This window comes from Aquaticitalea lipolytica (genome assembly GCF_014641635.1).
GTDB classification, from domain to species: Bacteria; Bacteroidota; Bacteroidia; order Flavobacteriales; family Flavobacteriaceae; genus Aquaticitalea; species Aquaticitalea lipolytica.
This window is the reverse complement of sequence record NZ_BMIC01000003.1, coordinates 57,672-115,342: the sequence shown is the minus strand read 5'-3', so window position 1 is coordinate 115,342 and position 57,671 is coordinate 57,672. Positions and strand designations below refer to the sequence as shown.

The following is a 57,671-nucleotide window of genomic DNA, read 5'->3' as shown; positions in this document are numbered from 1 at the left end:
TCACTTTTAATAATTGTGATGATTTAAATCTAATAACAAGAAAAACTGCTGCAGTAATTTTAGAAACCATACAAGGTGGAGCTGGTTTTATTGAACCAAATCAAAACTATCTAGCTAAGGTAAGAACACGATGTGACGAGGTTGGAGCATTATTAATTTTAGATGAAATTCAACCAGGAATAGGCAGAACTGGAAAACTATTTGGGTTTGAACATTACAATTGTGTTCCAGACATATTGGTGACTGGAAAAGGACTTGGAGGCGGAATGCCAATTGGTGCATTTACAGCTTCAAAAGCCATGATGTCTACTTTAAAAGACAATCCTAAATTAGGACATATAACCACCTTTGGTGGTCATCCAGTAATTGCTGCTGCTGCACTTGCAACAGTAAAAGAAATTACTGAAAGCAAATTAATGCCTCAAGCATTAGAAAAAGAACAACTTTTTAGGCAACATTTAGTGCATCCACTAATTGAAGATATTCGTGGAAAAGGATTAATGCTTGCTGCCATTTTACCATCTGAAGACCTTGTAAATGAGGTCATTTTAAAGTGTCAAAATCAAGGATTAATTCTGTTTTGGCTGCTTTTTGAACCTAAAGCAATCCGAATTACGCCTCCTCTAACCATTACAAATGAAGAAATTATTAAAGGTTGTGAGTTGATTATCCAAGTTTTAGACACAATTTACCAGAAACAAAAAGCTACAAACAAAACCATATAATACTGTCTATCAGTGTTTAAAATAAATTACCTCAAGTTTAAATTCAACTGTTAATTACTTTGTTGAAAACATTAGCGCTAAAAACTTCAATTTCATAACGATAACAGTAAATTTATTTCAAGGAACAATAAAATGTGCTTATGGAGTTCAGTCAGCATGACGACAACGACAATTTTTCGCTAACCAAATTTGAATCGATGCTAAAAACAAACAATGTTTTGTTTTTCGATTCTAGTGAATTTGAAAATATCATTCAACACTATTTAGAAATTGGAAAAATTGCTTTAGCTAAAAAAGCAATTAAAATGGGATTAGAACAGCATCCAACTTCTGTAAACCTCAAACTATTTCAAGTAGAAATTTATGTGCTAGAAGACAAACTGCAGCAAGCAGATAAGCTACTGGATGCATTATATGTTATTGAGCCTTCAAATGAAGAAATATATATTCAAAAAGCTAGTATACTTTCAAAAAGAGATGAACATCAAAAAGCAATTGACACGTTAATGATTGCTTTAAAGCTTACTGAAAATGATGATGACGATGCCGATTTATATGCCTTAATTGGTATGGAGTATTTGTTTATGGATCAATTTGAAAACGCTAAAGATTATTTTATAAAATGTTTAGAGCTGGATATGGAAGATTATTCAGCATTATATAATATTATTTACTGTTTTGATTTCTTAAATCTAAATTCTGAAGCTATAGACTTCTTAAATCGTTATTTGGATAAAAATCCATATTGCGAAGTTGCATGGCACCAATTAGGAAGACAATACTTTTCGCTTAAAGATTTTCAAAAAGCTTTAGCCGCTTTTGAATTTGCTATAATTTCTGATGATAGTTTTGTTGGTGCATACTTAGAAAAAGGGAAAGTTTTAGAGAAGCTTAAAAAGTACGAAGAAGCTATAGAAAACTATAAAATTACACTAACCTTAGACGAGCCAACATCATTTGCTTTATTAAGAATTGGTAATTGTCATGAAAAACTAAATCAGCATGATTTAGCATTACAGTATTATTACAAAACAGTACATGAAGATCCGCTTTTAGATAAAGGCTGGATTGCAATAACTAAGTTTTATAACAAAAAGAGAAACTATCAAAAAGCATTATTTTATATCAATAAAGCTATAAATATTGATTGTGATAATGTCATATATTGGAAATTGTATGCACAAATTAATCATCGATTAAACTTCCTTGAAGAAGCTGAAAGAGGTTACAAAAAAACCTTAGATTTGGGCAATTATGAATTATCTACATGGCTATCAAGAGCTGATATTTTAATTCGATTAGGCGAACCTGAAGCTAGTGCATTAAACCTTATTCAAGCAGCCGAATTTTATCCTGAAACAGCTGAAATAGAATTCAGACTTGCTGGTATTTATTACACTCTTTTAGAAACAGAAAAAGGATTTTATCATCTTAAAAACGGATTATTACTAAACTCTGAGTTTGACTTTATAATTGAAGAGCTTTTTCCTTTAATAGCTTCACAAAAATCTATTCAAGATATTATTTTAAATTCTAAAAAGCAGTCGAGCTAAAAAATACATATCTTTACTTTCTTATTAAGATAAAAAAATGCAAAGACGCTTATTAGACTACGCAGTCATCTCCCTTAAAGGTGTTGCAATGGGAGCAGCAGATGCTGTTCCAGGAGTTTCTGGAGGAACCATTGCCTTTATTTCAGGTATTTATGAAGAGTTAATTAAAACCATAAGTGGTGTTAATCTATCGTTATTTAAAACCTTAAAAAAAGAAGGTTTTTCAGCATTTTGGGCTCAACTTAATGGTAACTTTATTGTAGCATTATTATCTGGTATTATTATTAGCTACGTATCATTTATGCGTTTAGCTAAATATCTTATAGAAAATCACCCAATTCTTATCTGGTCATTCTTTTTTGGGCTTATTGTAGCCAGCATATTTTTTGTAGGCAAACAAATAAACAAATGGAATGCAGGTGTTGTAGTGTCAATAATTCTTGGTGCATTAGCAGCTTATTATATTACAACATTACCAACAATGGCAGATAATAACAGTTCTCTTTTTTTATTTTTTGCTGGTGCATTGGCAATTTGCGCCATGATACTTCCTGGAATTTCCGGATCGTTTATATTGGTAATTTTAGGAGCATATAAAACTTTAAGTGACGCTCTACATGATTTTGATGTAAAAAAAATTGCCATTTTCACTTTTGGTGCTATAGTAGGTTTATTAAGTTTTAGTCATATTTTAAAATGGCTATTTAAGCATTATCATAACATAACATTAGCATTACTTACTGGCTTTATTTTTGGATCATTAAATAAAATTTGGCCTTGGAAAGAAGTAGTAACTTGGCAAACAACTTCAGATGGCATTAAAACTCCACTAGTTGAAAAAAGTATATCTCCTTTTACATTCGATGGCAATCCACAAATTACTTATGCTATTATCTTAATGGTTGTAGGATTTTTAACTATTTTTATACTTGAAAAAATAGGCTCCAAAAAGCAATAAAATGCAAAGTACCAGAACATTTACAGACAGATTATTCTTGTTTTTTAAAGGACTTGGAATGGGAGCTGCTAATAAAGTGCCTGGTGTTTCTGGTGGTGTTGTAGCGTTTGTTGCAGGCTTTTATGAAGAGTTTATATACTCGCTTCAAAAAGTAAATAAAACGGCTTTTAAACTCTTGTTTAACGGTCGTTATAAAAGTTTCTTTAATTATGTAAATGGTCGCTTTTTAGGTATTCTTTTTTTAGGAATGGTAGTGAGCTATTTTAGTGTTTCTAAAGTGCTTGATTATTTTTTAACGCATTATGAACTATATGTTTGGAGTACTTTTTTTGGAATGATAATAGGCTCTATTTACTATATCAATAAAGATTTTAAAGATTGGAATTACAAAACAATAACTTCATTAGCAATAGGTATTATTATTGGAGTGAGTATTAGTTTTTTAGATCCTGCAAAAGAAAACGACAATCTTTGGTTTGTGTTTTTTTGTGGTATTATTAGTGTTTCGGGCATGACACTTCCAGGCTTTTCAGGCTCTTTTATACTTATACTACTTGGTAATTACGTTTTACTTTTGGTAGACTCAGTTAATGCGCTTTCTGATACATTTTATGATATAATAAGTGGTAATTTTGATTTTATTCGTAATAGTGAACGGTTGCAAATGCTTAAAGTTTTAGCTGTATTTACATTAGGCTCTGTAGTAGGATTAGTAACATTTTCACATGTAATTAGCTATATATTAAAACATTATAAAAACATAACAATATCTGCAATAATTGGTTTTATAATTGGGTCTTTGGGTGTTGTTTGGCCTTGGAAAGAAACCATCTATAAAACATCTGAGCAAGGTGAATTTTTATACGACTCTACAGGCAAAAAAATAGTTTCAAATTACACCCGATTTATTCCTGAATTAAATAGCGAAACATTTCTGGCAATTGCGTATATTGTATTAGGAATTCTAATCGTTTTAGCTTTAGAATGGTATGGACACAAAACAAAAAAAGTAAATGCCTAAGTTAGGATTGATAGGAAAAGATATTTCGTATTCATTTTCAAAAGCCTATTTCACGACTAAATTTGAAAATGAAGAACTCCCATTTTTTTACGAAAATTTTGATATTAAGGATATTTCTCAATTTAAAAATGTTCTCAAAAACAACCCAGATTTACTAGGCTTAAATGTTACTATCCCTTATAAAGAACAAATAATTCCATATTTAGACAGTTTAAGCAAAAGAGCTGAAAAAATCGGAGCTGTAAATACTATAAAAATTGCTTCAGACAAAACCTTAAAAGGCTATAATACTGATTATTACGGATTCAAAAAGTCTATAAAACCCTTCTTGAAACCTCATCATAAAAAAGCTTTAATATTAGGAACTGGAGGCGCATCAAAAGCAATTGCATACACTTTAGAGAGATTAAATATTCAATTTGATTACGTTTCTAGAACATCAAACACAAAAGCTAAATTCACCTATGATGACCTCAACGAAACCATCATTAGTAGTTATCCTATTATAATAAATTGCACACCAATTGGCACACATCCAAAAGTAAATGAGTGCCCAAACATACCATATGATGGTATTACTAAAGATCATCTTCTTTTTGACCTCATTTACAACCCAATACAAACAAAGTTTTTAATTTGCGGAGAAATTAAAGGCGCAACTACCTGTAATGGATATTCTATGCTAGAATTTCAGGCAGAAAAAGCATGGAAAATTTGGGGAAAAGGCTAAAATAGGCTCAAAATCGACTTTCTCTTTTGTAATCTAACGTCTTGTTAGTATATTTAACTTTTTAAGTATTATACGAACCTAAACATTGAAACAAATGTCAAAGCAAGATAACCTGCAAGAAGCAGATGGAAATGAAGAAATAAATATTACAGAGCTTAATTCGGAATCTGAAACATCTGAAAACCAAAATGATGCACAAGAAGATGCTGTTGAAGAGGTTAATGAAGTAGAAAACGAAATTGAGGCAAGTGATGATTCTGCAAACGAAGAATCTGTTACAGAAGATGAAGAACCTGTAGCTGAAAAAAGTGATGCAAAGCAAACTAAAGCAGATAATCATGTTGATGAAATTGATGAAGCTAATGCAGAAGACGCAGAAGACGAAGACAATACAGACAGACATAATTTAGAAGACAAGGATTATCACGCTATGTCAATGGAAAAATTGACAGAAGAGTTTGAGTGGCTCCTAAAGAACAAAAAAATTCAAACTATAAAATCTCATGTCGATGAGATAAAATCAGAATTCAACTCCAAATTTTCTGAAATTCTTGAAGAGAAAAAGGAAGAATTTTTAGCAGATGGAGGTAATGAAATAGACTTCTACTACTCTAGCCCATTAAAAAAACAATTCAATAGTTTATTTAAAGATTACAGAAATAACCTTAACGCTTATTACAAAACTTTAGAGACTAATCTTAAAGCAAATCTTGAAAAGCGTTTAGAAATTATCGAAGAAATTAAAGGCTTAATAAATGTAGAAGAAAACATTAATACAACTTATAAGCACTTTAAGGATTTACAAGAACAATGGCGTAATGCAGGACCAATTCCAAGAGACAAATACAACAATGCTTGGAATACTTACCATCATCACGTTGAAATTTTTTACGACTTTTTACATCTAAATCGCGATTTACGTGATATGGATTTTAAACATAACTTAGATCAAAAACTAAAAATTATTGAGCGTGCTGAAGAATTAGCACAAGACGATAATACAAATCGTTCTTTTAGAGAATTGCAAGTTCTACACAAAATGTGGAAAGAAGATTTAGGACCAGTTGACAGAGAACATCGTGAGGCAATTTGGGAGCGTTTTAGTAATGCAACAAAAACAATTCATGATAAGCGTCAAGCTTACTATGCTGATGTTGATAAGGCTCAAGAAGCAAATCTAGAAAAGAAAGAACTTATCATTTCTAAAATTGAAGAAATAGCAAAAGACGATGGTAATACTCACCAAACTTGGCAGAAAAAAATAAAAGCAATTGAAGCGTTGCGAGAAGATTTCTTTAAAGCTGGAAAAGTGCCTTTAAAAGTAAACGAGGCAACTTGGGCAAAATTTAAAGCAGTTGTTAGAACATTCAATAAAAAGAAAAATAACTTTTATAAAAGTTTAAAAAAGGATCAGTATACCAATCTGCAGAAAAAATTAGATCTTATTAAAATTGCAGAGGATAATAAAGATAGCGATGACTATGAGACTGTAACGCCTTTAATGAAGAAAATCCAAAATGATTGGAAGCAAATTGGTCATGTACCAAGAAAAGACAGTGATAAAATATGGAAACAATTTAAAGCTGCCTGCAATCATTATTTTGACAAATTACATGCCGAAAGAAAAGCTGAAAACAAGGTAGAGTTTGAAGCCTTTGATAAAAAAGCTAAACTTTTAGATAGCTTAAAAGAACTTAAACTAAGCGGAAAGGCAGAGCAAGATGTTGAAACCCTTAAACAAAAAATTGAAGAGTGGAAAAACATTGGCAATGTACCACAGAATAAACGCTTTATTGAAGGTAAATTCAATAAAACTATAGATGGATTGTTCAGCAGTTTAAAAATGGACAAAACTGAGGTTGAAATGATAAAATTTGAGAATAAACTTGATAATTTATCACAACCAGATGATACTCGTCTATTAGACAACGAACACAATTTTATTCGTAAAAAAATTGACGAAGTAAAAGGTGAAATTAATCAGTTGGAAAACAATCTTCAGTTTTTTACAAACATAGACGAAACTAACCCTTTAGTAAAAGATGTGCTTAACAATATTGAAAATCACAAAAACAATCTTGCTCTTTGGGAAGAAAAGTTTAGAAAACTTAAGGAACTGTATTAAATAATAAAATCCTATCTGCAAAAACAGATAGGATTTTACCCCTAACTAAACTAAATTTTAATCTTAACCTATACCGCTTAAAATACAATTAAGATTACCTACTTATGATAATGAAACTTAAAGTTAAAGTTTCTATATTCTATATACGTACTAAGACCTAATTTTGGATGTCGGCAATGAAAATATTTTTACACTTTTTTTGCTTCTTCCCAAAAAACATCCATTTCAGATAAGGTCATTTCAGATAAAGGTTTATTTAATTCGTTAGATTTTGATTCTAAATACTGAAATCTTTTTATGAATTTTTTATTGGTTCGCTCGAGCGCATTTTCTGGGTTTATTTTCAAAAAACGTGCATAATTAATTAAAGAAAACAGTACATCACCAAACTCACTTTCAATTTTATCTTGGTCTCCTGAGGCTACCTCTGTTTTTAACTCTTGCAACTCCTCCTCTACTTTTTCATATACCTGATGAGGCTCTTCCCAATCAAAACCTACTCCAGCTGCTTTATCTTGTATACGATTAGCTTTAACCATAGCAGGTAAACTTTTTGGAACTCCTTGTAGCACACTAGTTTTTCCTTTCTCTTTGAGTTTTATTTTCTCCCAATTACGCTTAACATCGTCTTCATTTTCAACTTTAACATCTCCATAAATATGTGGATGACGCTCAATAAGTTTGTCACAAATACTATTACAAACATCGGCAATATCAAAGCTATTAGTTTCACTACCTATTCGTGAATAAAATACAATATGTAATAAAACGTCTCCTAACTCCTTTTTAACCTCATCTAAATCTTTATCAAGAATAGCGTCACCAAGTTCATAAACCTCTTCAATGGTTAAATGACGTAGTGTTTCCATGGTTTGCTTTTTATCCCAAGGACATTGCTCTCGCAACTCGTCCATGATTATTAGCAAACGTTCAAAAGCTTTAAGTTGTTGGGTTTTGTCAGCCATAATTTTGATATCTACACCTCAAAAATACAACTAATAGTAGACCTCAAAAAGATATAAGACTATCTTTCTGTAAACAATTTATGAACTAAAATAAATGAATTTATTCTTCCTCAGAAGAAGTTTCAGTAGATGCTGCTTTTTTTGTTTCGTCCAGCGCACTTAACAAATCGTGTTGTTGTAATAAATTATACCATTGTACAATTTTTTTAATGTCGCTAGCATAAACTCTATCTTCATCATAATCTGGCAATACATCAAAGAAATACTCTTCTAATATATCTTTAGAATCTTTATGACTAATTGATGTTGGTTTACCTTCTTCTTTAGTTTTTATCTTTTTAAAAACTTCACGTAAAGGCAATTCTTCAGTTAAGGTGTAAACAGCAATTTCACTTAAAACACTTACGTTACTATGCGCATTTACTGTAATACGTTTTTTATCTAATAATGATTCTGCAACAAAACCGCTTCTTGTTGGTGTTACAACTTTATATAAACCTGGCTTTCCAGAAATTGATAAAATCTTATCTAAACTCATAAATTATATTTTGAAGTTGGCAAATATAAGTTTTTGCCTCACTTATGTTTGTTTTTTAACGTTTCTTTTTCATTGAAGGAAATCGCATTCTGTAATCTACATCTATATTTCCTTTGGATATATTTGCTAACCTACTTTTTATTAAACGTTTTTTTAATGTAGAAAGTTTGTCTGTAAACAAAATACCTTCAATATGATCGTATTCATGTTGAATTACTCGTGCAATTAAACCATCAAACTCTTCAGTATGCGTATTAAAGTTTTCGTCTTGGTATTCTATTTTTATTTTAGGTTTTCTAAACACATCTTCGCGTACATCTGGAATACTTAAACAACCTTCATTAAAAGCCCACTCATCACCAGTTTCCTCTAAAATTTTAGCGTTAATAAAGGTTCTTTTAAAATTTTTAAGTTGCTCTTGCTCTTCTTTAGTAAAATCTTTGTCTTCAGAAAAAGGTTCTGTATCTACTAAAAACAAACGAATTGGCAGACCTATTTGTGGCGCTGCTAAACCAACACCATAAGCACCATACATAGTCTCGTACATATTTGCTAAAAGCTCATCTAATTTTGGATAATCTTTAGAAATGTCTTCCGCTTTTTTTCTTAAAACAGCGTCACCATAAGCAACAATAGGTAAAATCATGAATTTATTTATTTTTCAGATGCAAAAATACAATACTTATTAAGAATTTTAAATGATAGTATAAAAATGTTACTCATTTAATGTTTTGATGACATATAACTTTGAAGAATAATAGTTGCGCTAATCTCATCAACTAAAGCCTTATTTTTTCGTTGATTCTTTTTTAGTCCACTATCTATCATTGTTTGAAAAGCCATTTTAGAAGTAAATCGTTCGTCAACCCTAACAATTGGAATATCTGGAATTGCTTTTTTTAACTTTTCGATAAACGGAAGAATATCTGCTTCGCTTTCAGATACTTTATTATTCATTTGTTTAGGCTCACCTATAACAAACAATTCAACCTTTTCTTTTGTTGTGTAATCTTTTAAGAATGCTAAAAGCTCTTTAGTATTAACAGTAGTTAGACCAGATGCAATTATCTGAAATTCATCAGTTACTGCAATTCCAGTGCGTTTAGTTCCGTAATCTATTGCTAATAATCTTGCCATACAGTTGCAAAGTTAGGGTTATTATAAAAGCTAACATATTTTTTAGTCTTCAATTTAATAAAATGAATTATAGAACTATCTTTGTGAAAATTAGATTTACATATGACACAACTGCAACAAATTATAGAAAATGCTTGGGAAGACAGAGCATTATTAACTGATCAAGAAACAATAAACAGCATTCGCAAAGTAATAGATTTATTAGATGAAGGTACTTTAAGAGTAGCTGAACCTACTGCAGATGGCTGGCAAGTTAATGAATGGGTAAAAAAAGCTGTTGTTTTATATTTTCCTATTCAAAAAATGGAAACTTTGGAAGCAGGTATTTTTGAATATCATGATAAAATTCCTTTAAAGCGAGGTTATGCAGAAAAGGGAATTAGAGTTGTACCTCATGCTGTAGCGCGTCATGGTGCATATATTTCTAAAGGCACTATTTTAATGCCTAGTTACGTGAATATTGGTGCTTACGTTGATGAAGGTACGATGGTAGATACTTGGGCAACTGTAGGTAGTTGTGCCCAAATTGGTAAGCATGTACATTTATCAGGTGGTGTTGGTATTGGAGGTGTTTTAGAGCCTTTACAAGCCTCTCCTGTAATTATTGAAGATGGTGCCTTTATAGGTTCGCGTTGTATTGTAGTTGAAGGTGTGCATGTTAAAAAGGAAGCTGTTTTAGGAGCTAATGTTGTATTAACAATGAGTACAAAAATTATTGATGTTACTGGAGACAAACCAATTGAAATGAAAGGTGTTGTACCTGAACGATCTGTTGTTATTCCTGGAAGTTATACTAAAAAATTTGCTGCTGGCGAGTACCAAGTACCATGTGCATTAATTATTGGTAAACGTAAAGAAAGTACTAATAAGAAAACATCTTTAAATGATGCGCTTCGTGAATATGACGTAGCTATTTAAATGAAAGTTTTTAATTTTCCACTAAAAATAAAAATATGGTTATTGATGCAGTAATTACTTGGGTAGATGGTAGTGATAAAAAATGGCAAGAAAAACTAAACAAGTATGCTAAAGTAAAGATAGATTTTAATAAGAAGAAAGAGAGCGTACGATATAATTCAATCGGAGAAATAGACATTGCAATTAAATCTATTATAAAGTTTGCTCCTTTTATTAGAACTATTTTCTTGGTAACCGATAGTCAAAAACCAGAATCTTTTAATAGTCTTAAAGCTTTAGCTGAAAGCAAAAATATTAATCTAGAGTTAATAGATCATACAGTAATTTTTAAAGATTTTGAAGATTGCTTACCATGTTTTAATTCTTGTTCTATAGGAAGTATGCTGTTTAGAATTCCTGATCTATCTGAACACTTTATTGTTTTTAATGACGATACGTTTTTAATGCGAGAGACAACACCTAATGATTTTTTTATAAATAACTACCCAATAATAAGAGGTGATTGGGAAGACTTTTATGAAAATAAAAAAGTGAGAAAAATATATCATTCAATATTGTCGTTTCTTGGAAAGCCGATTAAAAAAAATGCAATCGGTTTTAAAAATTTTCAACAAAGGAGTGCTAAACTAGCTGGAACAAAAAAATATGTAAGGCGATTTCATACTCCTGTTTCAATAAGAAAATCTACATTAATAAATTTCTTTAAAGAGCATGATGTTTTAAAAGAGAATGTTAAGCATCGCTTTAGAAACGAAAATCAATTTATAGTATCATCTTTATCAGAACATTTAGAAATAAAAAATGACACTTATAATTATATAAAAAACACACAGTTAACTTATTTTAGATCTTATAAAAAACCTACATTGGTTAAACTTAAACTAGATAGATTTTTAAAGAACAAAAGCAAATTGTTTATGACTTTCCAAAGCCTTGAATTAGCAGATCAAAATACTATTGATTATATTCTTAATTGGATTGATAGAAGGCTTAATTAGTAAAACCGAATTAATCAATTATTACAGAATTTAAAATTCATACTATCTTTGGCAAATCTTTTATCAACTAAAATGAGTAAACTTTCTGCACTAATAATTACATATAATGAAGTTATTCATATCGATGACTTAATTGATAATTTAAATTTTGTAGACGAGATAATTTTTGTTGATTCTTTTAGTAACGATGGTACATATGAAAAGCTAAAAAATCATAATAATATTATTGTTTATCAACGTAATTTTAAAAATTTTGCAGATCAAAAAAATTATGCTTTAAGCCTTGCCAGCCATGATTGGGTACTATTTATTGATGCTGATGAAAGGCTAACAAATATTACAAAGAAAGATATTCTAAAAAAAATTAATACGCTTAATTCAAATATAGTAGCTTTTTATGGTAGTTTTAAATATTATTTTAATAAAAAACCAATCCATTTTAGTGGATTCCAAACCGCTAAATCCTTTCGATTATTTAGAGTTTCAAAATGCAGATACGATACATTCAAAGAAGTTCATGAAGATTTAATAATAAATGGTCTAAGTGGAAATTTAAAAGGGAAGATAATCCATTATAGCTATAGAGATTATAATCATTATAAAGAAAAAATGAAATTATACGCTCATTTAAAAGCGAAAGCTCTTTATAAAAAAGGCAAAAAGTCATCTTTATTTGATACTAAAATAAAACCTATATATAGGTTTTTTAATCACTATATTATACGGTTAGGAATTTTAGACTGGAAAATTGGTTATTATATTTCTTCTTTAAATGCTTACGAAATAAAAGAGCGCTATAAAGAATTAGACCGGTTAAACAAATAATTATCTCCAAAAAAGAAACTTCTTTTTCAGCTCTTTTTTTCTGTTGAATTTATATTGAAACTCTTGAGTATAACTCCACATTAAGTTAAACACTTTTTCAGGATCTTCGTTTAAGCATTTTGCATATTCGTCACTCATAGTTTTCACCATAGACTTATGTTCTGTTAAACGAGCAAAGTTTTTTATTCTATCTTCAAAAGTTATAGGCGAAAATTTCATTCTGTTTAAATCTACCAAATAAAACTCATAATCATCACCAACTTTTTTTATTAAAGTATTACCAGGCGAATGGTCTAAAAAATTGACATCTAAATTATGAAGCTTAAATGTAAATCTTGTAAAGGCTCTTAAAATTGCGTCATAATCTGGATAATTAAAATCATGTATTAACTCTCTGTATGTTAAATCGTATATAAGATGCTCACTAACATAAAAACTCCTTTTAAACAAAAGTGTTGTTGTAAACTCATAATAGGCAATAGGAAAAGGTGTTTTAATACCTTTATCAATTAAAATATTTGCATATTCAAATGAGCGTTGTGCTTTACTTTTTCTTAAATGTTTATATGCTAATTGATTAAATATATTTGGCACCTTAAAAGATTTTATATTAATCTTTAAATCTCCTAAGTCAAATAGTTTAATAGTATTTCTCTTTCCGTTTACAAATTGCTCTCCTTTATCATCAAAATCAGTTATAATTTTATTCAGAGCTTGTGTATTAGACTTATATTTTTCTTGTACAATACTATTCATTAGGTATTAGCATATTAAAAAACTCATTACAACTTTAAGAGCTTTATATTATTGGCAAAATTACAATTTTTAAGCGTATAAGTCATTTTAATAATTACATCTTAAAATATTTTTAGGTTAATTTGCATATTATTAATTATGAATTAAAATGCTGCATCAAGAGATACAAAATTCACTAAAAGTTTTAAATGAAGGCGGACTCATACTATACCCAACAGATACAGTTTGGGGAATTGGCTGTGATGCTACAAATGAAGAAGCTGTAAAAAAAGTTTTTCAACTAAAACAACGAGAAGATAGCAAAGCGCTAATTTGTCTTGTTTCAGATGACAGAATGTTAAAAAAACACGTAAAAAACATTCCTGAAGCAGCATTTAGTATTCTAGACGTTACTGAAACTCCAATCACAATTATTTACGACAATCCACAGCATTTAGCGTCTAATTTAATCAGTTCAGACAACAGTATAGCCATACGCATCCCTAATGATGATTTTTGCTTTCAATTACTTCGTCGTTTTAACAAACCAATTGTATCAACATCAGCAAATATTAGTGGCTATCCAACACCAAATTCATTTAAAGAAATATCTGAAGAGATTTTAAAAGGTGTAGACTATGTCGTAAATTTGCATCGTGATAAAGTTTGCAATAAACCATCATCAATAATTAAATTGAGTGCTAACGGAGTTGTAAAAATTATCAGGAAATAAGTACAAGTACAAAAAGCTTATGCTTTTTACTGAACTGAAAAGATGAACTACAAACAAGCCTTAAAACATCCTGTTTTTAAAATTATATCTCAATCTGCTAAAGAATTACAATTAGACAGTTATGTAATTGGTGGCTTTGTTCGCGATTTTATTTTAAAAAGAGGCACAGCAAAAGATATTGATGTAGTCGCTATTGGTAGTGGTATTGAACTTGCAAAACAAGTTGCAAAAAACCTACCTACAAAACCTAAAGTTCAGGTTTTTAAAACTTATGGGACAGCAATGCTTCGCTATGATGATATTGAAATTGAGTTTGTTGGTGCTCGTAAAGAATCATATAATGAAGACAGTAGAAATCCTATTGTAGAAAATGGAACTCTTGTAGATGATCAAAACCGTCGTGATTTTACAATTAATGCATTTGCACTTAGTTTAAGCGACACAAATTTTGGCGATTTATTAGATCCTTTTAATGGTTTGCAAGATTTAGAAAACAAAATTATTCGCACACCACTAAATCCAGATATTACTTATAGCGATGACCCTTTACGAATGATGAGAGCTATACGATTTGCTACACAGCTTAATTTTAAAATTGAGAAAGAATCGTTAAATGCAATCACAAAAAATAATCACAGAATTGAGATTATTACCAATGAGCGTATTGTAGTTGAATTAAACAAAATACTAGAAAGCAAAACACCATCAGTTGGCTTTTTGTTATTAGAACAAACTGGTTTGCTACACTACATTCTTCCAGAATTGATAGCACTTAAAGGTATTGATGAAGTTGAAGGACAAAAACACAAAGATAATTTTTACCACACATTAGAAGTAGTCGATAATATTGCTAAACATACTGATAATGTATGGTTACGTTGGGCTGCTTTATTACATGATATTGGTAAAGCACCAACTAAAAAATTCAATAAAAAAGTAGGTTGGACATTTCATGGTCATGAATTTGAAGGCTCAAAAATGGTATATCAATTATTCAAACGATTAAAAATGCCATTAAATGACAAAATGAAGTTTGTACAAAAAATGGTGTACATGAGTTCTCGTCCTATTGTTTTAGCAAATGAAGAAGTAACAGATTCGGCTGTGCGCAGATTAGTGTTTGATGCTGGTGATTATGTAGATGATTTAATGACGCTTTGCGAAGCTGATATTACCACAAAAAATCCGAAGAAATTTAAGAAGTATCATAGTAATTTTCAGTTGGTTCGTCAAAAAATTGTTGAAGTTGAAGAGCGCGACCATGTACGTAATTTTCAACCACCTGTTTCTGGTGAAGAAATCATGGAAACTTTCAATTTAAAACCATCTAAAGAAATTGGTATTATTAAAGAGAAAATAAAAGAAGCAATTCTTGAAGGTGATATTCCTAATGAACATGATGCTGCATTTCAATTAATGTTAAAAGAAGGTAAACGTTTAGGTTTAAAAGTTTATGAAAAAAGATAACAAAAAGGTCATTTACTGGCTACTCACTGGTTGCGTACTCATTTTTACAATGGTTGTTATTGGTGGCATTACAAGATTAACTCATTCAGGTTTATCAATTTCTAACTATAAATTAATTTCTGGCACCTTACCTCCAATGAATGAGGCAGAATGGCATGAAGCTTTTGATTTATACAAACAATATCCAGAATATCAAAAACTAAATAACCACTTCGGATTAGAAGATTTTAAAGATATTTATTTCTGGGAATGGCTACATCGTTTTATTGGTCGTATGATTGGTTTGGTGTTCTTCATTCCGTTTTTATATTTCATAATCACAAAACAACTTACCTCTTCAACAATCAAGAAATCTCTTATTTTAATGGCTCTTGGAGCATTTCAAGGGTTTTTAGGTTGGTATATGGTAAAAAGTGGTTTGGTTGATAGACCAGATGTAAGTCATTACAGATTAGCAGCACATTTAACAACTGCGTTTTTAACCTTTGCGTACACATTTTGGGTAGCATTAGATTTAATGTTTCCAAACAAGAAAGACATTGATAAACGCTTCCGAAATTTAGTAAGAATTGGGCTAGCTGTTCTACTTCTTCAAATTATATATGGCGCTTTTGTTGCTGGATTAGATGCTGGTTTTATTCATAATCATTGGCCATTAATGAATGAAGGTAAATTAATTCATGAAACCGTTTACACAGAACAACAACCACTATATAAAAATTTTATTGAAGGTAAAAGTGGTGTGCAATTTGTTCACAGAACACTTGCTTATATTGTAGTAATTTTCATCATCATTATTTGGTATAGAGCAAAACAAATGGTACTTACAAGTATGCAGCATAAAGTAGTCAATTCATTATTTATTCTGGTTGGCATTCAATTTTTATTGGGTGTTTTAACCCTTATTTTACAAGTACCTGTTTGGTTGGGTGTTTTACATCAAGTAGGTGCATTTTTCCTATTAGCGGCAATGACATTTACATTACATAGATTCAGTAAATAAATAAAGAAAATAGTACCTTTGCAAAATAATATATTACAATGATTTACCGATTTAGAATTATTCTCGACCACGATTCAGAAGGCGATATATTTCGCGATATAGAAATTCGTGAAACTGATTCAATGGAAGATTTGCACAACACTATTAATCAGGCTTTTGGTTTTGATGGAACAGAAATGGCATCGTTTTATGTAAGTGATGATGACTGGAATCAAGGTGAAGAAATTTCTTTATTTAATTTAAGTGATGGTAACGAGACTGTTAAATTAATGAGCGATACAGCTATTAATGAAGTGGTTTTTGAGATGCAGCCTAAACTTATTTATGTTTACGATTTTTTAAGCATGTGGACATTTTTTGTTGAACTTGCAGAAATTGTTGATGAAGCAGAAAGTGTTGATTACCCAAACCTTATTTTTGCTCATGGTCAAATACCTGACGAGGCTCCAGAAAAATTATTTGAAGCTGAAGATTTTGATGAATACAATGAGTTTGAAGACGATTTAGACATAGATGATTACGACCAATTAGACTTTGATGAAAATTGGAATTAATTAACAAACAATAAAACTAAAAGCATTCTAAAATATTAGGATGCTTTTTTTTTATCTTGTAACAAAATATAATATAGTTCGTCATACTACTAACTAATCAATCATCACATATTTTGGATACAATTCTTACAATCAATAATCTCACAAAAAAATTTGGTTATCTCACAGCTGTAAAAGATTTATCGTTTACTATCAATAAAGGTAATGTTTATGGCATTTTAGGACCCAACGGAAGTGGTAAATCAACTACTCTTGGTATAGTGCTTAATGTAGTTAACAAAACAAGTGGCGATTTTAGTTGGTTTGATGGTAACACTACCACACACGATGCATTAAAAAAAGTTGGAGCTATTATTGAGCGCCCAAATTTTTACCCTTACATGTCTGCTTACCAAAATTTAAAATTGGTATGCAAAATAAAAGGTGTTGATTTTAGTAAAGTTGACGAAAAACTAGAATTAGTTGGGCTTTTAGATCGAAAAGATAGTAAATTTCAAACCTACTCGTTAGGGATGAAACAACGATTAGCCATTGCATCTGCCCTATTAAACGATCCAGAAATATTAATATTAGATGAACCAACAAATGGTCTCGATCCTCAAGGGATTCATCAAATAAGAACTCTTATAAAACAAATTGCAAGTAATGGTACCACCATACTTTTAGCTTCTCACCTTCTCGACGAAGTTGAAAAAGTGTGTAGCCATGTTGTTGTACTTCGAAAAGGTGAAAAATTGTATTCTGGTAGAGTAGATGAAATGATTAGTAGCCATGGTTTTTTTGAATTAAAAGCAGAAAAACAATCAGAATTAATACAAGTACTAGAAGCTGATGCTAATTTTAGTTCTGTAAAAACTGAAGGCGAGTTAATTACCGCTTTTTTAAATCAACCAATGGATGCTTCTGTATTTAACAAATTAATGTTCGACAAGGGTATTACATTATCACATCTTGTAAAACGTAAAGAAAGTCTTGAAGAGCAATTCTTAAAATTAACCAACAACCAATAGTATGCTACGATTATTAGAAATAGAATTTCATAAATTAAGATATAGTAAAGCAAGTAAAATACTAATAATAACATACTTTGTTTTATTAACATGTATTGCCCTTTTTGCTTCAATTAAATTTGATATTGGACCCATTAAATTCCACCTTGCCGAATTAGGTATTTTCAATTTCCCTTATGTTTGGCATTTTAATACGTTTGTTGCTGGTTTACTTAAGTTTTTCTTACTATTAGTCATTGTTTCAATGGTTTCTAATGAGTATAGTAACAAAACTATAAAACAAAACCTTATTGATGGTTTAAGTAAAAAAGAGTTTATACTATCAAAATTTTATACAGTCATTGCTTTTTCTTTAATCTCAACGGTTTTTGTTTTTATTGTGTCTTTAATTCTTGGATTAATTTATTCAAGCTATAAAGAACCTTCAATAATATTTTCAGATTTAGAATACTTAATTGCATTTTTTATAAAACTTGTTGGTTTTTTCTCTTTTGGCCTCTTTTTAGGAGTGCTTATTAAACGTTCTGCTTTTGCAGTTGCAACAATGATAGTACTGTTCTTTGTAGAGTTTATAAGCTACGCAATTGTTTCAGGCTATAATAGAGGTACAGATGTAGCAGATAATATTTATCAGTTTTTACCATTTAAGTCATTATGGAACTTAATTGACGAACCAGGTTCAAGGCTCTCAGCAGTACAAGCAGTTGCTCAACAAGTAGGTGAAGATTTAGCCTATGATTATGCAGTACATTGGTACGAAATAGCTATTGTGTTAGGTTGGACTGCTCTATTTATCTTTTTATCGTATAGATTATTAAAAAAGAGGGATTTGTAATATATTTGGTAGCTTTAGCTATCCTATGAAAAAGATTCTCTTATTTTTTATACTATGTATTAGTATTCAAACCTTTGCGCAAAATGAAGCTTCTAATTGGTATTTTGGTAAAAATGCAGGCTTACGCTTTAATGCTGGTTCTGGTACTGTTACAGCTGTAACAGATGGCCAACTCAACACTTTAGAAGGTTGCACATCTATTTCAGATACAAATGGTAACTTACTATTTTATTCAGATGGAAGAACCGTTTGGAATAGTTTACACCAACCTATGGCTAATGCAAGTGAAGCATTTGGTACAGGTTTAAAAGGTGATGATTCTAGTACATCCTCTGGATTAATAGTACCAAAACCACAAGACCCAAATTTTTATTACATTTTTACTGTAGATGAACCTCATCATTTTAACTCTTCAGCTTTTCCAAATCAAACCGATGGTGATGGAATTAATGATGGATTAACATATTCATTAGTTGATATTAATTTAAATGGAGGATTAGGAGATGTAGACCCAGTTGAAAAAAACATACAATTAGTTACATACGATACTAATAATCCTGATCAAGTAGATTTTAAGTGCTCTGAAAAAATTACAGCTGTAAAAGCAGATGATTGTTCTTCTTTTTGGGTGATAACTCATTTTGTGGATCGTTTTTATGCCTTTAAAGTTGATATAAATGGTGTTAATACAACACCTGTTGAATCTATTGTTGGTCCAGTTGTTCCTGTTTCAGGATACAGACGAAATGCTTTAGGATATATAAAAGCTTCGCCTGATGGAGAAAAACTAGTAGTCGCTCATTTTGGCTTTGCTACAACTTTAGGTGGCGATGCTGCTGGTGGAGTATATTTATTTGATTTTGATAATAACACAGGTGTTGTTTCTAATTCAATTGAACTTTATGGTCCTCAAAATGGGGATAGTCCATATGGTGTTGAATTTTCTTCAGAGAACAGAAAAGTATATGCAACAATAAATGCTGGTGTTTCAGGAAATGGTGCAAGTTCTGTTTTGCAATGGGATTTATTAAGTGCAGATATTCCTGCTTCGCAAGCTGTTGTGCATACTTCAAACTCTTTAAGTGCTGGAGCTTTACAATTAGGAATCAACAAAAAAATATATAGAGCCCAGGTAAATTTTAGTAACATAAATACTAGTGGCAGATTTTTAGGAGTAATTAATAATCCTGAAGCCGATGGTGCTGCTGCAAATTACAATGAAAATGGGATTCTAGTTGACGTATCTGGTACATTTCAAAACTTAAGCCGTATTGGGTTACCTCCTTTTATTCAGTCATTATTTAATACACAAATAGATATTATTCAAAACGGAATAAGCACAACAGAGCTAAAACTCTGTACTGGCGACAGCTATACTTTATCTGCTTTAGAAATCCCAGGTGCCACTTATACATGGTCTCAAGATGGAATTATTTTACCAGCAGAAACCAATTTTCAGTTATTTGTAGATACTCCTGGTTTTTATGAGGTTTTTATTGAACCTAATAATGGAGAATGCCCAATTGAAGGAGAAGCTGTTGTTGGTGTTTTTGATATTCCAATAGCAAATCAACCTAATGATATGGTTAATTGTGATGCTACAACTACATCTACCTTCGATTTAACAACTCAAGATGCTCAAGTTTTAGATACTCAAGATCCTGCAATTTATAGCGTACATTATTTTACCACACAACAAGATGCAGATGACAACACTAATGAAATTGTTGGTCCTTTTACAAACACATCAAGTCCGCAAGAAATATTTGTAAGAATACATAATATTGAAAACCCTAACTGCTATGATACTACTTCATTTTTTGTTGAAGTATTTGTTACTCCTGTTGTCACAACTTTAAATGATATTGATATTTGTGATGAAGATTTTAGTGGTAATGCAATGGATGGCACAACTACAACAGATTTAACTGCGTTAAATACTGAAATTTTAGGTAGTCAAGATGCAACACTTTATACAATTACCTATCACAATTCGCAAACAGATGCAGATAGCAACAGTAACCCATTACCAAACTCTTATACTAACACAACTCCTTATACAGAAGAGATTTTTGTTCGTATAGAAAACAATGCAAATACAGATTGTTTTAGTACAGATTCGTTTATTTTAACTGTAAATGATGCTCCTATTGCTAACGATACAACAATTATTCAGTGTGATGAGGATGGTATTCCTGAAGGATACACCATTTTTAATTTAAATCAGGTTTTTGATGATATTACAGGTGGTGCAACAGACAGAAGTATTACTTATTATTTAACACAAAATAACGCTGTTAATGGTACAAACCAAATTAATGGTGATGCATTCCATAACTTTTTTAATCCGCAAACTGTTTACGCTAAAGTTGTAAATGATATTACAGGGTGTTATAATATTGCTGTTTTAACGCTTCAAGTTAGTACCACATCTGCAAACAATGCTACACTAGAGGTTTGTGATGATGATGGTACAGAAGATGGCTTTTTTAATTTCACTCTCTCTGATGCTGATGCTACAGTTTTATTTAATTTGCCTCCTGGATTAGATTTAAGTTATTATGAGACTTATGAAAATGCATTAACAGAGCAAAATCCATTGCCAAATAATTTTACAAACACAGTAGCTTACAACCAAATTATTTATGCAAGAGTTGAAAACTCTAATGCGTGTTATGGTATTAGTGAAGTTAGATTAAGAGTGTTTAAATTACCAAACATTGAAACTACGTTTGAAACCCTATATTGTCTTAATTCATTTCCTGAAACAATTACTATAAATGGTGGTGTTATTGGAGATTCTCCTAGCAACTATTATTATTTATGGTCTACAGGTGAAGACACTTCAGAAATTATGATTGATGCTCCAGGTACTTATACTGTAAGAGTTACAAATACAAATGGCTGTTTTAAAGACAGAACTGTGACTGTATTACCATCTAACATTGCTACAATTACAAGTATTAACATAGTAGATGCTTCAAATAATAATACACTTACTGTTTTAGTAACAGGTGAAGGTGATTATGAATATGCAATCGATAATGAATTTGGTCCATACCAAGACAGCAATGTTTTTGAAAACGTTGCTCCTGGTTTACATACTGTTTATGTTAGAGATAAAAACGATTGTGGTATTGTAGATGAAATTGTTTCTGTTATCGGTTTTCCTAAATATTTTACACCAAATAACGATGGATTTCATGACTATTGGCAAGTGTATGGTATTACGCCTCAATTTCAAGCTGAAAGTGTAATTTACATTTTTGACAGGCAAGGTAAATTATTAAAAGAATTAGACCCTTTAAGTAGAGGTTGGGATGGAACATTAAATGGATATAAGCTACCTTCTAGTGATTATTGGTTTGCAGTAACTTTAGAGGATGGTAGAGTATTTAAAAGTCATTTTACCTTAAAACGATAACCAATAATTTATGTAAATTGGTGGTTAAATTGATTGAATATGAAGTTTAACCAATTTTTTATTTGTTTATTATTATATCTACCATGTCATCTTTTTGGTCAGGATATTGAACTATATCAGCAATTTAATGGTCGATATGACTATACTGCAATTGGCAATACCTTAAATCAATTTGAAAATAATTTAGACCAAAGTTTTTGCAGCACTTTGCCTTCTTCACAAGCCGATTTAATCCTATCACCTAGTTCAACAATTGTTGCTGCTTATTTATATTGGGCAGGCTCAGGATTTGGAGATACAAATGTAAGTTTAAATGGATCTTCAATAGATGCTCAACAAACTTATACAGTTCAGTACAGTGATGCTCTTAATGGTGTTCTTACCTATTTTTCTTGTTTTGCAGACGTAACAGAACAAATAATTTCTCAAGGCAATACTACTTATGAATTATCAAATTTAGATATTTCTGAAACTCTAATTAACAATCCAGGTTATTGCAACAACAGAACAAATTTTGCTGGCTGGAGTATTTATGTGGTGTTTGAAGATAGTACTTTGCCACTTAATCAATTAAGCATTTTTCAAGGTTTAGAAATTATTGATAGAAACGTTCAGGAAAAAACAATTGTTCTCGATAATTTAAATGTCATTGATAATCAAAATGCCAAGATTGGCTTTTTGGCTTGGGAAGGTGATAACAGTCTAAATTTTGGAGAATCATTATCAATTAATGACAATATTTTATCAAATCCACCGCTAAATTTGGCTGATAATGCTTTTAATGGTACTAATACATTTACCAACTCTAACACCTTTTATAATTGCGATTTAGATGTATACAACATACAAAACAATATTCAAATTGGTGATACCTCAGCAACCATAAAAATGACCACAGGAGCTTTTGATAGCAATGGTGTTTTTAGAGCAGATTTAATTATCATAAATAACATAATAACAGTTTTAAATAGCCAGTTACCAGATGCCACAATAACCATAGATGATTATGTAGTGAATTGTGGCTCATTAGAAATTGAATTAGATTATACAGTTTATAATGTTAATGCAACAGATGTTTTACCTGCAAACACACCTATTGCCTTTTATGCAGATAATCTTTTAATTGGTCAAACTACAACCCAAAATAGTATTGCAATTGGTGAATCAGAAAATGGAACAATTACACTTAGCATTCCTAATTTTTTAGAAGATGACTTTCTCTTAACAGTTATTGTAGATGATGATGGATTCAATAACGGAATTGTAACAGAAATTAATGAAGATAATAATTTAGCTGAAAGCCAAATTGAGCTACTAACTATTCCTCCAATTCAAATACTACCATCTGCCGTAAGTTGTGATGAAGGTTTTAACTCAGCAGTTTTTAATCTCACAACTATTTTTTTTGAAGCTGTAGATACTTCAGCAAATATAGCGTTTTATACAAGTATAGAAGATTTAGAGCAAAACGAAAATGAAATTCTAAATCCTGATAGCTATTCAAACACAACAAACCCTCAAACTATTTACGTAAAAGTAGCTACACCTCCATGCTATGAAATTTATCAGTTTGATATTCTGGTTGAAAACTGTCCGCCTTATATACCTGAAGGATTTTCACCAAATGACGATGGTTATAATGATTGGTTTAATATTCAAGGTTTATATGATATTTTCGAACAGCATGAGCTATTAATTTATAATCGTTTAGGCACCTTAATTTTTGAAGGTAATAATAGTAAACCATGGGATGGAAAAGCTAATAAAGGCTTAAACAACTTAGGCAAATTATTACCTGTTGGCACGTATTACTATATCCTTAATTTAAACGACCCAAACTATAAATCTCTGCAAGGTTGGGTGTATATGAATTACTAAATGTTAATATTTAGTGTATTTCATCGTATTATTTTGCATTTCATCTAATTTTAACATATTTTTCGCCCTTAACTAAATGATTCATGACCATTGCGCTCCAAATCGTGTGTGTTTGTGACTAAAAACTTAACCTATTTAGTATGAAAAAGTTCCAAGTTTCCCTCCTTGTATTTGCATGCTTTTTGTGCAACCTTACATTTTCGCAACAAATTACTATAGACAATAGTTTTACTGCACAACAACTTATAGAAAATAATTTAGTTCAAGGTTGTGTTGAAACATCAAACATAACTTCGCAAGTCAATGGCTCGGTTAATGGATTTTCAAGTTTTGGTTATTTTGAAAGAGGAGCTTCAAACTTTCCATTTGCAAACGGAATTATGTTATCTACAGGAAATGCAATTTCTGGTGGAAATGGTCAAAACAATGCGGTTTTAAATGAAGGTCAACCCGATTGGCTTACAGATCCTGATTTAGAAACTGCACTAGGTATATCAAATACTTTAAATGCCACATCAATAGAGTTCGATTTTATTTCTATTTCTAATCAGTTACAATTTAATTACATTCTTGCATCAGAAGAATACTTTGGAGATTTCCCTTGTGAGTATTCCGACGGATTTGCATTTTTAATAAAAGAAGCTGGCACTAGTGATCCTTATGTTAATATTGCTGTAATACCAGGAACCTCAACACCTGTTAATACTAATACAATTCACGATGAAATTGTAGGTTTTTGTAGTGCTTCAAACGCACAATATTTTGAAGGTTACAATTTAGGAGCTACCAATTATAATGGTCGTACAACTGTTATGACTGCTACTGCAACTATTACACCTAATGTACAATACCATATAAAACTTATTATTGCCGACCAAACAGATAAAAATTACGATTCTGCTGTATTTATTGAAGGAAACAGTTTTAATGCAACTGTAGATTTAGGTGATGATATTACAACATGTGCAGACACTATTTTGCTTGATGGTGATATTCAAAACCCACAAGCAACCTACTCTTGGTATTTAAACTCTATTTTAATTCCTGGAGAAACACAGTCTACATTATCTGTAACACAATCTGGTGATTATACAGTAATGATAGATATTCCTTTTTCAAATACTAGTTGTATAATTGAAGATACTGTAACAATTGCGCTTAGTTCAACCCAAACTGCTGCTCCTATAAGTGATTATGAAATTTGTGATGATACAAGTGCAGATGAAATTGAAACTTTCGATTTAAGTACAAAAGATAGCGAAGTACTAGCTTCAGTACCTCCTTCAACATATACCATATCATATCACTTAACTAATGCAGATGCTCAAAGCAATAGTAACGCAATAGCATCTCCAATTCAAAACACTTCAAATCCGCAAACCATTTATGTAAGAATTGAAGATACAACAAGTGGATGTTTAGCATATTCTACTTTTAATTTGATAGTTAACCCAATGCCAAATATTACAGACCCAACAGAACTTTTGGTTTGTGATGATATGACTTCAGATGGTGTTACTCAAATAGATTTAACCGAGAAAGATGATGAAATTACAGGAGGACAAGCTAACCTTGTAGTGTCTTATCATTATACACAAGCAGATGCAGATTCTGGTGCTAATGCTATACCAATGCCTTATGTAAACACAAATCCGTCTGAACAAGTATTTGTTAGAGTCATCAACTCTCAAACAGGATGTGTTAGTACAACAACTTTAGATATCACTGTTTTAAATAACCCAGTTATAAATACTGGACCACATTATATTGATGCTTGTGATTCCGATCATGATGGGTTTGCTACCTTCGATTTAACAACAATTATAGATGATGTTTTACAAGGATTAACAGGAGTTTCAGTAACTTTTCATGAAACCTATAACGATGCTGTTTCAGGAGATAATCCAATTGCAGATGAAACTAACTATGATAATATTGTTGCAAACGAACAGACCATTTATATTCGTGTTGTAGATGATTCAACAGGTTGTGCTTCGGTTACTGCTATAGAAATACATTCAAATTTACTTTTAACTGGAACAGTAATACAGGATTTTTCATTGTGTGACAATGCAAATGATGGTACTGAAGAGTTTGACTTAAACAATATTGCACAAGTTATTATTAATGGTTTACCTGATGTAACTGTAACATTTTATGAAACACTAAACGACCAAACTAATCAAACTAATGCATTAGACCCTTTTGTACCTTATACACCTTCATCATATCCACAAACACTATACATTACATTAAATAGTCCTACTTGTGAAGAGGCATCAGAAATTCAACTCATCTTATATCCAATTACTGAATTCCCAACTATTGGCACTGTAGATTATTGCGATACAGATCAAGATGGTTTTACATCTATAGATTTACATAGTTTTGATAGCCAAATAACAAGCGGTCAAACAGACTATTCAGTAACCTATTTTGAAACACAAGCTGATGCAGATGCTGATACAAATCAGTTGCCAGCATTTTATACAAACACTTCTAATCCTCAAACATTTTATATTAGAGTTAGATCTAATGTTACAGGCTGTGCTGATGTTAGTTCTTTTGAAATACAAATACTACCTGCTCCTCTTACCTCACAACCTACAGATATTGTAATCTGTGATGATGACCAAGATGGTTTTTTTGTAGTAGATTTAACTCAAAAAATAAGTGAATTAGTAACAGATACTACAGATAGAGATATTACTTTTTATAATTCACAAGCTGATGCAGATACTGCAACAAATGCAATTACGAATACAACAACATATAACGCAAACACTCAAACTGTTTATGTAAGAGTTGTTAATACCGTTTCTGGTTGTTACTCAACTGAAAGTTTTCAAATTATAGTAAATACACTTCCTGTTTTTTCCAGTATTAGCAATTACAAGATTTGTGAAAATGCTAGCGATGGCATTGGAGATTTTATCTTTTCTAATAAAGATGCTGAAATATTAAACGGACAGCCAGGAAAACAAACTTTATATTTTATTAGTCAAGCTGATGCTGATAACAGAACAAATATTATTGATAAAAACGTAGCATATCAAAACATATCTAATCCACAAACCATCTATGTAAGAGTTGAAAATCTTACTGATGTAGACTGTTATGGAACTTCAAGTTTTATAATTGAAGTTGGATCTAATCCAGAATTTAATGAACCAAGCGATTGGTCTGTTTGTGACGATATTGCAAATAACGGAAGCGAAGTTTTTGATTTAAATGAAAAAATAACCGAAATCTCACAAGGCATAAATGACACATTAGATATTACATTCCATATAACACAAGCTGATGCAGACAATGGTACAAATGCACTTCCGTTGCAATATGCAAATACTGTAAATCCACAGGAAATATATGTTAGAATAGATAACGGAACTATTTGTATATCTACTACAAGTTTTATACTAAGTGTTATACAATCGCCAACAGTTAACACACCTGAACCTTTAGTAATGTGTGATACTGATAGCGATGGCAGTGTAACATTTGATTTAACCGTTTCAGAATTTGAAATTTTTGATGTTCGACAAAACAACATCACTGTATCTTATTTTGAAACTTTAGCAGATTTAGATGCCAATACCAACCCAATTCAAACACCTACTGCATATAATAATATTACAAATCCTCAAACAGTATATGTAAAAGTTACAAATACTATTTCTAATTGTTATGTAGCTGTCCCACTTGAATTAATTGTTAACCTTCCTCCTGCAATAAATAACTTTGGAAGTGTAGATATTTGTGATAATGAAACAGATTTTTATGATTTAACTGAAGTAAATTCACTAATAGTAAATTCTACTGCAAATACAAACATTACCTATTACAGTAATGCGACAGATGCTTTTGATGGTACAAATGCCATTAGTACAAACTATACATACCAAACCAATAGTGATACAATTCATATAAGAATTGAAAACGCAACAACATTTTGCTTTACAACTTATGCTTTTCAATTAATTGTAAACCCTTTACCAATTGCAAATACACCTTCAAATTTAGAAGATTGTGATGATGATTTTGATGGGCTTTTAGATTTCGATTTAACACAACAAAATACAACAATACTTGATGGTCAAAGTGCATTTAGCTATTCAGTAACTTATTATAACTCTCAAACTGATGCAAACTCAGGATTAAATGCTCTACCAAATGTATATGCTGCTTCTAATAACGAAACAATTTATGCAAGAGTTGAAAATAATACTACAGGATGCTATAATACATCTCAATTTACAACAATAGTAAATCCAAGACCTGTTGTTGATATACCTGACCAAGTAATCTGTTTAGACAATTTACCATTGCATGTTAGTGCAAATACAAACAATGCTGGAGACACTTATTTATGGTCAACCAACGAAACAACACCAGAAATTGAAATAACTGTTGTTGGTACATATTGGGTAACTGTAACGACTCCCTCTGGTTGTCAGACTACACAAGTATTTAATGTTACTGTATCTGAACAAGCAACAATAGAATTTACTGAAACTATTGATTTCTCAGACCCAAATAATATAACAGTTACAATAAGTGGTATTGGAAACTACTTATATCAATTAGATGATAATGAGCCTCAAGAGTCTAATGTATTTGAAAATGTTGGTATTGGATATCACACAATTACAATTATTGATTTAAATGGATGTTCTGAAGTAACTAAAGAAGTTGTTGTGATTGATTTTCCTAAATTCATGACACCAAATCAAGATGGATATTTTGATACTTGGCATATCACAGGTGTTGAAAATTTACCAGGAACTGTTATTTATATATTTGATAGATATGGCAAGCAGTTACACTATTTAACATCAACATCAAATGGTTGGGACGGAACTTATAATGGCGAACTAATGCCATCAAGCGATTATTGGTTTGTAGCCGATGTAAAAGGTGGTGGATATGAGTTTCAGGCAAAAGGACATTTTGCGTTGAAGAGATAAGTTTTTCAATTTCAATCTTAACATTTTATTGAAGTAGAACATTAAGAAGTATGTGTATCTTTACAGTCGCAAAAATTGTAAATGAAACGCATACTTTTTACTATAGGCCTCTTACTTCCATTAACCATGTTTACTCAAAACATTGTTGTAGACAGTCAGACATATACACCACAACAGTTAGTAGAAAACATTCTTATAAACAGTAACTGTATAGATAATGTGGTTGTAACAAATGTTGTTGGTGGAAACTTTGGTGGAGCAACTCAAAGCTATGGTTATTTTGATGCTAACGGAAGTAACTTCCCTTTTCAAAGTGGAATTGTACTAAGTACAGGTCGTTTAACAAATGTTCCAGGACCTAACACATCATTAAGTGACGACAATGCAGGAGGCTGGATAGGAGACAATGACCTCGAAGCTGCTCTAAACGAAAATAATACCATCAATGCAACAATTTTAGAATTCGACTTTACATCAGTAGCATCACAAATTAGTTTTCGATATATTTTTGCCTCTGAAGAATATCAAGAAGGCAATCCTAATACGTGTCAGTATTCTGACTTGTTTGGGTTTTTAATTCGTCCTGTTGGTGACCAACAATATACAAATATTGCATTGGTGCCCAATACGCAAACACCTGTAAAAGTAACAACTGTTCATCCAGATATTCCTGGTGGTTGTCCTGCAATTAACGAAGCTTATTTTGGTAGTTGGAATGGCTTTGTGTCGCCTATTAATTTTAATGGCCAAACAAAAATATTAACAGCCACAGCAGATGTGATACCAAATCAAACTTACCATGTAAAATTAGTTATTGCTGATGAGCAAAATTATCGCTATGATTCTGCTGTGTTTTTAGAAGCTGGTAGCTTTCAATTATCAACCGATTTAGGTCCAGACTTATTAGTTTCAACAAATAATGCACTTTGTCAGAATGATTCATATCAGATAGATGCTACTCAAGCAAATGCAACTAGTTATAAATGGTTTAAAGATGGTGTTGAGTTACTTACAGAAGTTAATTCTACTCTATCTCTTACAGATGCAGGAGTATATAATGTAGAAGTTACACTTAATAATAGCTGTGTGTCTTATGGTGAAATTACTATAGAATATTATCCAGATATAAATGCCATAAATACATCCATAACAGAATGCGACCTCAACCAAGATGGTATAACGTATTTTAACTTGTATGATGCTGAACAAACCATTACTAATGGTAATAATGTGTTATTTATTCCTAATTTTTTTGAAGATATAAATGACGCAAATCAAAATACTAATCCAATAGCAACACCAAATAGTTTTCAAAACACCTATGTGTCACAAATTGTTTATGCACGAGTTGAAAATCAAGATGGTTGTTTCAGCATTGCTGAAGTACAATTAAATACCTCAATGAATACTGTAACAATAGCGCCTCAATTTGCATGTGATGATAATCCAATTGACGGATTTACATTATTCAACTTAAATGATATTACTGCAACGTTTCAAAATCAAATTCCAGCAGGAGCTGTTGCAACCTACTTTGAAACAGAGCAAGAAGCATTAGATAATGTAAATAGTTTGAGTTCTCCATACCAGAACACTACTCAAAATTCTCAAACCTTATATGTACTCATATCTAGCAATAATGAATGTTATGCTATATCTACTGTACAACTAAATGTGCTTTACACTCCTGTTTTGTTAGATGATGAAGCTGTCTTTTATTGTTTAAACTCTTATCCTGAAACCATTAGAATTTATGGTGGCGTTCATAACGATTCACCAAGTAATTATTATTACGAGTGGTTATACAATGGTAATATTACATCTGTAAATACATCTTTTAACGATGTAAATGAAGCTGGTGTATATACAGTAATAGTAACAGACCCAAACGGTTGTAATGCATCAAGAACAATAACTGTAACAGCATCAAATATTGCAACAATAGATAATGTTATTGTTGAAGAAGGCACCTTTAATAATACAGTAACAATACAAGTTTCTGGAGAAGGGTTTTATGATTATGCTTTAGATAATGCCAACGGATTTTACCAGGAAAGCAATACATTTACTAATGTGTTACCTGGTTTTCATACAGTTTATGTAAGAGACAGAAATGGTTGTGGTATTGTTGAGAAATTAATATCTGTATTAGGCTTTCCAAAATATTTCACACCTAATGGAGACTCAATTCATGATACTTGGAAAGTTTATGGTGTAAATGCACAATTTAATCAAGGTATTGATATAAAAATTTTCGACCGTTATGGAAAGTTTATAACACAACAAAATAACTTGACTGCAGGATGGGATGGCACTCTAAATGGCTATAATTTACCAAGTGATGATTATTGGTTTGTAGTCACACTTGCAGATGGCAAAACGTACAAAGGTCATTTTGCATTGGTAAGGTAATTATGTAATTTTAGACAATGAAGTTTAAAGTCAAATCAGAATTTAGCCCAACAGGAGACCAACCTCAAGCCATTAAGCAATTAGCAACTGGTATTGAGGCTGGCGAAAAGTACCAAACCTTACTTGGTGTTACTGGTTCTGGTAAAACTTTTACCGTTGCAAATGTTATTGAAGAAGTGCAACGACCAACTTTGGTTTTAGCACATAACAAAACCCTTGCTGCACAATTATACTCTGAGTTCAAACAATTCTTCCCTGAAAATGCAGTAGAGTACTTTGTGTCTTATTATGATTATTATCAACCAGAAGCATATATTCCTGTTTCTGGCGTTTATATAGAAAAAGATTTATCTATCAATGAAGAGATTGAGAAAATGCGATTAAGCACTACCTCTTCTCTACTCTCTGGTCGTCGTGATGTCATTGTGGTAGCATCTGTATCTTGTTTATATGGTATAGGTAATCCTGTGGAGTTTCAAAAAAACGTCATCTCTTTAGAGAAAGATCAAATCATTTCTCGTACACAGTTATTACATCAACTCGTTCAAAGTTTATATTCTCGTACTGAAGCCGATTTTAATAACGGAAATTTCAGAATTAAAGGTGATACAGTAGATATTTTTCCAGGTTACGCAGACCACGCCTTTAGAATTCACTTTTTTGGTGACGAAATTGAAGACATGGAAGCCTTTAATGCTCAAACTAATGAGGTTATCGAGACATATGACAAACTCACAATTTATCCAGCAAATATGTTTGTGACTTCACCTGAAGTTTTGCAAGGCGCAATTAGAGATATTCAGGATGATTTAATGAAACAACACGATTATTTTAAAGAAATTGGCAAACACCTTGAAGCTAAACGTTTAAAAGAACGTACAGAGTTTGACCTAGAAATGATTAGAGAATTAGGTTACTGTTCTGGTATTGAAAACTATTCTAGGTATTTAGACGGACGAGCACCAGGTACACGACCATTCTGTTTACTAGATTACTTCCCAAATGACTTTTTAATGGTTGTAGATGAAAGCCATGTTACTATTTCACAAGTACATGCTATGTATGGTGGAGACAGAAGTCGTAAAGAGAATTTAGTGGAATATGGTTTTCGGTTACCAGCAGCTATGGATAATCGACCTTTAAAATTTGAAGAGTTTGAAGCACTCCAAAATCAAGTTATTTATGTAAGTGCTACTCCAGCAGATTACGAATTACAAAAAACTGATGGTGTTTATGTTGAGCAAGTTATTAGACCAACAGGGTTACTAGACCCAATTATTGAAGTGCGACCAAGTTTAAATCAGATTGATGATTTAATAGATGAAATTCAGCAACGTGTTGAAAAAGACGAACGTACTTTAGTAACTACACTTACAAAACGTATGGCTGAAGAGCTCACTAAATATTTAGATAGAATTCAAATTCGTGTTCGTTATATCCATAGTGATGTTGATACTTTAGAGCGTGTTGAGATTATGCAAGATTTACGAAAAGGGCTATTTGATGTTTTAGTTGGTGTAAACCTACTTCGTGAAGGGTTAGATTTACCCGAAGTGTCTTTAGTTGCTATTTTAGATGCTGATAAAGAAGGGTTTTTACGTTCTGCACGCTCATTAACGCAAACCGTTGGTAGAGCTGCTAGAAACCTTAACGGAAAAGCGATTATGTATGCTGATAAGATTACTAATAGTATGCAAAAAACTATTGATGAAACTAACTACAGACGCGAAAAACAAATTGCTTACAACACAAAACATGGCTTAATTCCAAAAGCATTAAACAAAAGCTTAGACAATGCTTTGTCTAAAAACTCTGTAAGTACATATCGTTATGAACTGGATGCACAAATAGCTGCAGAACCAGAAAGCCAATATCTTACCAAAAGTCAATTGGAAAAGAAAATACGGGAAAAACGAAAAAATATGGAAGAGGCTGCTAAAGCATTAGACTTTATGCAAGCTGCTAAATTTAGAGATGAAATAAAAAACTATCAGGATAAATTAGAGAAACTAAAAGTCTAATTATACTGTACTTTAAATATTTCAATTAAAAAGTCTGGTGGAACTATTTTATTAGGAAAACTTTCCATCACATCTAATACTCTATTAATAGATTCGTGACTTAAACCCATTCTTAGACCAAAGTTATGAAGTTTCACAAGTTCTTTTTCACTAATATCCTTATCTAAGTTCATTAGTAAAACTAAACGATGAAATTGTACTATACGTTCACTATGAGATTTTAAGTGAACATAAGTAACTGGGTACTTAAACAAATAATCGAAATCTTCTTGAGAAATTTCTAATTGCCTGGCAACACCTAATAGAAATTTGTATTCAATGGATTTTATATTTGTATCTGTCTGCGCGAAAGCTATCATCTCTGACAGCAAACTCAATTTTTCAACTCTATTTATCATACCTGAGGGAGTATTTATTCAACATTATAAAGTTAATTGTATTAGAAATATTATTGTCGTTGATATATTGTAACTTGTCGAAAAATAATATGTACTTAATCGGAAATATTTTAATTTGGTCATATCTTATCTCTTAAAAATTATGTATTTAAGACACTTTTTATTGCTTTTTTTAAGCTTTATTTCTATAAATATTTTCTCACAAACAACTGCATCACAACAAGTTAGCACTTTTACAATTGAAGCACCTCAATTAAATACTGAAAAGAAAATTTGGGTGTATTTACCAAAAAATTATAAAAATTCTGAAAAAGCGTATTCTGTCATTTATATGCATGATGCTCAAAACTTGTTTGATATGCATTCATCTTATGCAGGAGAATGGAAAATTGACGAGTATTTAGATACCTTAAGTAAAAATGAATCTATTATTATTGGCATTGAGCATGGCAACGAAAAAAGAATAGAAGAACTTACACCTTATGTGCATGAAAAATATGGTGGAGGAAAAGGCGATCTATATCTCGATTTTATAATTAGTACACTAAAACCAAAAATAGACTCTACATACAGAACACTAACTGATGCAAAACATACTACTATTTTCGGTTCATCTCTTGGAGGTTTATTATCATTTTATGCTGCTATAAAGCATCCAGAAATTTTTGGAAATACTGGAGTATTTTCGCCTTCATTTTGGTATAGTGATAAGATTTATGATTTAGTTTCTAATGCTGAATTGAGTTCAACATCAAAATTTTATTTTATGGTTGGTACAGATGAAGATGAAACTATGGTTTCTAATCAAAAAAAGATGGTAACACTTTTAAAGCATAAAGGTGTTAAAAACAAAAACATAAAAAATATTATTATTGAAGGAGGCCAACATAACGAAGGTCTTTGGAGCAATAATTTTCCTGCAGCTTATCAATGGTTATTTAATAAATAAAACAAAGCTTCATATACTATAAACTATTATTAATTGTAGCTTTGCGTTATATTAAAATAGATTTTTAATGACTAATAATGATATATTTAAAAAACTACGCGTAGCACTAAAGCTTCGTGATGATGATATTGTAAAAATATTAGCTTTGGTAGATTTCAGAATTTCTAAAAGTGAGCTTGGTGCTTTTTTTAGGAAAGAAGACCACCCAAAATATATGGAGTGTGGTGACCAAGTGTTACGCAACTTTCTTAATGGACTTGTAATTCATTTACGAGGACCTATGCCTAAAAAAGAAGACACAAACAAATTAAAACAAAAAAAGAGCAACGAATAACGTTGCTCTTTTTTTATAAATGTTTTTTAAACTATTTAGATAAAACAGCTTGTACTTTATCAGCAGCTTCTTGAAACTCTGTAGCACTCATAACATCTAAACCTGAATTGTCAATTAATTCTTTTGCGATGTCAGCATTTGTTCCTTGTAAACGCACAATAATTGGTACATTAATAGTTCCCATGTTTTTGTAAGCGTCAATAACACCTTGTGCAACTCTGTCGCAACGTACAATACCTCCAAAAATGTTAATCAAGATAGCTTTTACAGCAGGATCTTTTAATATAATTTTAAATGCAGCTTCAACACGAGCAGCATCTGCAGTACCACCAACATCTAAAAAGTTAGCTGGCTCACCACCTGCTTGCTTAATTAAATCCATTGTTGCCATTGCTAATCCAGCTCCATTAACCATACAACCAACGTTTCCGTCAAGGTCAACATAATTTAATCCTACAGCTTTTGCTTCAACTTCAATTGCATTCTCTTCACGTATATCACGCAAATCCATATAATCTTTATGTCTGAATAATGCATTATCGTCAATAGTAACTTTAGCATCTACAGCCATAATTTTATCATCACTTGTTTTTAAAACAGGATTGATTTCAAATAAAGAGGCATCAGATTTTACATAAGCAGTATATAACGAAGCAACAAACTTTGTCATTTCTTTAAATGCATTACCACTTAACCCTAAGTTAAAAGCAATACGTCTAGCTTGAAAAGGCATCAATCCAACTGATGGGTCAATTTCTTCTGTAAATATTAAATGTGGTGTTTCTTCAGCAACAGTTTCAATATCCATTCCTCCTTCTGTAGAATACATAATCATATTACGACCAGTACCACGATTTAAAAGAACAGACATATAGAATTCACTCGTTTCACTAGCTCCAGGATAATAAACGTCTTCAGCAACCAAAACTTGATGTACCTTTTTTCCCTCTTTAGATGTTTGAGGTGTAATCAAATTCATTCCTATAATTTTTCCAGCAATGTCTTCAACTTCCTGAAGGTTTTTAGCTAGCTTTACTCCTCCACCTTTTCCGCGTCCTCCAGCATGAATTTGTGCTTTTATGACATGCCAACCTGTTCCAGTTTCAGCAGTTAATTGCTTTGCAGCAGCAACAGCTTCGTTAGCATTTTGAGCAACAATACCTCTTTGGATACGTACACCAAAACTGCTTAAAATTTCTTTTCCTTGATATTCGTGTAAATTCATCTTAAATTATCTGTTTATCGTTTCCTTAAGAAGGAAATCGCTTTAATTTATTGCAGCACAAAAGTAATCATACTAACTGTTTTAACCAATATTTTTTAGTATAGATTTAAAGTCTTGTTATTTTATTAAAAATTGTCTTATAAATATTTGATTGTAATTCTCTTTTACAGATAAAAGTTATTAATCTTTTAATCGTTTTATTACTGAAAAAGCTTTGTCTACCAAATGGTCTTCTACTAATATTGTAAACTCGTTTGTAGTAGATATTACCTCATATAAGCTTACGTTTTCCCATGCTAAACGCTTAAATATCTGATAATATAATCCAGTAATTTTTGAATTACCTTTTGGTAAATTAACACTAATTGCAGATAATTTATCTTGCAATCCTGTTTGTGTTTCATTTTTAAAAGCTTTTAAAACAGTTTCTTTCTCTAAACTGGAAATAACAATATTAGTTTCAAATATTCCACGAGTAAATGCATAAAATATTTGATGATTGTCACTGATTTTTTCTAAAACCTGAGAATGGCTATGTATTAATGTTTTGGAGTTTTCAAAAGTGAAATCACTTAAATTTGACCGAACTGTAATATCGCCTAAATTTTTAAATACCTTTTTTGAACGTATAGTATTACTAATATTTATAGGTTGATTGTAGCGTCTTAACGCCATCATAATTGCACCTTCTTTTACAGGTTTTTTTAACATTATAGATATTGGTTTATTTAAATCTTTAGCTAATGCAGAAAAATTTATTATCTGCCTTGATAAACCTTCTTCTAAAAATGGGCTTGACATTACAATTTCTTGTACACAGGATGCAATTGTTTTCAATTTGTTAATTATTTAACATTATGTTCAAAATTAGTAAAATATTTTTAATTATAAGATTATATAAAGTATTCCATATACTTTCGCTTCATAAATGAATCAAATTTTTAACTTAGTATAATGGATACAAACAACTTATTAAAAATTGCAAAGGACTATGGCAGTCCTGTTTACGTTTACAATTCTGAAAAAATTGTAGCTCAATATAAACGTTTAACGTCTGCATTTAATAAGGTGAAGAGTTTAAAAATTAATTATGCGGTCAAGGCATTATCAAACATATCTGTGCTAAAATTATTTAACACTTTGGGCTCTGGACTTGATACAGTTTCTATTCAAGAAGTTAAATTAGGCTTAGCAGCAGGTTTTTTGCCTGAACAAATAATATACACTCCAAATGGTGTTTCTCTTGAAGAAATCGAAATGGCGGCAGAACTTGGTGTTCAAATAAATATTGACAACTTATCTATTTTAGAACAGTTTGGTACTCGTCATCCTAAAACACCTGTTTGCATTCGTATAAACCCTCATGTTATGGCTGGTGGAAACACTAATATTTCTGTTGGACATATTGATAGCAAATTCGGAATTTCTATTCATCAATTACCACATTTATTCAGGATTGTTGACAATACAAAAATGAATATTAATGGAATACACATGCATACAGGAAGTGATATTTTAGATATTGATGTGTTTTTATATGCAAGTGAAATATTATTTGATACTGCTAAACATTTTAAAGATTTAGAATTTATTGATTTTGGCTCTGGTTTTAAAGTGCCTTATAAAGAAGGTGATATTGAAACAAATATTGAAGAATTAGGCAAAAAACTTTCTAAAAGATTTAATGAGTTTTGTAAAGAATACGGAAGAGATCTAACACTTGCTTTTGAACCTGGTAAATTTTTAGTGAGTGAAGCTGGTATGTTTTTAACCAAAGTAAATGTGGTTAAACAAACAACATCTACAGTTTTTGCCCAAGTAGATTCAGGTTTTAATCACTTAATACGACCTATGCTTTATGGCTCTCAACATGATATTATTAATATTTCTAATCCAAAAGGCAGAGAGCGTTTTTATTCGGTTGTTGGTTATATCTGTGAGACCGATACATTTGCCAACAACAGACGTATTAATGAAATAAGAGAAGGTGACATGTTAGCTTTTAAAAATGCTGGCGCTTATTGCTTTACAATGTCTAGTAACTATAATTCTAGGTATAGACCTGCTGAAGTTTTATGGCACAATAATGAAGCTCATTTAATAAGAAAACGAGAAACTTTTGACGATATCCTAAAAAATCAAATAGAAATACAATTTTAACTTTATAAAAAAGCATCATTTTTAAATGGTGCTTTTTCTTTTTAAACCCTTTTTAAATTTTCGTAATTCATTAATTTTTAGAAATGTAAGAAAAAAGTAGTATATTTAACATTCTCCTCGAGTCTTTTTAATAGCACTAATAAAGACTTATGAAATTAAAACTAACCATTTTTATTATACTTTTTGGTATACTAATTTCTTTTGCTCAAAACTCTAATGAAGCAAAATTAGATTCTATTTTATATTGGTTAGAAACTCATATAAAAAACCCAAAAGATTCTACTTTACTCGGCGTTAATTCGCTTAAAGCAATACAACTGGCAAAAAAAAGTGGAAATAAAAGCACACTTGCAAAGTCATTTAATTATATAACTATTTATCATAAAGAATTTGGACAACTTGATTCAGCACTATATTATATAGAAAAAGAAAAGGACGTCTATCTACAACAAAAAAATGACCTTGAACTTGCCAATGCTTACCTAAAACATAAAGATTTATTTTTACTAAAAGCCGACTATGCTGAGGCAACAAAAAATGTATATAAAGCATTAGACTTATATGAAAAATTAAATAATAAAAGAGGTATAGCGCTTTGCTACGCAAGTATTGGTGACCTAAAATACTACGAAAGGAGTTATGCTGAAGGCGTAGAATGGTGTGATAAAGCAATTGCAATACTTAAACCTTTAAAGGCCACTGAAGATTTGGCTAATACATATCGCATAAAAGCCAATGACTTACTGTTTTCAAGTACAGACTACGAGGAAACACTTGCAACTATTAATACATCTATTAATTTATATAAAAGCCTAGGAGAAACTGGAATACCAATGATGGCATCTGTTAATTGGCGTGGTAATGTTTATAAATACATGGGACGATATGATGAGGCCATAGCTGACTATCAAGCTAATTTTGATAACTCTACCAAAATGGGTCTTGAGCGTTATTTAATACCTTCTTTAGGAAATATTGGCCATGTATATTTAATGCAAGGCAAATACAAGGAAGCCTTGCCTTATAATTTGCAAGCAATCGACCTTATAAAAAAAACAGGAAGAGTAAGAAACCTTTGGGAAAATTACATGCATGTTTCTAATATTTATGAATCACTTGGCGATTATAAATTGGCATTGTATTACCATCATTTATATGCTCAAGCTCTTGAGGAATTTAAAGATAATACCATTCACGGATTAGAATCTGAAGCACAAGAAAAATATTTAACTGGTCAAAAAAATGCAACAATTTATTTCCAAAACGAAAAAATAGCACAACAGAAAAAAACCAAAACTTTATATGTTTTACTTACTACTTTGTTGGCTGTTATTCTTTTTGGACTATTATATAACTATAGGAAACGTAAAAGGAGAAATGTTCAATTACAAGAATTAAATTCTGAATTAGATATAAAAAACAAACAGAATGAATTACTTCTTAAAGAAATTCATCATCGTGTAAAAAATAATCTAGAACTCGTAAAAAGCCTACTTGCTTTACAAACAGCTCAGCTAGAAGAGTCTGCCACCAAAGATGCTATGATTGCAAGTCAAAACAGAGTTCAATCAATGGGTATTATTCATCAAAAACTATATCAAGGAGAAAACCTTGGACATATAGAAATGAAAGATTATTTTATTAACCTTAGTGAAGGTATTTTAGACACTTTTAATGCTGAAGATAAAATAAAGATTGAGTGTGCAATGGACAATTTAGAACTAGATGTTGATACAGCTGTACCTATAGGACTAATTGTTAACGAACTTTTAACCAATGCTCTAAAATATGCTTTCCCAGAAAATGGCAAAGGAAACATACTAATTAGCTTATCTCAATCTACTCCAGAAACATTAACATTAAAAGTTGCTGATAATGGCATTGGTAAAACTAAAGATTTAGCTCCAAAAGGAACTGGTTTTGGATCACAACTAATTAAGCTATTAACACAACAACTTAATGGTAAAATGGCTGAAGATAATGTTAATGGAACCTCAGTAATATTTCAATTTAAAACTAAATCTGCAGCATAATGGGACGACCAATTAAAATATTAATTGTAGAAGATGAAATGGTTATTGCTGCAAATATTTCATTGCAATTAACAACACTTGGATATGAAGTTACTGGAATTGTACCAAGAGGTGAAGAAGCAATATTGCAAATAAAACAAAATCAGCCAGACATTGTATTATTAGACATATGCCTAAAAGGCGATATAGATGGCATTGAAACTGCCCAAATAATGCAAAACGATTATGATATTCCTATAATTTATTTAACTGCAAATGCTGATGAGGATAATTTTAATAGAGCAAAAACTACAAACCCTTATGCATTTATATCTAAGCCATTTAAAAAGCTAGATTTACAAAGAGCTATAGAGTTAACAGCATTAAAAGTGCAAACCGACACGCATTTTAAAGACGAAAAATTATCTCCTTTTATTTTAAGCGATTGCATTTTTGTACGCCATCATGAAAAAATGGTGAAGGTAGATATCAAAGATATTTTATATATAGAGGCCGAACGAAATTATTGTCGCATCTATTCAAAAGGCAAAGAATATTTATTAGTGATAACTCTAAAAGATATAGATGAAAAACTCCCTAATCAGCACTTTATAAGAGTTCATCGTTCATTTATAGTTAACTTATCACAAATTGATGAAGTAGCTACAAGCCACATTGTTATTGCAAAAAAAGCAATTCCATTAAGTAAAACTTTAAAGGAAGAATTACTCAAACGGCTACAAACAATATAAGCTAAAACCTCCACTTTCTACTAAAACTTCCGATAAAAAAACCTATCTGTTCGGACATAATATATATTGTTTCGTCCTAACTCGGTTTTATTTTGTTATGATTATCAGTTACTTAGTTATTGAATCAATTGTGATTCTATTAATTAACCATTAAAAGCTATTAACCATGAAAATTTTAAAAAAATTTCACGAACACTTAAATAATTCAAGTGACGTGAGTAAAACTTTAAAAACAACTTTCCTTTTAGCAATAATATTGCTATTAACTCCAATGATCTCTATCTCTCAAAATAATCAATCATTTTGGATACATGCAGATCAAGTAAAACCCTCTAAGCAAGCAGACTACGAACAAGTAGCAAAAGATTTTATTGAAGCTTGTACGAAATACAATCTAAAAGATTCAGATTGGTCAACTGCTAGAATTGATGATGGTACTTATTTAACCATTACACCAATTTCGAATATGGCAGATTTAGACAAGAATACTCTAGCTCCATTATTTGAAAAAATGGGAGAAGAAAAATTTAGATCAATTTTTAAACGATTTAACGAATGCTATGATAAGCATGGAGACTATATCGTGACATTAAACAGCGATTTATCTTATATGCCTAATGGATTAACATTGAATACTGAAGGTCAGAATTATAGAAAATGGCATTTCTTATATGTGACACCAAGTAACTCACAGGCTCTTAGAGAAAAAATTAAAGCTATTAAAGATTTGTATGCCAAAAAAGGTGCGAAAGAATATTTCAGAATCTATCATAGTGGTTTTGGTACTATGGGAGAATACTATTTAGCCGTAATATCTGCAAAAGATGAACAATCTTATGCAAAATTAGGGGATGAAAACGAAGCTTTACTTGGAGATGAAGGAAAAAAACTATTTGCCGAAATGTTCAGTTTATTAGATAAATATGAATCAAAAACTGGAGTTATGAGGCCAGATTTAGGCTATACTGCAAAACAATAACTAACCAAATTATAACCTACTGAATTAAACACAGTAGGTTATTTTTTTTAAAACTAAACAATATGAAAAATTTAATTTTATTAGGCTTAACTGTAATACTTTTTACAGCTTGCAACCAAGAAGTGCGTTACACACAACAATCGCCAGAAATTGACACCTACAAAAAAGCAATGGATGATTACAAAAATATGAATTGGGAAAGTATGCCCAAACATTATGCAGACACAGCAAAAATTGCCAGTAATGTAATTGAAGAAAAAGCATTAACTGTTTCTCAAGCTATTGAAAAATATAAACAAGATGCAGCTGGGTTTGATTGGGTAGTTGAAAAAGAAGAATATGAAATGGTAGTAACCGATAAAGGGGAAACTTGGGTAAACTTCTGGGGAATATGGAAAGGCACTATGAAATCTAACAATAAAGTATATGTTATTCCATTTCATAACACTGCACGTTTTATTGATGGAAAAATTGTAGAAGAATATGGCTATTGGGATAACTCAGAAATAGTTTTAGATATTCAGAAAATTGAAGCAGCCGAAAATAGTGTGCTTTCTGAAGAAAATTCAATAGACAATTAAACTAGAAATACAAGCAGATTTTTTGTGGAGAGAAATTGGCAATAGTTAAGAAGGTCTTTAAATTTTAAAAATCAATCAACCATTAGCTATTGCCATCTGCTTGTTATTCATCAACTTCAAAAAAGCATATCATGAAAAAAGCAGGTATTATTGGAGGTTCTGGCTTCATAGGAAGTTATATAACTAAACGATTTTTAGAAAATGGTTTTGAGGTAAAAGTCTCAGCAACCAATATTTCAAAAAAAGATAAGTATCAACATTTAATGAATTTTGATTATTCTGATCATTTATACATAAGTGAACTCAATGTTGAAGATAAATCACAGTTAAAAGAATTTGTAAAAGACTGTGATATTGTTGTACATGGAGGCACTCCGTTTCAACTAGATTTTAAAGATGCTAAAACCGAATTATTTGATCCAACAATAAAAGGGACAGAAAATTTTTTAGAGGTTATTAGTGAAACTCCAACAGTAGAAAAAGTTGTACTAATCGCATCAGTAGCAGCATGGAACACTAATTTTCCGTTACCAGCAGGAGGAAAATCTCCAAATGATAAGTTTAGTGAAAACGATGCGCCATTCATAAGCGAGGAAAGTCATCCGTATGCTCAAGCTAAGTTTATTGCCAACCAAACAGTAAACGATTATATAAAAAAGCATCCAAACCTTGATTTCGAAATTACAAGTGTTTCACCAGTAATGGTTATGGGAAAATCATTATCAAATAGAGAAGATTCAACCTCAACTGGATTGCAATTTCTATTTAAAAACAAAATTGCTCCCAACCCATTTATACAAATGTTTTATGATAATGATGTAGACTTTGCCATTGTAAATGTAAAAGATGTAGCTGAAGGTGTTTACAAAGCAGCTACAATACCTGGATTACACGGAAAAAACTATCTACTATCTGGTGAGAGTTATCCTGTTTCAGATGTGTCTTCAATGCTTAATAATTTACCTCCTAAGCATGCTGCAAAAGTTATTTATCAAAACAAATTAGCAGAACGCGAATTAGGATTACCATTTCAATCAGTAAAGAAAACATTAAATCAATTCTCAAGCTAATCTATAAATAAAGCATAACATATTGAGCCAGATTACAAACTCCTAAAAAGAGTACAAATTAGATACAATTTTATATTAAGAATAATTTATATGAACGCTATTAAACTAATTCTAACAATTGCCATTTTAACTTCAGTCAATTTAAATTGTTTAGGGCAAGAAGAAACATCAAATGAAAAATTAATACAAAAAATGAGCAAGTCGGCAATCTGGACACCAGAGTTTGATGCTGTTATAGCTTCACCAAAAAACCATAAAGTTATACTAGAAAATGATAAGGTACGTGTCTTAGAAATAACTCTTATGCCTAATGAAACCGAAAATTTACATCACCACAAGTGGCCAAGTGTTATATATATTCCTGAAGGCAATGATTTTGTTGATTATGATGGTGAAGGTAATATTTTGATAGACTCTCGAAAACTCACACATCCTTCTGTTTATCCTATTGTCATATATAATGATAATGATACACTACATCAAACTAAAAATGTAAGCAAAACAAAATCAATCAGATTAATTCGGGTTGAGATGAAACAATAAATTCAAAAAAATTAACAACCATTAAATCAAAACTAAAATGAAAAAATTAACATTACTATTAGTTATTGCCTTTATCAGTCTAAACTCTTATGCCCAAAAAAGCAACATCGACAAAGACATAAAAATGTATACTCAAGTTTGGGATGATATTGTAAACAAAGGTAAAACTGACCTAATCAATGAAACTCATTTTGACACAAACATTATCATGGTTACAAGCCCAGAAAATATTGTGGGTATTGATGCTTTTAAAGCTTATTATCAAAACTTTATTACTGGCTTTTCAGAAAGAACTTTTACAGTAAAAAACATCTTTGGACAAGGTAATCAACTTGTTAAACATTGGCACTTTACAGGTAAGCACACAGGCGATTTTTTTGGAATTCCGGCAACTGGAAATACTGTAAATATAGAAGGTGTTACCATCGCAAAAATGAAAAATGGTAAGATTGCCCAAGAGCAGGACTTTTTAGATAATACTCTCATGATGCAACAATTAGGATTGGTTTCTAATCCAGAAAATGTTGGCATTATAGACTCTGCTTACAATAACTTTTCAAAAGGCGATGTTCCTGCAGTATTAGGTTTGATGGATACAAATATAATTTGGTATGAAGCTGAAAGCAACTCATTAGCTGATGGCAATCCATATAAAGGACCAGATGCGGTATTAAATGGTGTCTTTTTACGTCTAGGTGATAAATATGAATACTTTAAACTTAAAGACATAGAACTTCATGATATGAGCAACAATCAAGTTCTTGCCACCTTACGTTATGATGCAAAAATGAAAACAACTGGAGAAACTATTGATGTACAAGTAGCTCATTTATGGACACTTAAAAATGGTAAAATTATAGGCTTCCAGCAATATGCTGATACTAAAAAATTGGCAGATTCAGAGAATTAATAAAATATTAAACTAACCAAAAATGAATCTAAAACAACCACTATTTATTGCTATTACATTAAGTATAATTTGCCTTTTATCTTGGGAAATCTATTGGAGATCTCAAGGCAAAATTCCAGATTTAGACGACGACAAAAACCTTTGGGCTGTACAACGTGCTAAAGTAGATAATGCTACCGAAAATGATGCTGTACTATTAGGATCATCTCGTGTGCTTTTCGATTTTCAACTCGATGAATGGCAAGCAGAAACAGGTGTTAGACCAATACAGTTAGCAAGTGCTGGTGCTTCACCATTACCAATTTTTCATGATATTGTAAATAACACAAACTACAAAGGCACAATTCTAGTAGGTGTAACTCCTGGACTCTTTTTTTCTACAACCTATCCTGAAGCTAGCCCTTGGAAACGTGCTCAATCTAGAGTTGATTATTTTAAAGATAGAACATATGCTCAGCGCCTAAATCATTGGCTGTCGTTACCACTTCAAAAAAACTTTGTATTAGTTTCAACTAGCGAAGAAGGTTGGTCTGATGATATAGATTTAAAGTCATTACTAAACAATATCTCAATAAGTAATAGAACAGGTAAACCTCAATATCCTCCTTTTAATTCATTCGCATATATTGAAGAGGATAGAAATAATCCTATGAGTAAAAAAACAGCAACAGATACTGTTTTTGCAAATTCAATTAAAACAGTTTGGAAATTTCTCATTATGGGAAATCAAAATCCTCCAGAAAGAGAAGCAACAACTAATTTTTTCTTAGCAGATGCAAAAAAATTTATGGAGAGAGGTGGTAATCTTATTCTAGTAAGATGTCCGTCAAGTGGATGGATTAAAGGTGGTGAAGATAAATTTTTATCACGTGAAGAGTTTTGGGAACCTTTGGTAAACGCTTCAAAAGCAAAAGCATATTATTTTGAAGATTATAATCAATTTAAAAATTTAATATGTCCTGAAGATTCACATTTATCTGCCAAAGACGCACGATTTTTTACTACAGAATTGGTAAGAATTATGAAAGCAGATGGCGCTTTGTCTAACTCTAAAACTAACTAATTATGTTATTCAACTCATTAAGCTTCATAGTGTTTTTGGTTATAGTTTTAGCACTTTATTATTCAAAACTATTTAATTGGACTGGAAAAAAGAGAATGCTTCTTTTTGCTAGTTATGTATTTTACGGGTTATGGAATCCACCTTTAGTAATATTACTTTGGATTTCAACAGGTGTCGATTGGATTACAGGAAAAAAATTATCTACTGAAGAAAATCAAAAGAAAAGAAAACTGTGGTTATTATTAAGTATGTGTGTTAATTTAGGATTTCTTGGTTTCTTTAAATATGGTAATTTTCTGCTAGAAAACTTTACACACTTGATGAATTCTATTGGTGTTGAATACCAAGCACAACCCATGGACATAATTTTACCAATGGGAATATCGTTTTACACCTTCCAAACCATGTCATATACTATAGACATGTATTTAAAACGCACAGAACGTGCTAAAACATTTTTAGATTTTGCACTTTATGTTACTTTCTTCCCACAATTAGTTGCAGGACCAATTGTAAGAGCTGGAGATTTAATATCACAGTTTTATGAAGAAAAAAGAGCAACTATCAATCAATTTATTTGGGGAACGTTTTTACTAACTATTGGATTATTTCAAAAAGTAGTTTTAGCAGATACGCTTTTATCTGACACTTCAGATGAAGTCTTTGGAGCAAAAGGAGTATTAAGCGGACTTGATGCTTGGACTGGTACACTAGCCTTTTCTGGACAAATATTTTTTGATTTTGCTGGTTATTCAACTTGCGCTATAGGTATTGCTTTAATGCTAGGCATCATTTTACCAGATAACTTTAGGTATCCTTATGCAGCTATTGGCTTTTCAGACTTATGGAGACGTTGGCACATTTCATTATCAACCTGGTTAAGAGATTATTTATACATCCCATTAGGAGGAAACAAACATGGAATTTTAAGAATGTATGTTGCATTAATGGTCACTATGTTATTAGGAGGCTTATGGCATGGCGCTGCTTGGACTTTTGTAATTTGGGGAGCTTTACATGGAATTTATTTAGTTATAGAACGCTTGCTGAGAAACAAAATACACATAAAAATAAATGCTATAAATGGTATTTTTTTAGCACTACTCACCTACACGCTTGTCAACTTTACTTGGGTATTTTTTAGAGCTCGTGAATTCTCAACTGCTAAGAATATTATTACTTCTATGTTGTTTATGAATAGTGATGGAGAAAAGCTTTTACAGACTTTTGATATTTTGAAAGTGTTTGTGCTAATAACGCTTTTATTTATATGTCATTGGGTAATGAGAAACACATCAATGGAAGAAGTGTCTAAAAAAACTTCACCTTGGCTGTTAGGTATAGCTTGGGCAGTCATGTTTTTCCTTATAGCAATTGCACAAGGTAGTGGTGAACAGTTTATTTATTTTCAGTTTTAATGGTTTGAAAAATGACTGTATCAGTAAATAACAACAAGATAAGTCCCATAGTGGCAAATCAGCGTATTAAGTTTTTAGACGTACTACGTGGTGTTGCCATTCTATTCATATTTATGGCTAATATTTTGTCGTTTTCAGGTTTTTTTTCCTTTCCAGATGATGCACTAATAACTGGTTTAGTCTTCCCATTTGATGAAGTTTTAGATTTCATAATCTATACACTAGTTGATGGGAAGTTTTATTCCATTTTTTCACTCTTATTTGGCATTGGGTGTGCTATGCAATTCAATAAACTAGGTAATAATAAATCACACTTTGCATTTTTTTTCAGAAAGCGGATGTTCTGGCTTTTAATAATTGGATTAATTCATCTTTGTCTCTTTTGGTTAGGTGACATTTTAGCATTGTATGCACTACTAGGGTTTGTGCTAATTTGGTTTGTAAATTCCTCTAATAAAAACTTAATCAAATTTGGCATTATTCTTATTCTATTTCCTATAATAAATTGGTTATTTGTACATCTAACTAAACTCAATTATGCTGAGTTTTTCTTTAATCTTAATACATCTTATTATGAATATTATGGATTGCCATTAGAAGAATGGGAAGGAAATAAATACGCAGATTTTCAACAATTTATTGCCAATGAAAGTCTTTCTGATTATTTTAAATATAATATTGGTAATACATTTATAAGAATTGGTGCCATATTAGAAGAAGGACGGATTTTTAAAGTATTAGGCATATTCTTAATTGGTCTTTGGGCAGGACGTAAAATTCTAAACGAAGATTTATTGAATAATGTCAAATTTCTAAAAAAAGTTGTCCTTTGGGGAATTATCATAGGTCTCCCAATAAGCACTTTTAGAACTTACATTGAGTTTTTCGGAGGACGTGAAGATTTTTGGGGATTTCTTAAAACTGTTGCCTATGCTTTTGGTACTGTTCCGTTAGCTTTAGGAATTGCTGCCTTATTAGCTTTATGGTACAGAAAGAGTCCTAATGGTCTTAATATTTTTGCTCCAGTTGGTAAAATGGCATTGTCTAATTATATTTTTCAAACGTTTATAGCTGTGATAATTTTCTATGGAATTGGTTTTGGTTTTGCTGGAAAATTTGGATTTACTGTAATTATGGGAATTGCTATTCTAATTTTTATACTACAAATAATTATAAGCAAATTATGGTTACAACATTATAAATTTGGACCAATAGAATGGGTATGGAGACAGTTAACTTATGGAAAAAAAATAATAATATCTCAACCAAAATAAATGATAAAATTCTTCAGAAACATTCGTAAAAACCTTCTCACTGATGGCAAAACCACAAAATACTTTAAATACGCCATTGGTGAAATTGTACTAGTTGTCATTGGGATTTTGATTGCATTACAGATTAATAATTGGAATGAAAACAGGAAGCAAGAAAGCAAAGTAAATAACTATTTAAATAGTATGGTAATTGACTTAAGTAGTGATATAAAAGCATATGACAGAATTATAGAAAGCTATGAGCTCCAAGTTGAAAATAACACCTCAATTTTTAAAGACAAAAACTATCAAGAATTCCACTTAGATTCGATTGTCTCTAATATTACTAGCTATTATGCAATGCACCAAATAGTTGATCAAACCTATCAAAAAATAAAAAATTCAGGTCTTTCAGATAATCTAGGTTCAAAAGAATTAAATGATGCAATTAACAATTATTACTTTAATGGTATAAATTCTATTAACACCTTTTTACAATATGATAAAGAACGCTCTACAAGAGATGACGATTTATGGTTTTTAACTAATAATTACGAAATAAACATATCACATCAAGCGACTAATACAATAAACCTCCCCTTTCTAGAGAGCGAGGAAGCAAGAAAAAAAGCAATCATAGCAACAATCGAATCTAACCTTGGCAGAAACTATCTACGACATAATATAAACAGAAAGAGAATAGGAATAATAATTGCAAAACAAACAAAAACTGAAGCAGAAGTACTTATTCAATTGATTAAAGATGAACTTAATAACTAATTGCTAATAATGATAAAATTCTTCAGAAACATCCGCCAAAACCTTCTCATAGAAGGAAAGACTTCAAAGTATCTCAAATACGCCATCGGCGAAATCATTCTTGTGGTCATCGGGATTTTGATTGCCTTGCAAATTAATAACTGGAATGAATTAAAATCTGAGCAAGTCATAGAAAAAACATATATGAAGAATTTGCTGGAAGATTTAAAGGACGATCTTATTACATATGATAAATTTCAAAAAAGCAATCAAGAAGTTTACACTTTAATAGACTCTATTATTCCAGGCTTAAAAAATGAAAATAGGAAAAATAACTTAAGTAAATTAACCTATTGGTCTAGAATGGTCACAATAAAATGGACAATTATCCATACTGTTGAAAGAACCTATGAGCAAATGAAAAGCTCAGGGCATCTTAGGTTGGTTCGTAATAATGACGTGGCCAATGCCATTTCAAAATATTACAATTCGTTATCTGAGTTTGATGGGTATAATGAAGCAGGAATGCTGTGGGCTGCTGATTATGTTGAATCCTTAGGCAAGGTATTCGATGCAGAACTAATGCTTAAAATAATGCGTACTCGCAAAATGCAAGAAGCAAAAGAAAGTGATTTGTTGACTGAAGATGCTATTATACTAAATCAATTAATGAATAGCCTTAATTATTTTAATGGCGCTCTTAGCTTGGGAGAACAAATTAGTATTAAAAAAGAAGAAGATGCTAAAAAATTAATTGAATTAATTAAAACGAATTATAACTTAAACCGATGATTAAATTATTTAGAAATATCCGCAAAAACCTTCTCACTGAAGGTAAAACCACAAAATATTTTAAATATGCCATAGGTGAAATTATATTGGTAGTGATTGGAATCTTAATTGCGTTGCAAATTAACACATGGAACAATAACAATGAGGAGAGAAACTTGGAAGTTAAAATCATGAAGGAAATGCGAAGCAATCTTAAACTTGATTTATATGAAATTCAAGAAGATATTGGTATTATGGACGACATCAATAAAGCTTGTGATTATGTAAGTACATATTTAAAAACAAATGAGCTGCCTTCCGACTCCTTATATTATTACGCTGCACTCTTACGTGTTACACCTCATTTTGACCCTAACAAAAGTGGTTATGGACTACTAGTGTCAAAAGGAATTGGTATTATAACTAACGATAGTTTACGAAATGATATTTCTGTACATTATGAAAGGCTTTACAATTATTACAAACGTTATGAAGAAGAACGCCTTAGGTTTCATGCTACTCATAGTGAACCAATATTGTTGAAACATTTTAATATGAAATACCAAGAAAAGTATAAATATTATGCCAATTTTAAAATTTCAAATGAAGATTATCTAATCCTAAAAAATGATGACTCGTTTATAAAATTAACTGATGCCATTAAGTTTGAAAACTCTGGTGTTCGAAATCGAGCAAAACGAGTAGAAACAAATACACTAGCATTAATTGAAGCTTTAAACAATGAGCTAAACAATAATTAAACTCTTCAGATTCATTTAAACATCTAGCTAACACTAGTATAAAACGTTAATCCGTTTTTGTAGATATCATAAAAAGAAAACTCTTTGGTTCCCCAAGGCGTTTCTTTTAGTGATGTGTCTTTATGAAACACATCTTTAGTTTTATATTCTTCAAACAAGCTATCAATATGTTGAGTTACAATACGAAGCATTGGTCTATCCACAGTTAACTCCCACTCTGCTTCGTCATGCCATTGTAAATGAATTTCTATATCATCACGTCGTATTCCAGCATATTTTGGGTCTTTATCATCATCAGCAAAAGCAATATCAAATCCCAATTTATTCACATAAAAGAATAATGCTGCCAACACATTTTTAACTGGTAAAACAGGATGAATTTGATGTAGATATCCTTTTTCCATTATTGCTTTACTGTACCCATAAAATGATTGACATTTGGATTTATTGGGTTTCCTGAGCTTCTTCTAAAAGAAGCTATTTGACCACAATGCCAAATAGCATCAGATATTGGACCATTCACATTATTCCAAAAGGGAATTTCACGCTCTCCAAATAATATTTTAAACTGTGAAATATCGTCACTAACTCTCAATATATCTGCTGCAGTTTTAAGGTTAATGAGTGTTTGTTTTCTTTTATCATACAAATCCATTTCTGAATAATCATTCTTACCATTTTGCTGTTTTAAAGTGGAGTTTAAAATAACATATGATAAATCTAAAATATGATCAACCGTTTCTCCTGTTGATCGTACATCATCACTAGGCATATAAGCCAAATCGCTACCTTTTAAATCTTCGGTTGCCCAATAGTAACGAAAGCCAAGTGCATCTACCATACGTGCTGCCATTGTGCCTGCTGTGTATGTTTCTGGGTATTCTGGAAGTTCGTAATACGGAAATTGTTCTTCGGTTAATTGAGCCGATGTATTTGTGAACGTAAATAGTGTAAGTATTAATAAAAACAGTCTCATCTTTTAATCTTTTAGTTCTTCTTTATTAGATATTGTACCTATTCCATACTTATCAAATAAGTATACTAAAGCTGTCATGGTAGCAGCACCTAACTCTAATTCTCTTTTGTTTACGGCATCAAAGGTATCGTTACTAGCATGATGATAATCAAAATAACGCTGCGAATCTGGTACTAAACCAGCTAAAACTGTAGTTCCATTTTTTAAAGGTCCGATATCTGCTCCACCATGTCCTTTTTCAAAATAATGAATTAAGTATGGCTTAAATAAAGATTCCCATTGCATTACTTTATTAAATACTGCGTCATTACAATCAAAAGAAAACCCTCTTGGTGTAAATCCACCAGAATCACTTTCTAAAGCAAATATGTGATTTTCGCCTTTTGCTTTTGCAACTTCTGCATATTTGTTTCCTCCTCGTAATCCATTTTCTTCATTCATAAATAATACAACTCTTATACTGCGCTTTGGTTTAATTCCGCTTTCTTTTAATAAGCGTAACACATCCATAGATTGTACTACTCCTGCTCCATCATCATGTGAACCATCACCTAAATCCCAAGAATCTAAATGTCCTCCAACGACTATATATTCATTAGGAAACTCACTTCCTGTGATCTCGCCAATTACATTGTACGATTGTACATCTTTAAGTTGTTGGCAATTCTGACTAAAAAAGACATTTATTTTTTTGTCTAAAGCTAACATTCCGCTTAATAACTCTGCATGATTTGTACTTATCGCTGCTGATGGTATGCGTTGAGAGTTTGGTAAATCGCCATAGCTCATACTTCCTGTATGAGGAAAATCGTCCATACGCAAATTCATTGAACGTACAATAACACCAACTGCTCCATATTTACCAGCTTCCATTGCTCCTGCATAACGTTGGTCTACACATCCACCATAAGCTTCGAAAGTATTTATTAAATCGGCTTGCATTGGTCTATTATAAAAAACAATTTTTCCTTTAATAATAGCTTCGCCTAATGTGGCTAATTCTGCTAAGCTTTTTACTTCTATAACATGTGCTTTCACTCCTCCATTTGGTGTCGCAATTGAGCCTCCTAAAGCACAAATATTTATTGGTGTTGTTACTCCTGGAGAGGTTTCTATATAAGCAAACTCTGGCGCACCTCTAACCCATTTTGGCACCATAACTGGCTGAAGCCATACTTTGTCTAATCCTAGTTTTTCTAATTCTTCTTTGGTATATTCTACAGCGCGTTCTGCGCCTAGAGAGCCAGAAAGTCTTGAGCCAATTTGAGTAGATAAATGGTCTAGCCATTCATAACTTTTCCCGTTGGTTAATGAGTTGCTGTATATTTTTTTAATGTTATCTGCATCTGTTTGTGCTGATAGGTTTAATGAAATTAAAATGCTAAATAAAAAGATTAGTTGCTTCATTTGATGATTATAAAATTTAAAAAAATAAATATACTACTAATAAAATACTCCAACTCTAAAAGAAAACTTAAAAATGGAGATTATTAACAGCTATTCTTCACTTTGTAACTGTTGTTTGTATAACTCTAAATTTGCTTTAATATCGTCATCCAACTCAGGTTCTTGAATATCTGTATAAGTTTTAAGCGTATCGTACATTGTTTTTGCAACAATATAGCGTGCTGTTTCTTTATCGTCTGCTGGAATTGCATACCAAGGCGCGTAATTTGTAGATGATCTGTTAAGTAAATCTTCATAACATTCTTGATATTTTTCCCATAGTTTACGTTCTTTTAAATCGCCAGGTGAAAACTTCCAGTTTTTTTCTTGTTTTTCTAAACGACGCAGTAATCTATTTTTTTGTTCTTTTTTGGATAGATTTAAAAAAAATTTAAAGATAATTGTTCCATTATCTACTACATGTTTTTCAAAATTATTTATCTCTTTAAAACGCCTGTCCCAAAAAGCATCATTAACATCGTCTACACTATTAACTGTAGGAATATTTTCTCCTAATATATAACCAGGATGCACACGAGTAACTAATACATTTTCGTAGTGTGTACGATTAAAAATACCAAATTTACCACGAGAAGGAAGTGCTATATAATGTCGCCATAAATAATCGTGATTTAACTCCAGTTCAGTAGGCACTTTAAAGCTATGCACAACAATACCTCGAGTATTAAAATCTTTAAATACTTCACGAATTAAGCTGTCTTTTCCTGCTGTATCCATGCCTTGTAAACAGACTAATACAGCATATTTTCCGTGAGCATACATGGTATCTTGAAGCTTACCTAATTTTTCTCTAATATCTTCAAGTTCGTCTTCAATAGTGTTTTCTGAGGCTTCTAAATCATATGTTGTTTGGAGGTTTTTTATTTGAATTTTTTGAGTGACTTTAAAGTCATTTATATTAATATTTTTCATCGAAAATCTGTTAGTCATAAATTATTTCTAAATATACTAAAACATTAACTTCTGGCGAAAAATGAACTTAGTCTCAATTTTTTTGCTATTTTTATTCTTACCTACTTAATGTTAAACCCAAATACTATGAAAAAAATCTACCTTTTTCTATTCCTTTTTTGTGCTTATAATTGGTCCTTTTCACAATCTGATTGTGCTAAAGTACAAGCACATATTTTGTATGCTTACAATAATGCAAAAACCGCTTATGAAGCAAACAATATTACACATCTAAAGTTTTATTCTAACAAAGCTTTTGAGTCTTTTAAACTCGTAAAACAATCTGTTGATTCTTGTAATTGTGATAATATCACTGATTACACTTTTGAGGCTATGGCTTTTTTATCTAAAGTTCCAAATGTCGATTCTTTTGAAGATAGTCAGTTTTATGTTGTGAAAGCAAGAGACTTAGCTAAAAAAATAACAGACCAACTAGATAAATGTACTACTTTATCAAAAGAAGAAAATCAACTCTCTCAATTAGAATTTGAGAAAATGAAATTAAAACAGCAACAAGAAGAATTGCTATTAAAACAACAAGAAATTGAAACTAGAATGGCTGAAAAAGAGCAAAAAGAAATTGCTTTAAAAAAGGAGCAATTTATTATTGAAGCTGAAACTGCTATGGCTAAAAATATTAACTCTTTTAACTCTATTTTATTGACTTGTAAATGTGATACTCAAATAACCAGTCCTAGCGAAAATAAGAATAATTTAAATGCTAAAAGTCTGGAAGAAATACGCAAATATTACGTCAATCAATTAAGCAACATAACATCTAATTACTTAGTTAAATTAAAAGAGTGTAATTAAGATGTAGAATAAAAAAAGCAGCTTTAATAGCTGCTTTTTTTATTATTTAGAAGCAAAGAGCTTCACGTCGTTTTCACTAACCTCTTTTTCTCCTAGAATAATTAGTCGTTCAACAACATTACGAAGTTCTCTAATGTTACCTGTCCAATCGTACTCTTGTAATAATTTTATAGCTTTTGGAGAGAATGATTTTACAGCAGTACCTTGCTCTTCTGAAATTTTACCAGCAAAATAGTCTACTAATAAAGGGATGTCTTCTCGTCTATCATTTAAAGGTGGAACTTGTACCAATATTACTGCTAAACGATGGTACAAATCTTCTCTAAAACGTCCTTCTTCAATTTCTTTTTTAAGATCTTTATTGGTTGCAGCAACAACTCTTACATCTACTTTTATGTCTTTATCACTACCTACACGTTGTATTCTACTTTCTTGTAATGCTCTAAGTACTTTAGCTTGCGCAGAAAGACTCATATCTCCAATTTCATCTAAAAAAATGGTACCTCCATTGGCAGCTTCAAACTTTCCAGCTCTGTCTTTTACAGCACTTGTAAATGCACCTTTTACGTGACCAAAAAGTTCGCTTTCTATTAATTCTGATGGTATTGCTGCACAATTAACTTCAATTAAAGCGCCATTTGCTCTTTCGCTTTTTTGGTGTAGCCAATGTGCGACAAGCTCTTTACCTGTTCCGTTTGGACCAGTGATAAGAACACGAGCATCTGTGGCAGCCACTTTTTCAATCATGTCTTTTATTTTGGCAATAGCTTTGCTTTCACCAATCATTTCGTAGTTTTTACTAACCTTCTTTTTAAGCATTTTGTTTTCAACAACAAGCTCTTTTCGGTCTAATGCAATACGAACTGTATTTAATAATCTATTTAAATCTGGTGGCTTAGAAATGTAATCGAAGGCTCCAAGACGCATAGTATTTACTGCAGTATCTAAATCGCCATGTCCTGAAATCATTACCATTGGTGTTTCTGGCTTTAGCTTTTTTACTGCTTCTAACACTTCAACACCATCCATTTTTGGCATTTTTATATCACACAATACTAAATCGTAATCTTCTTTTTTAATTTTTTCAATTCCTGCAAGACCATCTTCTGCTTCATCAACCTGATAGGCATCATTCTCTTCTGTTAGAATTTTTATCAACACACGTCTAATTGTTGCCTCGTCTTCAATTACTAATATTTTTGACATTTCTTGGTTTTAAGTTTACTACTTTTCTCTTTATGGTTTACAATTCAATTTTCGTACCACGATTTATTTTTTAGTCTTCACCTAGGTTTACAGGTGGTTCTGTCTTTTCTACTTTAAGCTTAACACTTTCCTCCGATTTTTGAATAATATGTATATCCCTCTGTGGAAATGGTATACTTACTTTATTTTCTCTAAACAATTTATCTATTTCAAAACGAATATCACTTTTAGGAAACCTAGCATTAAAACTATCATTTATAGTAAATGCAACTCTAAAGTTAAGTGCACTATCGCCAAAATCTGTAAATAAAACAGTAGGTTCTGGCTCTTTTAGTACATCTTGTTGAGATTTTGCAGCTTGTAATAATAATCGTTTTACTAATTGCACATCACTACCATAAGCGACACCAACATCTACAGTTTCACGTGTTGTTGTTCCGTTTTGTGTCCAGTTATATAAACTATTTGTAAGATATAAATGATTAGGAATTATTAATACTTTATTATCTGCAGTAGTTGCTCTTGTGGTACGTAGTTTAATTTCATCAACACGACCAACTTTACCATCAAGCTCTATTATGTCACCAACATGTACTGATTGGTCTACCAAAATAAATACACCCGAAATAATATCTTGAAACAAGGTTTGTAATGCAAGTCCAATACCTATTAAAAGTGCTGCTGATGCTGCAAAAACACCTGTAACATCAATCCCTAATGAATGAATTGTAATTAAAAATATAATTACATATAACATCCAGCGAGCATAGCCAAATACAACTTTAAAC

At 31.1% G+C, this 57,671-nt stretch carries 51 protein-coding genes (2 of these 51 cut by a window edge); 37 read left to right on the top strand and 14 right to left on the bottom strand.

Annotated elements, in window-relative coordinates; translation table 11 throughout:
• The 6 genes from IEW41_RS09400 to IEW41_RS09375 form a co-directional block, all read left to right on the top strand.
• Positions 1-725 carry the 3' portion of an aspartate aminotransferase family protein gene (locus IEW41_RS09400; protein ID WP_188606102.1) on the top strand. Its footprint begins 487 nt before the window's first position, so only the last 725 of its 1,212 coding nucleotides appear in the window; its start codon lies off the left edge, out of view; it ends in the stop codon at positions 723-725.
• 140 nt (positions 726-865) lie between these two features.
• Positions 866-2,278, top strand: a complete 1,413-nt coding sequence (locus IEW41_RS09395; protein ID WP_188606101.1) for a tetratricopeptide repeat protein — start codon at positions 866-868, stop codon at positions 2,276-2,278.
• 37 nt (positions 2,279-2,315) lie between these two features.
• The gene (locus IEW41_RS09390) at positions 2,316-3,236 is read left to right on the top strand and encodes a polyprenyl-phosphate transporter (protein ID WP_188606100.1); all 921 of its coding nucleotides are present in this window, start codon (positions 2,316-2,318) and stop codon (positions 3,234-3,236) included.
• Between the two features lies 1 nt (position 3,237).
• A complete protein-coding gene (locus tag IEW41_RS09385; RefSeq protein WP_188606099.1) occupies positions 3,238-4,257 on the top strand; it encodes a DUF368 domain-containing protein in 1,020 nt (339 codons plus the stop codon).
• On the top strand, positions 4,250-4,987 hold the full coding sequence (locus IEW41_RS09380) for a shikimate dehydrogenase family protein (RefSeq protein WP_188606098.1): 738 nt from the start codon (positions 4,250-4,252) through the stop codon (positions 4,985-4,987). Before IEW41_RS09385 ends, IEW41_RS09380 begins: the two co-directional genes overlap by 8 nt.
• A 94-nt stretch (positions 4,988-5,081) precedes the next feature.
• Positions 5,082-7,112 (top strand): DUF349 domain-containing protein, encoded by a 2,031-nt coding sequence (locus IEW41_RS09375; protein ID WP_188606097.1) that lies wholly within the window; start codon positions 5,082-5,084, stop codon positions 7,110-7,112.
• 188 nt (positions 7,113-7,300) lie between these two features.
• Here the strand turns inward: IEW41_RS09375 and mazG are convergent, their stop codons facing one another.
• The 4 genes from mazG to ruvX all read right to left on the bottom strand — a co-directional run bounded on the left by mazG (position 7,301) and on the right by ruvX (position 9,752).
• The gene (gene mazG / locus IEW41_RS09370; RefSeq protein ID WP_188606096.1) at positions 7,301-8,077 is read right to left on the bottom strand and encodes a nucleoside triphosphate pyrophosphohydrolase; all 777 of its coding nucleotides are present in this window, start codon (positions 8,075-8,077) and stop codon (positions 7,301-7,303) included.
• Positions 8,078-8,177: 100 nt separating this feature from the next.
• Positions 8,178-8,615: a DUF5606 family protein gene (locus IEW41_RS09365; RefSeq protein WP_188606095.1), complete on the bottom strand. Its 438-nt coding sequence runs from the start codon at positions 8,613-8,615 to the stop codon at positions 8,178-8,180.
• A 55-nt stretch (positions 8,616-8,670) separates the two neighbouring features.
• Complete coding sequence (def, locus tag IEW41_RS09360) at positions 8,671-9,261, bottom strand: peptide deformylase (protein WP_188606094.1); 591 nt, start codon at positions 9,259-9,261, stop codon at positions 8,671-8,673.
• Between the two features lie 77 nt (positions 9,262-9,338).
• Complete coding sequence (gene ruvX, locus IEW41_RS09355; protein ID WP_188606093.1) at positions 9,339-9,752, bottom strand: Holliday junction resolvase RuvX; 414 nt, start codon at positions 9,750-9,752, stop codon at positions 9,339-9,341.
• 102 nt (positions 9,753-9,854) lie between these two features.
• Between ruvX and IEW41_RS09350 the strand changes: the two genes are divergently transcribed.
• The 3 genes from IEW41_RS09350 to IEW41_RS09340 all read left to right on the top strand — a co-directional run bounded on the left by IEW41_RS09350 (position 9,855) and on the right by IEW41_RS09340 (position 12,493).
• The gene (locus IEW41_RS09350; protein WP_188606092.1) at positions 9,855-10,670 is read left to right on the top strand and encodes a 2,3,4,5-tetrahydropyridine-2,6-dicarboxylate N-succinyltransferase; all 816 of its coding nucleotides are present in this window, start codon (positions 9,855-9,857) and stop codon (positions 10,668-10,670) included.
• Between the two features lie 35 nt (positions 10,671-10,705).
• Positions 10,706-11,668, top strand: coding sequence for a stealth family protein (locus tag IEW41_RS09345; RefSeq protein WP_188606091.1), 963 nt, complete (start codon positions 10,706-10,708; stop codon positions 11,666-11,668).
• Between the two features lie 72 nt (positions 11,669-11,740).
• Entirely contained in the window at positions 11,741-12,493 is a 753-nt protein-coding gene (locus IEW41_RS09340) for a glycosyltransferase family 2 protein (RefSeq protein WP_188606090.1), read from the top strand.
• Here the strand turns inward: IEW41_RS09340 and IEW41_RS09335 are convergent, their stop codons facing one another.
• Positions 12,494-13,249 (bottom strand): lipopolysaccharide kinase InaA family protein, encoded by a 756-nt coding sequence (locus tag IEW41_RS09335; protein ID WP_188606089.1) that lies wholly within the window; start codon positions 13,247-13,249, stop codon positions 12,494-12,496.
• A gap of 148 nt (positions 13,250-13,397) precedes the next feature.
• On the opposite strand from IEW41_RS09335, the gene IEW41_RS09330 reads away from it, so the two are divergent.
• From IEW41_RS09330 to uvrB, 11 genes are all read left to right on the top strand, one after another.
• On the top strand, positions 13,398-13,961 hold the full coding sequence (locus IEW41_RS09330) for an L-threonylcarbamoyladenylate synthase (protein ID WP_188606088.1): 564 nt from the start codon (positions 13,398-13,400) through the stop codon (positions 13,959-13,961).
• A gap of 42 nt (positions 13,962-14,003) precedes the next feature.
• Complete coding sequence (locus IEW41_RS09325) at positions 14,004-15,428, top strand: CCA tRNA nucleotidyltransferase (protein WP_188606087.1); 1,425 nt, start codon at positions 14,004-14,006, stop codon at positions 15,426-15,428.
• Positions 15,415-16,431, top strand: a complete 1,017-nt coding sequence (locus IEW41_RS09320; RefSeq protein WP_188606086.1) for a COX15/CtaA family protein — start codon at positions 15,415-15,417, stop codon at positions 16,429-16,431. The genes IEW41_RS09325 and IEW41_RS09320 overlap by 14 nt, the downstream gene beginning before the upstream one ends.
• A gap of 38 nt (positions 16,432-16,469) precedes the next feature.
• A complete protein-coding gene (locus tag IEW41_RS09315; protein ID WP_188606085.1) occupies positions 16,470-16,985 on the top strand; it encodes an IS1096 element passenger TnpR family protein in 516 nt (171 codons plus the stop codon).
• Positions 16,986-17,098: 113 nt separating this feature from the next.
• Positions 17,099-17,995, top strand: coding sequence for an ABC transporter ATP-binding protein (locus tag IEW41_RS09310; protein WP_188606084.1), 897 nt, complete (start codon positions 17,099-17,101; stop codon positions 17,993-17,995).
• A gap of 1 nt (position 17,996) precedes the next feature.
• The gene (locus tag IEW41_RS09305; RefSeq protein WP_188606083.1) at positions 17,997-18,830 is read left to right on the top strand and encodes an ABC transporter permease; all 834 of its coding nucleotides are present in this window, start codon (positions 17,997-17,999) and stop codon (positions 18,828-18,830) included.
• A gap of 25 nt (positions 18,831-18,855) precedes the next feature.
• The gene (locus tag IEW41_RS09300; RefSeq protein WP_188606082.1) at positions 18,856-22,254 is read left to right on the top strand and encodes a T9SS type B sorting domain-containing protein; all 3,399 of its coding nucleotides are present in this window, start codon (positions 18,856-18,858) and stop codon (positions 22,252-22,254) included.
• Positions 22,255-22,293: 39 nt separating this feature from the next.
• Entirely contained in the window at positions 22,294-24,132 is a 1,839-nt protein-coding gene (locus IEW41_RS09295; RefSeq protein WP_188606081.1) for a T9SS type B sorting domain-containing protein, read from the top strand.
• A gap of 140 nt (positions 24,133-24,272) precedes the next feature.
• Entirely contained in the window at positions 24,273-29,099 is a 4,827-nt protein-coding gene (locus IEW41_RS09290; RefSeq protein WP_188606080.1) for a T9SS type B sorting domain-containing protein, read from the top strand.
• Positions 29,100-29,180: 81 nt separating this feature from the next.
• On the top strand, positions 29,181-31,511 hold the full coding sequence (locus tag IEW41_RS09285; RefSeq protein WP_188606079.1) for a T9SS type B sorting domain-containing protein: 2,331 nt from the start codon (positions 29,181-29,183) through the stop codon (positions 31,509-31,511).
• 17 nt (positions 31,512-31,528) lie between these two features.
• Positions 31,529-33,532, top strand: a complete 2,004-nt coding sequence (uvrB, locus tag IEW41_RS09280) for an excinuclease ABC subunit UvrB (protein WP_188606078.1) — start codon at positions 31,529-31,531, stop codon at positions 33,530-33,532.
• Here the strand turns inward: uvrB and IEW41_RS09275 are convergent.
• The gene (locus IEW41_RS09275; protein ID WP_188606077.1) at positions 33,529-33,930 is read right to left on the bottom strand and encodes a TerB family tellurite resistance protein; all 402 of its coding nucleotides are present in this window, start codon (positions 33,928-33,930) and stop codon (positions 33,529-33,531) included. The genes uvrB and IEW41_RS09275 overlap by 4 nt on opposite strands.
• Positions 33,931-34,072: 142 nt before the next feature.
• Between IEW41_RS09275 and IEW41_RS09270 the strand changes: the two genes are divergently transcribed.
• Together IEW41_RS09270 and IEW41_RS09265 are read left to right on the top strand one after the other, a co-directional pair.
• Positions 34,073-34,879: an alpha/beta hydrolase gene (locus IEW41_RS09270; RefSeq protein WP_188606076.1), complete on the top strand. Its 807-nt coding sequence runs from the start codon at positions 34,073-34,075 to the stop codon at positions 34,877-34,879.
• Between the two features lie 67 nt (positions 34,880-34,946).
• Positions 34,947-35,213 (top strand): DUF1456 family protein, encoded by a 267-nt coding sequence (locus tag IEW41_RS09265; protein WP_188606075.1) that lies wholly within the window; start codon positions 34,947-34,949, stop codon positions 35,211-35,213.
• A gap of 31 nt (positions 35,214-35,244) precedes the next feature.
• Here IEW41_RS09265 and sucC read toward each other — a convergent pair whose 3' ends face one another.
• Positions 35,245-36,438, bottom strand: a complete 1,194-nt coding sequence (gene sucC, locus IEW41_RS09260; RefSeq protein WP_188606074.1) for an ADP-forming succinate--CoA ligase subunit beta — start codon at positions 36,436-36,438, stop codon at positions 35,245-35,247.
• Between the two features lie 180 nt (positions 36,439-36,618).
• Positions 36,619-37,275 (bottom strand): hypothetical protein, encoded by a 657-nt coding sequence (locus IEW41_RS09255; RefSeq protein ID WP_188606073.1) that lies wholly within the window; start codon positions 37,273-37,275, stop codon positions 36,619-36,621.
• A gap of 117 nt (positions 37,276-37,392) precedes the next feature.
• Between IEW41_RS09255 and lysA the strand changes: the two genes are divergently transcribed.
• The 14 genes from lysA (at position 37,393) to IEW41_RS09185 (ending at position 51,470) form a co-directional block, all read left to right on the top strand.
• A complete protein-coding gene (gene lysA / locus IEW41_RS09250) occupies positions 37,393-38,598 on the top strand; it encodes a diaminopimelate decarboxylase (protein ID WP_188606072.1) in 1,206 nt (401 codons plus the stop codon).
• Positions 38,599-38,747: 149 nt separating this feature from the next.
• The gene (locus IEW41_RS09245) at positions 38,748-40,631 is read left to right on the top strand and encodes a tetratricopeptide repeat-containing sensor histidine kinase (protein ID WP_188606071.1); all 1,884 of its coding nucleotides are present in this window, start codon (positions 38,748-38,750) and stop codon (positions 40,629-40,631) included.
• The gene (locus IEW41_RS09240) at positions 40,631-41,362 is read left to right on the top strand and encodes a LytR/AlgR family response regulator transcription factor (protein ID WP_188606070.1); all 732 of its coding nucleotides are present in this window, start codon (positions 40,631-40,633) and stop codon (positions 41,360-41,362) included. Before IEW41_RS09245 ends, IEW41_RS09240 begins: the two co-directional genes overlap by 1 nt.
• Positions 41,363-41,576: 214 nt before the next feature.
• Positions 41,577-42,341: a hypothetical protein gene (locus IEW41_RS09235; RefSeq protein WP_229660204.1), complete on the top strand. Its 765-nt coding sequence runs from the start codon at positions 41,577-41,579 to the stop codon at positions 42,339-42,341.
• Between the two features lie 62 nt (positions 42,342-42,403).
• On the top strand, positions 42,404-42,922 hold the full coding sequence (locus tag IEW41_RS09230; protein WP_188606069.1) for a nuclear transport factor 2 family protein: 519 nt from the start codon (positions 42,404-42,406) through the stop codon (positions 42,920-42,922).
• A gap of 131 nt (positions 42,923-43,053) precedes the next feature.
• A complete protein-coding gene (locus IEW41_RS09225) occupies positions 43,054-43,992 on the top strand; it encodes an NAD-dependent epimerase/dehydratase family protein (RefSeq protein WP_188606068.1) in 939 nt (312 codons plus the stop codon).
• Positions 43,993-44,082: 90 nt separating this feature from the next.
• Positions 44,083-44,535, top strand: coding sequence for a hypothetical protein (locus IEW41_RS09220; protein ID WP_188606067.1), 453 nt, complete (start codon positions 44,083-44,085; stop codon positions 44,533-44,535).
• A gap of 37 nt (positions 44,536-44,572) precedes the next feature.
• Positions 44,573-45,445: an ester cyclase gene (locus tag IEW41_RS14580; RefSeq protein WP_229660203.1), complete on the top strand. Its 873-nt coding sequence runs from the start codon at positions 44,573-44,575 to the stop codon at positions 45,443-45,445.
• Between the two features lie 22 nt (positions 45,446-45,467).
• Positions 45,468-46,508 (top strand): hypothetical protein, encoded by a 1,041-nt coding sequence (locus IEW41_RS09210; protein ID WP_188606066.1) that lies wholly within the window; start codon positions 45,468-45,470, stop codon positions 46,506-46,508.
• Between the two features lie 2 nt (positions 46,509-46,510).
• Positions 46,511-47,926, top strand: coding sequence for an MBOAT family O-acyltransferase (locus tag IEW41_RS09205; protein ID WP_188606065.1), 1,416 nt, complete (start codon positions 46,511-46,513; stop codon positions 47,924-47,926).
• 11 nt (positions 47,927-47,937) lie between these two features.
• Positions 47,938-49,200 carry a DUF418 domain-containing protein gene (locus tag IEW41_RS09200; protein WP_188606064.1) on the top strand — a complete coding sequence of 421 codons (1,263 nt, stop codon included), beginning with the start codon at positions 47,938-47,940 and terminating at the stop codon, positions 49,198-49,200.
• Entirely contained in the window at positions 49,201-49,959 is a 759-nt protein-coding gene (locus IEW41_RS09195) for a DUF6090 family protein (RefSeq protein WP_188606280.1), read from the top strand.
• 9 nt (positions 49,960-49,968) lie between these two features.
• Entirely contained in the window at positions 49,969-50,730 is a 762-nt protein-coding gene (locus tag IEW41_RS09190) for a DUF6090 family protein (RefSeq protein WP_188606063.1), read from the top strand.
• Positions 50,727-51,470, top strand: a complete 744-nt coding sequence (locus IEW41_RS09185) for a DUF6090 family protein (RefSeq protein ID WP_188606062.1) — start codon at positions 50,727-50,729, stop codon at positions 51,468-51,470. Before IEW41_RS09190 ends, IEW41_RS09185 begins: the two co-directional genes overlap by 4 nt.
• 23 nt (positions 51,471-51,493) lie before the next feature.
• On the opposite strand, the gene IEW41_RS09180 is transcribed toward IEW41_RS09185, so the two are convergent.
• The 4 genes from IEW41_RS09180 to IEW41_RS09165 all read right to left on the bottom strand — a co-directional run bounded on the left by IEW41_RS09180 (position 51,494) and on the right by IEW41_RS09165 (position 54,825).
• The gene (locus IEW41_RS09180) at positions 51,494-51,874 is read right to left on the bottom strand and encodes a glyoxalase superfamily protein (protein WP_188606061.1); all 381 of its coding nucleotides are present in this window, start codon (positions 51,872-51,874) and stop codon (positions 51,494-51,496) included.
• Positions 51,874-52,446 carry a hypothetical protein gene (locus IEW41_RS09175; protein ID WP_188606060.1) on the bottom strand — a complete coding sequence of 191 codons (573 nt, stop codon included), beginning with the start codon at positions 52,444-52,446 and terminating at the stop codon, positions 51,874-51,876. The genes IEW41_RS09180 and IEW41_RS09175 overlap by 1 nt, the downstream gene beginning before the upstream one ends.
• A 3-nt stretch (positions 52,447-52,449) precedes the next feature.
• Positions 52,450-53,853: a M20/M25/M40 family metallo-hydrolase gene (locus tag IEW41_RS09170; RefSeq protein ID WP_188606059.1), complete on the bottom strand. Its 1,404-nt coding sequence runs from the start codon at positions 53,851-53,853 to the stop codon at positions 52,450-52,452.
• 90 nt (positions 53,854-53,943) lie between these two features.
• Positions 53,944-54,825, bottom strand: a complete 882-nt coding sequence (locus IEW41_RS09165) for a PPK2 family polyphosphate kinase (RefSeq protein ID WP_188606058.1) — start codon at positions 54,823-54,825, stop codon at positions 53,944-53,946.
• A gap of 126 nt (positions 54,826-54,951) precedes the next feature.
• On the opposite strand from IEW41_RS09165, the gene IEW41_RS09160 reads away from it, so the two are divergent.
• A complete protein-coding gene (locus tag IEW41_RS09160; protein ID WP_188606057.1) occupies positions 54,952-55,677 on the top strand; it encodes a coiled-coil domain-containing protein in 726 nt (241 codons plus the stop codon).
• A 42-nt stretch (positions 55,678-55,719) separates the two neighbouring features.
• Here IEW41_RS09160 and IEW41_RS09155 read toward each other — a convergent pair whose 3' ends face one another.
• A complete protein-coding gene (locus IEW41_RS09155; protein ID WP_188606056.1) occupies positions 55,720-56,883 on the bottom strand; it encodes a sigma-54-dependent transcriptional regulator in 1,164 nt (387 codons plus the stop codon).
• Positions 56,884-56,953: 70 nt separating this feature from the next.
• Positions 56,954-57,671, bottom strand: the 3' portion of a protein-coding gene (locus IEW41_RS09150; RefSeq protein ID WP_188606055.1) for a mechanosensitive ion channel family protein. Its footprint extends 170 nt past the window's final position; 718 of the gene's 888 nt are visible here — the last part of the coding sequence; its start codon lies beyond the right edge, outside the window — the gene reads right to left on this strand; it ends in the stop codon at positions 56,954-56,956.

Excerpts from the sequence above, each read along its gene's own strand:
- IEW41_RS09380 (WP_188606098.1), top strand. The coding sequence starts at position 4,250 with ATGCCTAAGTTAGGATTGATAGGAAAAGATATTTCGTATTCATTTTCA.
- IEW41_RS14580 (WP_229660203.1), top strand. The coding sequence starts at position 44,573 with ATGAAAAAATTAACATTACTATTAGTTATTGCCTTTATCAGTCTAAAC.
- IEW41_RS09325 (WP_188606087.1), top strand. The coding sequence starts at position 14,004 with ATGAACTACAAACAAGCCTTAAAACATCCTGTTTTTAAAATTATATCT.
- IEW41_RS09225 (WP_188606068.1), top strand. The coding sequence starts at position 43,054 with ATGAAAAAAGCAGGTATTATTGGAGGTTCTGGCTTCATAGGAAGTTAT.
- IEW41_RS09395 (WP_188606101.1), top strand. The coding sequence starts at position 866 with ATGGAGTTCAGTCAGCATGACGACAACGACAATTTTTCGCTAACCAAA.
- IEW41_RS09195 (WP_188606280.1), top strand. The coding sequence starts at position 49,201 with ATGATAAAATTCTTCAGAAACATTCGTAAAAACCTTCTCACTGATGGC.
- IEW41_RS09245 (WP_188606071.1), top strand. The coding sequence starts at position 38,748 with ATGAAATTAAAACTAACCATTTTTATTATACTTTTTGGTATACTAATT.
- IEW41_RS09180 (WP_188606061.1), bottom strand. The coding sequence starts at position 51,874 with ATGGAAAAAGGATATCTACATCAAATTCATCCTGTTTTACCAGTTAAA.
- IEW41_RS09365 (WP_188606095.1), bottom strand. The coding sequence starts at position 8,615 with ATGAGTTTAGATAAGATTTTATCAATTTCTGGAAAGCCAGGTTTATAT.
- IEW41_RS09175 (WP_188606060.1), bottom strand. The coding sequence starts at position 52,446 with ATGAGACTGTTTTTATTAATACTTACACTATTTACGTTCACAAATACA.
- IEW41_RS09350 (WP_188606092.1), top strand. The coding sequence starts at position 9,855 with ATGACACAACTGCAACAAATTATAGAAAATGCTTGGGAAGACAGAGCA.
- mazG (WP_188606096.1), bottom strand. The coding sequence starts at position 8,077 with ATGGCTGACAAAACCCAACAACTTAAAGCTTTTGAACGTTTGCTAATA.
- IEW41_RS09205 (WP_188606065.1), top strand. The coding sequence starts at position 46,511 with ATGTTATTCAACTCATTAAGCTTCATAGTGTTTTTGGTTATAGTTTTA.
- IEW41_RS09385 (WP_188606099.1), top strand. The coding sequence starts at position 3,238 with ATGCAAAGTACCAGAACATTTACAGACAGATTATTCTTGTTTTTTAAA.
- IEW41_RS09230 (WP_188606069.1), top strand. The coding sequence starts at position 42,404 with ATGAAAAATTTAATTTTATTAGGCTTAACTGTAATACTTTTTACAGCT.
- IEW41_RS09220 (WP_188606067.1), top strand. The coding sequence starts at position 44,083 with ATGAACGCTATTAAACTAATTCTAACAATTGCCATTTTAACTTCAGTC.
- IEW41_RS09390 (WP_188606100.1), top strand. The coding sequence starts at position 2,316 with ATGCAAAGACGCTTATTAGACTACGCAGTCATCTCCCTTAAAGGTGTT.
- IEW41_RS09270 (WP_188606076.1), top strand. The coding sequence starts at position 34,073 with ATGTATTTAAGACACTTTTTATTGCTTTTTTTAAGCTTTATTTCTATA.
- IEW41_RS09315 (WP_188606085.1), top strand. The coding sequence starts at position 16,470 with ATGATTTACCGATTTAGAATTATTCTCGACCACGATTCAGAAGGCGAT.
- IEW41_RS09300 (WP_188606082.1), top strand. The coding sequence starts at position 18,856 with ATGAAAAAGATTCTCTTATTTTTTATACTATGTATTAGTATTCAAACC.
- IEW41_RS09345 (WP_188606091.1), top strand. The coding sequence starts at position 10,706 with ATGGTTATTGATGCAGTAATTACTTGGGTAGATGGTAGTGATAAAAAA.
- IEW41_RS09320 (WP_188606086.1), top strand. The coding sequence starts at position 15,415 with ATGAAAAAAGATAACAAAAAGGTCATTTACTGGCTACTCACTGGTTGC.
- IEW41_RS09375 (WP_188606097.1), top strand. The coding sequence starts at position 5,082 with ATGTCAAAGCAAGATAACCTGCAAGAAGCAGATGGAAATGAAGAAATA.
- IEW41_RS09330 (WP_188606088.1), top strand. The coding sequence starts at position 13,398 with ATGCTGCATCAAGAGATACAAAATTCACTAAAAGTTTTAAATGAAGGC.
- IEW41_RS09265 (WP_188606075.1), top strand. The coding sequence starts at position 34,947 with ATGACTAATAATGATATATTTAAAAAACTACGCGTAGCACTAAAGCTT.
- IEW41_RS09210 (WP_188606066.1), top strand. The coding sequence starts at position 45,468 with ATGAATCTAAAACAACCACTATTTATTGCTATTACATTAAGTATAATT.
- IEW41_RS09290 (WP_188606080.1), top strand. The coding sequence starts at position 24,273 with ATGAAAAAGTTCCAAGTTTCCCTCCTTGTATTTGCATGCTTTTTGTGC.
- uvrB (WP_188606078.1), top strand. The coding sequence starts at position 31,529 with ATGAAGTTTAAAGTCAAATCAGAATTTAGCCCAACAGGAGACCAACCT.
- IEW41_RS09155 (WP_188606056.1), bottom strand. The coding sequence starts at position 56,883 with ATGTCAAAAATATTAGTAATTGAAGACGAGGCAACAATTAGACGTGTG.
- IEW41_RS09275 (WP_188606077.1), bottom strand. The coding sequence starts at position 33,930 with ATGATAAATAGAGTTGAAAAATTGAGTTTGCTGTCAGAGATGATAGCT.
- ruvX (WP_188606093.1), bottom strand. The coding sequence starts at position 9,752 with ATGGCAAGATTATTAGCAATAGATTACGGAACTAAACGCACTGGAATT.
- IEW41_RS09185 (WP_188606062.1), top strand. The coding sequence starts at position 50,727 with ATGATTAAATTATTTAGAAATATCCGCAAAAACCTTCTCACTGAAGGT.
- IEW41_RS09165 (WP_188606058.1), bottom strand. The coding sequence starts at position 54,825 with ATGAAAAATATTAATATAAATGACTTTAAAGTCACTCAAAAAATTCAA.
- sucC (WP_188606074.1), bottom strand. The coding sequence starts at position 36,438 with ATGAATTTACACGAATATCAAGGAAAAGAAATTTTAAGCAGTTTTGGT.
- IEW41_RS09190 (WP_188606063.1), top strand. The coding sequence starts at position 49,969 with ATGATAAAATTCTTCAGAAACATCCGCCAAAACCTTCTCATAGAAGGA.
- IEW41_RS09305 (WP_188606083.1), top strand. The coding sequence starts at position 17,997 with ATGCTACGATTATTAGAAATAGAATTTCATAAATTAAGATATAGTAAA.
- lysA (WP_188606072.1), top strand. The coding sequence starts at position 37,393 with ATGGATACAAACAACTTATTAAAAATTGCAAAGGACTATGGCAGTCCT.
- def (WP_188606094.1), bottom strand. The coding sequence starts at position 9,261 with ATGATTTTACCTATTGTTGCTTATGGTGACGCTGTTTTAAGAAAAAAA.
- IEW41_RS09240 (WP_188606070.1), top strand. The coding sequence starts at position 40,631 with ATGGGACGACCAATTAAAATATTAATTGTAGAAGATGAAATGGTTATT.
- IEW41_RS09340 (WP_188606090.1), top strand. The coding sequence starts at position 11,741 with ATGAGTAAACTTTCTGCACTAATAATTACATATAATGAAGTTATTCAT.
- IEW41_RS09335 (WP_188606089.1), bottom strand. The coding sequence starts at position 13,249 with ATGAATAGTATTGTACAAGAAAAATATAAGTCTAATACACAAGCTCTG.
- IEW41_RS09285 (WP_188606079.1), top strand. The coding sequence starts at position 29,181 with ATGAAACGCATACTTTTTACTATAGGCCTCTTACTTCCATTAACCATG.
- IEW41_RS09295 (WP_188606081.1), top strand. The coding sequence starts at position 22,294 with ATGAAGTTTAACCAATTTTTTATTTGTTTATTATTATATCTACCATGT.
- IEW41_RS09200 (WP_188606064.1), top strand. The coding sequence starts at position 47,938 with ATGACTGTATCAGTAAATAACAACAAGATAAGTCCCATAGTGGCAAAT.
- IEW41_RS09170 (WP_188606059.1), bottom strand. The coding sequence starts at position 53,853 with ATGAAGCAACTAATCTTTTTATTTAGCATTTTAATTTCATTAAACCTA.
- IEW41_RS09160 (WP_188606057.1), top strand. The coding sequence starts at position 54,952 with ATGAAAAAAATCTACCTTTTTCTATTCCTTTTTTGTGCTTATAATTGG.